This is a genomic window from Parazoarcus communis SWub3 = DSM 12120 (assembly GCF_003226565.1).
Lineage (GTDB): Bacteria > Pseudomonadota > Gammaproteobacteria > Burkholderiales > Rhodocyclaceae > Parazoarcus > Parazoarcus communis.
In genome coordinates, this window is sequence record NZ_QKOE01000004.1 from 1 (window position 1) to 57671 (window position 57671).

The 57671-nt window shown below is 65.9% G+C and carries 40 protein-coding genes and 1 pseudogene (1 of these 41 running past the window's edge); 10 read left to right on the forward strand and 31 right to left on the reverse strand.

Going from position 1 to position 57671, the window contains the following annotated elements; genetic code table 11:
* The coding region (locus DNK49_RS07110) for a transposase (protein ID WP_207806910.1) at positions 1-578 on the forward strand (578 nt) is incomplete at its 5' end.
* 128 nt (positions 579-706) lie between these two features.
* Here the strand turns inward: DNK49_RS07110 and DNK49_RS07115 are convergent.
* The 19 genes from DNK49_RS07115 to DNK49_RS07205 form a co-directional block, all read right to left on the reverse strand.
* A complete protein-coding gene (locus DNK49_RS07115) occupies positions 707-4273 on the reverse strand; it encodes an eCIS core domain-containing protein (protein WP_110523653.1) in 3567 nt (1188 codons plus the stop codon).
* A gap of 41 nt (positions 4274-4314) precedes the next feature.
* Positions 4315-7632 carry a hypothetical protein gene (locus DNK49_RS07120; protein WP_110523654.1) on the reverse strand — a complete coding sequence of 1106 codons (3318 nt, stop codon included), beginning with the start codon at positions 7630-7632 and terminating at the stop codon, positions 4315-4317.
* A gap of 4 nt (positions 7633-7636) precedes the next feature.
* Positions 7637-8923, reverse strand: a complete 1287-nt coding sequence (locus tag DNK49_RS07125) for a hypothetical protein (protein WP_110523655.1) — start codon at positions 8921-8923, stop codon at positions 7637-7639.
* Positions 8920-11082: an ATP-binding protein gene (locus DNK49_RS07130; protein WP_110523656.1), complete on the reverse strand. Its 2163-nt coding sequence runs from the start codon at positions 11080-11082 to the stop codon at positions 8920-8922. Before DNK49_RS07130 ends, DNK49_RS07125 begins: the two co-directional genes overlap by 4 nt.
* The gene (locus DNK49_RS07135) at positions 11072-12529 is read right to left on the reverse strand and encodes a hypothetical protein (RefSeq protein WP_110523657.1); all 1458 of its coding nucleotides are present in this window, start codon (positions 12527-12529) and stop codon (positions 11072-11074) included. The genes DNK49_RS07130 and DNK49_RS07135 overlap by 11 nt, the downstream gene beginning before the upstream one ends.
* Complete coding sequence (locus tag DNK49_RS07140; protein WP_165843284.1) at positions 12526-14667, reverse strand: phage tail protein; 2142 nt, start codon at positions 14665-14667, stop codon at positions 12526-12528. The genes DNK49_RS07135 and DNK49_RS07140 overlap by 4 nt, the downstream gene beginning before the upstream one ends.
* An 11-nt stretch (positions 14668-14678) precedes the next feature.
* Positions 14679-16952, reverse strand: a complete 2274-nt coding sequence (locus tag DNK49_RS07145; RefSeq protein WP_165843285.1) for a putative baseplate assembly protein — start codon at positions 16950-16952, stop codon at positions 14679-14681.
* A 46-nt stretch (positions 16953-16998) separates the two neighbouring features.
* Positions 16999-17415, reverse strand: coding sequence for a GPW/gp25 family protein (locus DNK49_RS07150; RefSeq protein WP_110523660.1), 417 nt, complete (start codon positions 17413-17415; stop codon positions 16999-17001).
* Complete coding sequence (locus tag DNK49_RS07155) at positions 17412-19253, reverse strand: hypothetical protein (protein ID WP_110523661.1); 1842 nt, start codon at positions 19251-19253, stop codon at positions 17412-17414. Before DNK49_RS07155 ends, DNK49_RS07150 begins: the two co-directional genes overlap by 4 nt.
* The gene (locus DNK49_RS07160) at positions 19247-19918 is read right to left on the reverse strand and encodes a phage baseplate assembly protein V (RefSeq protein WP_110523662.1); all 672 of its coding nucleotides are present in this window, start codon (positions 19916-19918) and stop codon (positions 19247-19249) included. Before DNK49_RS07160 ends, DNK49_RS07155 begins: the two co-directional genes overlap by 7 nt.
* Complete coding sequence (locus DNK49_RS07165; RefSeq protein ID WP_110523663.1) at positions 19915-21018, reverse strand: phage late control D family protein; 1104 nt, start codon at positions 21016-21018, stop codon at positions 19915-19917. The genes DNK49_RS07160 and DNK49_RS07165 overlap by 4 nt, the downstream gene beginning before the upstream one ends.
* Before the next feature lie 25 nt (positions 21019-21043).
* Complete coding sequence (locus tag DNK49_RS07170; protein WP_110523664.1) at positions 21044-21226, reverse strand: hypothetical protein; 183 nt, start codon at positions 21224-21226, stop codon at positions 21044-21046.
* 16 nt (positions 21227-21242) lie between these two features.
* A complete protein-coding gene (locus DNK49_RS07175; RefSeq protein WP_110523665.1) occupies positions 21243-22451 on the reverse strand; it encodes a CIS tube protein in 1209 nt (402 codons plus the stop codon).
* Entirely contained in the window at positions 22448-23023 is a 576-nt protein-coding gene (locus DNK49_RS07180; protein ID WP_110523666.1) for a phage tail protein, read from the reverse strand. The genes DNK49_RS07175 and DNK49_RS07180 overlap by 4 nt, the downstream gene beginning before the upstream one ends.
* Positions 23024-23027: 4 nt before the next feature.
* The gene (locus DNK49_RS07185; RefSeq protein ID WP_110523667.1) at positions 23028-25016 is read right to left on the reverse strand and encodes a phage tail sheath C-terminal domain-containing protein; all 1989 of its coding nucleotides are present in this window, start codon (positions 25014-25016) and stop codon (positions 23028-23030) included.
* Between the two features lie 131 nt (positions 25017-25147).
* Positions 25148-25597, reverse strand: coding sequence for a phage tail protein (locus tag DNK49_RS07190; RefSeq protein ID WP_110523668.1), 450 nt, complete (start codon positions 25595-25597; stop codon positions 25148-25150).
* A 16-nt stretch (positions 25598-25613) separates the two neighbouring features.
* Complete coding sequence (locus tag DNK49_RS24575; protein WP_110523669.1) at positions 25614-27485, reverse strand: phage tail sheath family protein; 1872 nt, start codon at positions 27483-27485, stop codon at positions 25614-25616.
* A gap of 92 nt (positions 27486-27577) precedes the next feature.
* On the reverse strand, positions 27578-28504 hold the full coding sequence (locus DNK49_RS07200) for a hypothetical protein (RefSeq protein ID WP_110523670.1): 927 nt from the start codon (positions 28502-28504) through the stop codon (positions 27578-27580).
* Complete coding sequence (locus DNK49_RS07205; RefSeq protein ID WP_110523671.1) at positions 28501-29124, reverse strand: Pvc16 family protein; 624 nt, start codon at positions 29122-29124, stop codon at positions 28501-28503. Before DNK49_RS07205 ends, DNK49_RS07200 begins: the two co-directional genes overlap by 4 nt.
* 445 nt (positions 29125-29569) lie before the next feature.
* Between DNK49_RS07205 and DNK49_RS07210 the strand changes: the two genes are divergently transcribed.
* From DNK49_RS07210 to DNK49_RS07225, 4 genes are all read left to right on the forward strand, one after another.
* Positions 29570-31189, forward strand: a complete 1620-nt coding sequence (locus tag DNK49_RS07210; RefSeq protein WP_165843286.1) for a serine/threonine protein kinase — start codon at positions 29570-29572, stop codon at positions 31187-31189.
* Positions 31179-32363: an OmpA family protein gene (locus DNK49_RS07215; protein ID WP_110523673.1), complete on the forward strand. Its 1185-nt coding sequence runs from the start codon at positions 31179-31181 to the stop codon at positions 32361-32363. The genes DNK49_RS07210 and DNK49_RS07215 overlap by 11 nt, the downstream gene beginning before the upstream one ends.
* Positions 32364-32512: 149 nt before the next feature.
* Positions 32513-34174, forward strand: a complete 1662-nt coding sequence (locus tag DNK49_RS07220; protein WP_110523674.1) for a serine/threonine protein kinase — start codon at positions 32513-32515, stop codon at positions 34172-34174.
* Between the two features lie 105 nt (positions 34175-34279).
* Positions 34280-36475 carry an OsmC domain/YcaO domain-containing protein gene (locus tag DNK49_RS07225; RefSeq protein ID WP_110523675.1) on the forward strand — a complete coding sequence of 732 codons (2196 nt, stop codon included), beginning with the start codon at positions 34280-34282 and terminating at the stop codon, positions 36473-36475.
* Between the two features lie 45 nt (positions 36476-36520).
* Here DNK49_RS07225 and DNK49_RS07230 read toward each other — a convergent pair whose 3' ends face one another.
* The 4 genes from DNK49_RS07230 to DNK49_RS07245 all read right to left on the reverse strand — a co-directional run bounded on the left by DNK49_RS07230 (position 36521) and on the right by DNK49_RS07245 (position 41919).
* On the reverse strand, positions 36521-38734 hold the full coding sequence (locus tag DNK49_RS07230) for a phospholipase D-like domain-containing protein (RefSeq protein ID WP_207806911.1): 2214 nt from the start codon (positions 38732-38734) through the stop codon (positions 36521-36523).
* Positions 38735-38860: 126 nt separating this feature from the next.
* Positions 38861-40333 carry an amidase gene (locus DNK49_RS07235; protein WP_110523677.1) on the reverse strand — a complete coding sequence of 491 codons (1473 nt, stop codon included), beginning with the start codon at positions 40331-40333 and terminating at the stop codon, positions 38861-38863.
* Positions 40334-40533: 200 nt separating this feature from the next.
* Positions 40534-41493 (reverse strand): dioxygenase family protein, encoded by a 960-nt coding sequence (locus tag DNK49_RS07240; RefSeq protein ID WP_207806912.1) that lies wholly within the window; start codon positions 41491-41493, stop codon positions 40534-40536.
* A 147-nt stretch (positions 41494-41640) separates the two neighbouring features.
* Positions 41641-41919, reverse strand: coding sequence for a DUF302 domain-containing protein (locus tag DNK49_RS07245; RefSeq protein WP_110523678.1), 279 nt, complete (start codon positions 41917-41919; stop codon positions 41641-41643).
* A 125-nt stretch (positions 41920-42044) separates the two neighbouring features.
* Between DNK49_RS07245 and DNK49_RS07250 the strand changes: the two genes are divergently transcribed.
* The 3 genes and pseudogenes from DNK49_RS07250 to rhuM (DNK49_RS24955) all read left to right on the forward strand — a co-directional run bounded on the left by DNK49_RS07250 (position 42045) and on the right by rhuM (DNK49_RS24955) (position 43413).
* The gene (locus DNK49_RS07250; RefSeq protein WP_110523679.1) at positions 42045-42254 is read left to right on the forward strand and encodes a helix-turn-helix domain-containing protein; all 210 of its coding nucleotides are present in this window, start codon (positions 42045-42047) and stop codon (positions 42252-42254) included.
* A gap of 246 nt (positions 42255-42500) precedes the next feature.
* Positions 42501-42839 (forward strand): annotated as a pseudogene (gene rhuM / locus DNK49_RS25100) (RhuM family protein); the annotation flags it as partial.
* A 67-nt stretch (positions 42840-42906) separates the two neighbouring features.
* Complete coding sequence (rhuM, locus tag DNK49_RS24955; RefSeq protein WP_207806913.1) at positions 42907-43413, forward strand: RhuM family protein; 507 nt, start codon at positions 42907-42909, stop codon at positions 43411-43413.
* A 289-nt stretch (positions 43414-43702) separates the two neighbouring features.
* Here rhuM (DNK49_RS24955) and DNK49_RS07260 read toward each other — a convergent pair whose 3' ends face one another.
* From DNK49_RS07260 to DNK49_RS07285, 6 genes are all read right to left on the reverse strand, one after another.
* Positions 43703-44161, reverse strand: a complete 459-nt coding sequence (locus DNK49_RS07260) for a DUF302 domain-containing protein (protein ID WP_133255096.1) — start codon at positions 44159-44161, stop codon at positions 43703-43705.
* Between the two features lie 49 nt (positions 44162-44210).
* Positions 44211-46337 (reverse strand): TonB-dependent receptor family protein, encoded by a 2127-nt coding sequence (locus tag DNK49_RS07265; protein ID WP_110523681.1) that lies wholly within the window; start codon positions 46335-46337, stop codon positions 44211-44213.
* 164 nt (positions 46338-46501) lie between these two features.
* Entirely contained in the window at positions 46502-48619 is a 2118-nt protein-coding gene (locus tag DNK49_RS07270) for a PQQ-dependent dehydrogenase, methanol/ethanol family (protein ID WP_110523682.1), read from the reverse strand.
* Positions 48620-48677: 58 nt separating this feature from the next.
* Positions 48678-50135: an aldehyde dehydrogenase family protein gene (locus DNK49_RS07275; RefSeq protein ID WP_110523683.1), complete on the reverse strand. Its 1458-nt coding sequence runs from the start codon at positions 50133-50135 to the stop codon at positions 48678-48680.
* A 57-nt stretch (positions 50136-50192) separates the two neighbouring features.
* Positions 50193-51209, reverse strand: a complete 1017-nt coding sequence (locus tag DNK49_RS07280) for a SphA family protein (protein ID WP_110523684.1) — start codon at positions 51207-51209, stop codon at positions 50193-50195.
* A gap of 145 nt (positions 51210-51354) precedes the next feature.
* Positions 51355-52308 carry a helix-turn-helix domain-containing protein gene (locus DNK49_RS07285; protein WP_110523685.1) on the reverse strand — a complete coding sequence of 318 codons (954 nt, stop codon included), beginning with the start codon at positions 52306-52308 and terminating at the stop codon, positions 51355-51357.
* 555 nt (positions 52309-52863) lie between these two features.
* Between DNK49_RS07285 and DNK49_RS07290 the strand changes: the two genes are divergently transcribed.
* Positions 52864-53982: a porin gene (locus DNK49_RS07290; protein WP_165843287.1), complete on the forward strand. Its 1119-nt coding sequence runs from the start codon at positions 52864-52866 to the stop codon at positions 53980-53982.
* A 44-nt stretch (positions 53983-54026) separates the two neighbouring features.
* On the opposite strand, the gene DNK49_RS07295 is transcribed toward DNK49_RS07290, so the two are convergent.
* On the reverse strand, positions 54027-55715 hold the full coding sequence (locus DNK49_RS07295; RefSeq protein WP_306441424.1) for a glycoside hydrolase family 13 protein: 1689 nt from the start codon (positions 55713-55715) through the stop codon (positions 54027-54029).
* A gap of 26 nt (positions 55716-55741) precedes the next feature.
* Positions 55742-56623 carry a ChbG/HpnK family deacetylase gene (locus DNK49_RS07300; protein ID WP_211170871.1) on the reverse strand — a complete coding sequence of 294 codons (882 nt, stop codon included), beginning with the start codon at positions 56621-56623 and terminating at the stop codon, positions 55742-55744.
* A gap of 141 nt (positions 56624-56764) precedes the next feature.
* On the opposite strand from DNK49_RS07300, the gene DNK49_RS07305 reads away from it, so the two are divergent.
* Positions 56765-57671, forward strand: the 5' portion of a protein-coding gene (locus DNK49_RS07305; protein WP_207806914.1) for a glycosyltransferase family 2 protein. The gene runs 164 nt beyond the window's last position; the window shows 907 of its 1071 coding nt (coding positions 1-907); it begins with the start codon at positions 56765-56767; the stop codon falls past the right edge of the window.

Below are 57671 nucleotides of genomic sequence, written 5' to 3' on the forward strand. Positions count from 1 at the left end.
GCGCACTGGTGTTGCGCCTGGACGCGCTGCAGAACATGCGTACCCAGGAGGCCAACCGTCTGGAAGTGGCGCGTGCTGCCGTCCAGGCGGGCATCAGCGCCCATCTCCAATGGCTCGACGATGAAATCGCGCGGCTGATCAAAGCCATCCGCCAGCACATCGACGACGATCCGTCCTTGCGCGACAAGCGCCGTTTGCTCGAATCCATTCCTGGCATCGGTGAGCGTACCATCGCGGTGATCCTGGCCTACGACATTGGCCCTGAGCACTTTGCCAATGCCCGCCAAGCCGCCGCTTTCGCCGGGCTCGATCCGCGCCAGCACGAATCGGGCAGCTCCGTTCGCGGGCGCACGCGCATGTCCAAGATCGGCCACAGCTTTTTGCGAAAGGCCCTCTATATGCCCGCCGTCGTCGCGTTGTACCGAACCCATTGGGGGCGGGCCATGAACCAGCGCCTAGCCGCAAACGGCAAGCCGCCCATGGTCATGATCGGCGCCATGATGCGAAAGCTCATCCATGTGGCCTTCGGGGTGCTCAAGTCCGGCAAACCATTCAATCCGCAGCTTCATAACGCTTGACCTGAATAACAGTATCTACGTTGGGGCTGGTGTCTTGCGGATGTTGGGAGGCGGTGGTGGTGGGTGCTGGGGTAGGGCGGGGTGATAACCCCGCCGGGGTGGGTGGGCACCTTGTTGCTGACAGGGGATCAGGCGCGTCGCTCGTCGCGCTCTACGCGTTCGCTGCCACCGGGTTCGTGATTCAGCAACTGGTCGAAGGTGTCGGCGTTCAGGCTGGGGACCCGGAAGCTGACCCGGTCGGGGTCGAAGACCACGCCGCGGCCGTCGCTGTAGTAATCCACCGGAACATGCATGCCCAGGGCGAGGTTGCTGCCGATTTCTCGCCGGGCCAGGTTCCAGTCCTTGCGCCACAGGCTGAAGGTGGTGACCAGCGCGTTGGCGGTGACTTCGGCGTAGCCGTTCAGGCTGAAGGCCAGTTTCGGTGTCAGTGATGTGTCCAGCGCAGCATGCAGGTGCAGGCCGGTGGCGGGGCGCCAGTCGAGGTCCACGCGCGGACTGACATCGGCACGCACCAGCGCCTCGGCGCTGGCGCTGAGTCCGGCGGTGGCGCTGACGATGGCGGCGCCCAGCGTCAGGCCGGCGTCCAGCTGGGCGCCCACCCCGGCTTCGGCAGGCAGGTTGAAGGCGGCGTTGCCGCTGATGTGCAGGCTGTCGGGCTCGGCGGGGTTGAAATCGTCGATGCGCAGCTCGGTCTCGGTCAGGCGGCCGGGGCCGACATGGGCACGGCCGGTGACGCTGCCATTGATGGTCAGGGCGAGGCCGACCACGGTGCTGCCCACCGCGATGCCGACCAGCGGTATCGACACCGTGGGCATCGAGAACAGAGTCCGGCGGGCACGTGCCGGTGGCGGGTACTGATCGAACACGGTGACCGGCGCGGGGATACCGATGCGCCCGCTGATCAGGATGTCACCGCCCGGCCGCAGGCGAATGCCGACGCCGCCCTGCAGCCAGTCGGTGATGCGTGCGGTGACCGTGCCCCCACCGTAGATCGACAGGGTACCGGCCCCTTCGGGGGGCTGATCGCCTGCGATCTCGCCGTCGGCGTTGACCGGGCGATTGGTCAGGCCGACGGTGACCTCGCCGGAGAAGATGCTGCGCCGGTAGTTGGCGGTGATGCGGCCGTCGAAGGCGCCATCGTCGTAGGTGATGCTGATCGCCGAATCGATCCCGGGCAGGGCGGGTAAGGCCTGACCTTCGGCCCGTACCCGCCAGCCGCTGCCGTCCTCGCCTTCGCGCTTGCGCAGTTCGGCCCGTACCGAACCCTGGCGGATGCCGGGGATCTCCGCGACCTGCAATGTGCCGCCCACCACCAGACCGTTGTCGACGGAATACTCGGCGCTGAGCCCGGCCTGCTGCACGCCGGGAATGGCCGGCTGGGCTTCGCCGCTGGCGCGGATGCGGCGGGCGTCGGCCTCGATTTCGACCCGCGCCGAGTTCAAGCCGCGAATCCGCCCTGCCTGGGTGATCGCGATGCGCCCACGACCCCCGAACGCACCCTCGCGGTACCACAGGTTCAGGTTGGCCTCGTCAAAGTGACGGCTGTCGATATCCAGGCTGCCCTCGGCGGAGAAGCGACGCCGCGCATCCACTCCAATGGTCAGCGCGCCGATGCCCAGATGGGCCAGGCTGAAGTCGATGCGGCCCTCGGCGCCAAAGCCGTTGCGGTCATGAAAGACGGTGATGCTGGCGCCGTCGATCGACAGCCCTGGCACCGTCAGGGTGAGCTGTTCGGCAGAAAACGTCTTGCCAAAGCGGATGTCCTCATGCACCCAGCTGACGTCCAGGCTCTGGTTTTCCAGCAGCGGCAGGCTGGGGCGCAGTGTGCCGATGGCGTTGACGCCGCCGGCATCGACGCCCAGCTCGCGGAACTCGATTTCCGACAGCGATTCGGCTTCGGCCGTCATGGTGCCCGGCATCTGCAGATAGCCGTTGAACTGGCCACCCGTCGCCTTCAGGATGGGCAGGCTGACCGTCTCGCTGGCTGGTGTGATGCCGGGCGGCAGTTGCCAGACGGCAGCGAGGGTGCCGATCGGTGTGCCGGGTGCGGCGTTACCGTAGTCAGGATCGCTCAGTTGCAGCGCGCTGATCCGCATGCTGGCCAGACGGCGGGAGGCAGGGCCGGACACATTGGCTGCCAGCCCGTCGCGGGTGGCGAATCGGCCGATCTCCAGCCCTTCGCCGGCAGACAGCAGCACGAAGCTGGCCGCGGTGCCCGATGGGCTTGCTGCTGCGGGCGCGGCCTGGATGGCCGCCAGGTGCTCGCCGGCCTGCAACTCGGCCAGCACCCAGTATTCGCTGTTGGCATCACTGCGGGCACCGCCTCCGCGACGATCGCCAACGCTGCCGCCCTCAACGCTGGTGAAGACCACGCCCCGTTGCTTCAACTCGGTTTCGGCGTCGTCTCCGCTGCTGCCGGGGCGGGGGCGTAGCGGAATCTGCTCGGGGCGCAGCCCCTGTTCGGCGGCCAGCAGTGCGCGCATCTTGCTGCGCAGCCCGGAGTAGATCGTACCGCCAGCGCTGGCATTGGTACTCTTGTCCAGCAATTCGTAGTTCTGTACGGTGTCACCGGCAGCGTTGCCGGGCCAGCCGGCGGCCTGCAGCTCCACGATATGGTCGACCTCCAGCCGGTGCCGGAGCCACTGGCCACCATGATTCCATTGCGGACGCTTGAAATAGCCGACCCAGTCGCTGAAGCTGCGCGGCTCCGACAGCGCGGTGCCAAAGCGGATGCGTTGCGGATTGCTGGTGTCCGGGCTCAGGTTGATGCGGGAGAAATGACGCGTCCAGGTGGGGTTGCTCTCGTAGCCGGCAAGCTGGGCTTCCCATTGACTGATCTGCGCGGGGGGATTGGCATCTCGGTCGTAGTCCGGGCCATGACGCAAGGCGTTGCTGCTCAGCCATTGCTGGTAGACCGCACCATGGCGGCGCTTGCTGACCGGCACCACGAAACGCTCCAGTTCCCGCCGGGCGGCAGCGACCCGTGCTGCAGCAGCCGGATCTGCCGGTTCGGCGCTTGCGGCCTCATCGTTGGGGGTGCGCATCAGGGCGACGGCACCCGCATCCTGCTGCAGCACATGGGCCAGTTCGTGCGCGAGCAGATGACGGCCCGCCGACGTGTCCGGCTGGTATTCGCCGCTGGCGAAGACGATGTCGCTGCCATGGGCAAATGCACGTGCCGATGCAGCCTGCGCGGCGCGGTCCGCAGCCGCATCGTCATGAATGCGCACATGGCCCAGATCGCGGCCGAAGCGGGGTTCGAACCAGGCGCGGGTCTCCGCGGCCAGTGGCTGGCCGGCACCGAGGCCGGACAGGGCCTCGGCCGGTACGGTGGGCGCGGCCATGGTCTCGTCGTCATCCATGCGGGCCTGACGGGCAAGGGTTTCCTGCATGTCCGCCGCAGGCGGTGTGATGCCGTCGCCAGCAGGCGTGCGCATGACCTGATCGGCAAGCGCATCGGCCTCGCGCTCGACCGCATCACCCGGCTGACTCATGGGCAGGCGTGCCCTTACGGCCAGCCGGTCGAGACGGGCCTCTGCCGCCTGCCGGGCCTCGGGCTGGGGCTCGGCTGCAGCGGGGCTGCGCTTTAGCGACGCATTGTCGGCATGCTGCTCATGCCACGCCGGCTGCGCCCCCTGCGGCGCGGGGGCGGCGGTATCGGGGCGTTTGTCGGCGACCGGTGGGGCGGTGCTCATGATGACATTGGCCCGGTTGCTGTAGGTTTGCCGATGCGGGCTCAGGCGCCAGCATTGAGCTCGAGGAACACGATGTCGTCGAAGTCGTTGGCATCGACCTGAAGCTTGTCGAGTTCCTTGCGGTCGTGGTCATTGAGCGCCTCGACCGTACGTCGGCTGGGCGCCGGAGCAGGACGACCGCTGGCGACCAAGGCATCGATGATGCGCTGCAGGCGAGCAGGGGCATCGGTATCGGGCGCCGCACGCGAGGTGGCCAGGGTCAGGCCGGCAACCGGCTGGTTGGGCGTCAGGCCGCCAATGAAGCGGCTGACGGTGTCACCTTGCAGCTGATTGACGACGAAGTCGAAGGCGGTGTTGGGGGAGCTGCGCTCCAGGTAGTGGTTGGGACGATCCCAGTTACCGTACACCAGCAGGGCGCGCCGGGTTGCAGGCGGAGCGCCGGCCAGTGTCACCACCAGCAATCCTCCGTCCAGCGCACCATCGGACAAGGGCGGCACCACCGTGCTCAGGGCGGTGATGGAGCCGTCGCCACGGGCGGGGGCCTGGGTCAGGGCGCTGATCTGGCTCAGCATGTGACGCAGGCGGAAGTGGTTCTGCCAGCCCTGTCCGGTCGCCGGTGCGGCTTCCCAGTGCCTGCCCAGCACCACCTGAGGGCCCGGGGCGGCCTGCTGCCACATGGCCAGTACGGTGGCGGCAGACTCCTCTGCCACCGTGTTTTCGTCGCGGTAGCGCAGGATGCCGACACGCTGGAACGGGAGGCGCGCCAGCGCGGTGGGGTCGGCGCGGTCGAGCGCGTCGCGCAAGGTGGCGACCAGATCGCGATTGTCCAGACGTAGATGCCAGACCTGGAAGGCCTCCACGCCGATACCGGTTGTTGGGGCAAGTTGCGGTGTGCAGCATAGCGGGCTGCGGGCGCGGCGGAACATGACCCAGTCGAGAACCGCGCGCACACCGGTGGCGGGCACGGTGTCCAGGGTGGGGAACAGGCGGCGGCGCGCACGGGCCAGGAAGGCGGCATCGTCGCCCTGGTCGGCCAGCGCGATCAGCGCATTCATGGCACTGGCGCCAATCGGGGTGCCCAGTCCGGGCATGCCGTCGAGCCCGCGCATGTCCATCAGTTGGCTGCGGGTGCTGGTGTTGTCCTTTTCGCTGTTGCGCTCCACGCTCATTGCGGCAGTGCGCGGTTGTTCGTGCCATTCGAAGTACACCGGGCTGGATGCCGGATTGGCGCGCTCGTCGTCGAGCACCAGGCGGCCGCTGCGTCCGCTGCTGTCACGACGCAGTGCAATGCGACCGCGCTGGCTGACCGGGGGGGTGTCCCCGCTCAGTGCGAGCAGTTCGAGTTGCATCACCCGCTCACTGCCGTTGCCGGCCGGGCGGTCGAACAGCGCGGTCAGGTTGCCCTCCAGCCGGACGACGGTAGTGGCCAGACGCAGTTCGGCGGCCACCGGGGTGCTGTCACCGTAGCCGAGTGCGAAGGGATCGGTGCCGATGTCGCCTGCCAGATACAGGGTGTAGGTGTTGGCCGCCGTGATGAAGCGCTGCAGGCTGTCGTTTGCCGCCAGGTCGGGGTTGGCGTGGCTCAACTGGGTCAGGCGTTGGCGCAGGTCGTCGAGGTCGAGCGCGCACACCAGGGTGAAGCCGTAGCCACTTCCGGTATCGGTGTGGGTGCGGATCAGGCCCTGCAACATGCGCTCGCGCAGTGTCTGCATGATCTCGAGCAAGGCGGCCTGACTGGTGTCCATGCGTTGATTCAGTGATCGGGCAGCGGCGCCGGTGTTGTCGGTCGTTGGTGCTGCCGCCGCATTGGCGCGTTGCAGTTCTGCCGACTTGCCGACCTCCAGTCCGAGGTCGAAGGCGCTCATCGCCTCCAGCGCCATCTCCAGCCGCCACCACTCGCCGACGGCGGCGGCTTGCCGACCATAGGGCTGGCCCTCTGGGACAAAGATCTCCACCTCCTCGATCTGGCGTGGGTCGTCCAGGCCACGGGTCAGCGAGATCCGGTGCATGTGTTGTGCTTCTTCGAGCAGATGCGCAATTTCGTCACTGCGCACGCCGTGATAGTGCAGGCGCACGCCCTCGCCGAACTGGCGTGACAGCTGCTCGTCCAGCGTATTGCTGCCGGCGACTACCGGCAGGTAGCCGGCCGGCGGTAGCTCGACGAAGCCCGCATTGAGCAGCATGCGCTGGCGCGGCAGCGCCGCCTTGCCCAGGCCGGCGCCGGCCAGCCGATCGGCAAGTTCGAACAGCTCGCCATGCGACAAACGCACCTGATCGGCGATCAGCTGCGCATCGCGCTTGGTCGGGCGCTCGGCCAGTTGTTGCAGGATGCCGCGGGCGCTGTCGCCGTAGCGCCGATGCAGGGCCTCAAGTTCCTGTCGCGTCTGGTCGAGTAGCTGGCGCAGCGACGCGCATTCGTCGGGTGGCGGCAGGACGCCTCCGGTGCCATCGAACAGACCGGACAACTGACACTGGAACTGCAGGATCTGCGCGAGGAAGACGTTCCACGGCCGCATCGCCATGCGCCCCTGCCAATAGCCGCGGGCCTGGGTATCCATGCGTTCGCGGCGTCCGGCCCAGGCGTCGATGACCCGATTGACGCCGCCTTCACGCACCAGCAGGCCAAGCACCAGCTCGTCGCGGCCGTACAGCCCGGCAGGCTGGCACCAGCTGTCGCCCGCCAGCCCGGCAGCACTCAGCAGGCTGTTGGCGAGCGCGGGTTCCGCCGCGAAGTAGGCCGAGGCCACCCGGTTGCGCAGATGGACGTCGGACAGGCTCACTGCGCTGCTGTCGGGCAGGGCAAGTGCGATCGGTCGCAAGCGCAGCACCACTCCCTCGCGCCAGTAGGGGTGTTGTGAGCTGCTGGCGCAGGCGCTCTCGCACAGCTTGCCGTACACCGCCTCATTGCCGCACAAGCCTTCGACCGGGCCGGCAGTGATCTCGTACAGATGTCGTCCGGTGGTCTCGGTGAAGCCGGGGGCCGGGTTGTTGCCGCAGGGGCCGAAGGCGGCGTTGCCGGTCAGCGGCGCCGGTGCGGCGACCGCGATCAACTCGGCCAGCGCAGCCTCGATCGCGCTGGTGGCGAGCACGAAGTTGCCGGCCGGGGTGATGCCCAGTCCGGCGCCGACCTGGAGCTGGTTGCCGGCAAGGCCGATGCCCAGTCCGTGGACAATGCCCCAGCCGCCTGCCAGATTGCCCAGGCGACTGCGTTGGCGGTGGTAGTCCTGCTCCAGCGCGAAGGCATCCGCGCGCAGGAACTTGCCATCGAAGTAATGCAGCCGGGTCAGCGGGCTGGCCGCTTCGATGAAGGCCAGCCCGTCGTTGGCGGCCGCCTGGCCGAGTTCGTTCTGCTTGCCCATGGCTCTACCCCTGGATCGAAACGGTGGTGGTGAGGTCGCGACCGTCGCTGTCTGCCGAGGCAGCGCCGGCCGGGATCAGATCGAGGCCCAGCAGCGGTGCGCTGCCGGTGCCAATGACGGTGATGCGCAGCAGTTGGCCGCTTGGTGCCTGGTCGAGCACGAGGCCAACCACCGGTGCCGCCGGATCGCTGTCGTCGATGCTGGTGGCAGTGACGGTGAGCAGCGTCCAGCCGGTGGTGGCATCAAAGGCGCTGAGCGCGAAGGCCGCCGGGGCGACGCTGGCTGCTGCCAGCGCGTGGTCGAAGACCAGCGCGACCCTGTCGTCCGCAAGACTGGCACTGCTGACCTGCGGCCCGGCTGCAATGTCGGCAGGCTCATGCAGCACAAGGGCCTGCAGCATCGCGCTGGGCAGCAGACTGTCGCGGACGCCCAGCCTCAGTTCGCCAAGCTCCACCCGCCAGCCCTCACCGTCGGCGAGTATCCGGACCTGGTCCAGGCGTGCCAGACGCAGGCAGTGCGGATGTTCGATTGCGGGGCTGGGCGGCGCAAAAGGTGAGGTGGCCGCGATGCTGCGGGCCAGGACTTCGGGCAGCAGTGCCTGTCGGGCGCTGGCCCGCTGGGGGGGCGACAGGCTGGAGAGTGCGGCCAGGGCTTCGCTCAGCCAGCGGTGATCGGGCAATAGCTCGCCCTCGACATCGCGTTCGGGCTCGGCCTGGCCCAGCCAGACCTGAACCAGATTGGCCGGCGTGGCGGGGGCGGCGGTGGGGCGGACCAGTTTCAGCACCACGGTTTCGCAAACGCGTGCATGGGCGATGTCGGCGCTGTCACCGGCGCAGGGTTCGGCAATGGCGGGCACCGGGCGGTCCAGGCAGGCGCTGTAGCAGGCAACGATATCGAGCGAGAACAGTGTGGTCCCCGGCTCGATGTCGTCGAAGCCCTCTTCGTCACGATGTTTCGCCCACCACAGGGGCAGGCTGACGCAGCGTGACTGCTCCAGCATCAGGTCGCGGCCGAGGGCGTCGAGCGCATGGCCGGGGCCGACGCGTAACTCGCCGCTGGCCGCATCGAATGTCACCGGAAAACCGGCGACCACTCCGCTGCCATGCAGCAGGCGCTGGTGACGGCGCAGGCGGCCGACATGAAAGCCCTGTTCGGCGCGGAAGTCCTCCACCCCGAGCAGCATGCCGAAATGGTAGTTGGGAGCGCACTGCGGGTTGTCGGGCAGCGCCGCGGTGCAGCGCGTGCCGGCAGCCGGGGCCGTGCAGCAGTCCGGGGTTGCGGCGGCATTCATCGGCATCTCCTGGTCGGGGTGGGCGGAAACCCGGGGTGGGCGCGTCCGGCCTTGTCGTACTCGCGCTCGATGGCCTGCAGCAGGTGGTCGCGCTGGATGGCGCTGCCCTGTGCTGCAGCAAGAAAGCCGGCCCCGAGTGCGGCGTTGCGGATCTGCGCACCGGTGATCGGGTACCATGCAGCGAGTTCGGTCAGATCGACATCGGGCGCTTGCGGTGCGCTGGCAGGGAGGTGCAGCCGCCACAGTTCGGCGCGGGTGTCGGCATCCGGCTCGGGAAACTCGACGATGAACTCGAAGCGGCGAGTGAAGGCCTTGTCGAGATTGCTGCGCAGATTGGTGGTCAGTACCGCGACCCCTTCGAAACGCTCCAGCCGCTGCAGCAGATAGGCGGTTTCGAGGTTGGCGTAGCGGTCGTGCGCATCCTGGGTTTCGGTGCGGCGCGCAAACAGTGCGTCGGCCTCGTCGAACAGCAGCAGGGTGCGAGCGCGTTCAGCCAGGTCGAACACCGCGGCAAGCTGCTTTTCGGTTTCGCCTATCCATTTCGATACCAGACCCGCCAGATCCACCACCATCAGGTCGACGCCAAGCGCATGCGCCATGACCTCGGCGGCCAGGGTCTTGCCGGTGCCGGGTGGGCCGTAGAACAGCATGCGCACCCCGCGTCGGCCGGCGCCCGCAGAGGCAAAGCCCCAGTCGTCGAGCACGGTGATCTGCTGGCGGACGCGGTCGATTGCGGCGTCGAGCGCGGCCTGGCCGGCAGCGGGCAGCAACAGCGCGTCACCCTGGGCTTGCGGCTGTTGCAGACGGATGCCGGGATGGGCCTGCCAGGGGCTGCGTGCCCGCAGGCTGGTACCGATGGCGGCCAGTGTGTCGGCTGGCGTGGGGGACGGATTGCGGGTGAGGTCGAGTCCGAGGTCGCGCACCACTGCGCTTGCCTCGACCGGGTCTACCGGATAACGCGCGGCCAGTTCGCTGGCATGGTCGCCCAGTTGTGGCAGCAGGGCCAGCCACAGGCGGCGCCGCGCGCTGGCTGGCAGGGCGTGTACCGGAAGGTGGATGAAGGGCACCCCGGCGGCCGGCTCGGCCGGCGGGCGTGGGGTGCTATGGATCAGCGGCAGACCATGAGCGTGTATCGTCTCGCCAGCGTCTCCGGTGCTTGGGTTGGAAGGCAGATAGGGGGCGTCGTCGCGCACCTCCAGCCACACCGGGCTGACATGCAGAAAAGCCAGCGCTTGCGCCGTGGCGAGCGATGCGCCATCGATACACCCGGCGACCGGGTAATGGAGGGCGGCCATGCCCGCCCGTCCCAGCAATGCCCGTACCCGGGTGGCGCGTATTGCGGCATTCCCACCGCTGAGCACGACATGGCAGGGGCGAGCCTGGCGTAGCGCTGCGACCGCATGGCTGACCGACGGACTTTCCAGCCAGTCTTCCAGCCCCGGCACCTGTTCGAGCCCACCTGTCAGATGAAGGGGTGAGGTCTGTGGCGGGCGCCCATTCAGTGCGGCCCAGACGCCATCGGCGGCACGGAGCTCGCGGCTGTGCCAGGGGCCGTCGCCATTGAGCTGCAGCAGGGCGGCAAAAGGTGGGGGGGCGTGGCACAGCAGATCCTCGATGGTGTCGCGCAACCCAAAGTCGGGCAGGCCGTCGCCATCCGCAGCCGCTTCGTCCTCCAGCCAGCTCAAGGCCAGGGCGACGGTGGCCCATGGCCTGCCGGCCGGGTTCAGCAAACGGCACAGGGTGGCATGGCCTTCGTGCGCTTCGGGCAGGCAGGCCAGCAGCAACAGATCACGGTGGCCGCGCGCCACGCGTTCGTCCGGCGCGGCAGCAGCCAGCCGCAGCAGGGGGTGGTGCGTGGGCGGCACCACGTCCGGGGGCAGCGCGCGCGCGTACGCATCGGCAAAGGCGAGGGCGGTGGACAGGGCTTCATCGACGCTGCTGCGGATGTCCGCGGAGGAGGGTGCGGCCGTGCGCGGGGTCGTGTTCGGGGCCGGGTTGGGGCCCGGGGTGGGCGTGGCCGAGGGGGTGTCGGGGCCGGACAGGCGCCGACGCAGGCTGCGGGCCAGCCGCTGGCCGACCTCGGCGACACAGCGGCGGCTGTAGTGCCGGGTGGCGGCGATCAGGCTGGCGGCGGCGCCGGGCAGGGTTTCAGCCTTCATAGCGCACCTTCACGACGCAGCCCAGCCAGGGCAGCCAGCCCGGATCGAGGTCGAGACCCAGCCGGCGGATCGGCGTTTCGACCTGGTCGAGCGACAGCCGCAGCTCGATCCAGCCCGGCTCGATGTGGAGCGTGCCGGGGCGCCGGCAGATGTGTTGCAGCCGGGGGGCGGGCAGGTCGGGGGCGAGCGCATCCACCCACGCGGCCCAGCGGCTTGCGGTGGCCTGGGCAAGGGCATCGATGTCTGGCGGTGTATCGGCGCCGTGCGGCAGCTCGCCGCCGCAGAAGGCGCGCAGCGCGACATCACCGTCATCGCATCCAAGTGCGCGTCCCAGCGCACGCAGCCATAGTGGTAGCGCGTCGTCGAGCGGCGGCAAGTCCTCGAGCGCCGGCTGCCCGGTGCTGATCTGGCCCAGCCAGAACAGCAGGCCGGCCTGCGCCGTCGGCAGATCGCATCCGGTGTCCGGCAACTCGGGCGGCGGTGGGATCAGGTCGTCAACCAGCGGCGGCTGCGTGGGCAGCGGTTCGTGAGCCTGCTCCGGCAGCGGCGGCGGGGTGCTGGTCGGGCCGGTTGCGGTCGGGGCTCGCGGTGCTGGGGTGGCCTGCGGCGCCTGCAGGGCCCGTCGGGCGGCGTTGATGAAGCAGATGGCGGTCCGTGTGCTGTGCTGTGCTGCGGAGCTGGAAAGGGTGGCAAGCAGCACGGCGAGGGTGTCGCGATGGACGAGCACCAGGTCCGGGCGTCGCTGTGCCCAGTCGAGTAGCGAGAGGGCGGCGGGCGATGCCGGACTGGGCGCGCTTGTCGGGTCGGCAGGGGGGGCGGCCATGCCGGGCGTGACGGCGTCAGCTGGGTCGGCCATCGCCGCACGGGCAAAGTCCGCGGTCTGCGGGCAGCTCAGCAACAGGGTGGTCCATTGTGCCTGCGGCAGTGCGCGCAACACCGCGCTCAGCGCTGCACTTCGGGTTTCTGCTGCAATCAGGCGATGCAGCACTGGCCAGATCAGCACGGGCTCGCTCAGCAGGCTGCGTGCGCCCTGCAGCAGCGCATCGCCCGATGCGAGGGGCGCACGCGGCACCAGCCCCATCTGCTGCCAGGCCCATTGCCGGCTGTCGTCACCGAGTGCGCTGCGGTACAGCAGGTCGGCCAGCGCCGCCTGCCTGCTGCGGTAGCGCACCACGGTGTCGTCGTCACGGGATAGCGCATGATTGATGGCTGCATGCAGTGCGGACTGCCAGCGTGCGCCGATCTCTGCTTCACTGGCATCCAGCTGCCAGTCCAGTGCCAGCGGCAGGTGGCGGATCAGCACCCATTCATCAGCAGCGAGTGTGGCGCTGGCGGGTGCGATGTCGTCAAGCCCGGCCAGCTGGCCGAGCCAGTCGGCGTAGCGGGCTCGTTCGACGGGTTGCGGACTGCGAAGGTGGGCGTGCAAGCGGCCGATACTGGAGATCATGGTGTTTCGTCCCCCAGCGCCGGACGGCCCAGCAGAAAACCGGTGCCCAGCGCGGCCTCGCCAAGAATGGCTGGATCGAAGCCGGCCGACCTACCAAGCACCGAAGAAATGCCGACATGGGTGCCGACTCCGGCGCGGATGCCGCTGTCGGCGGTGCACAGGGCAAAGTCGGTGTGGGCGGGCTTGTGATGCTCGATCAGGCGCCTGACGCAGGCCAGTTGGGCGTCGTTGAGGGCTGCAACCACGGTGACGGTGAAGCGATGGGCAAAATTGTCATCGCTGTCCGGTGGCGTTCCGGTGGGCATGGTGGTGGGCAGCGGGCTGTCGCCAGTGACGCCAATCTGGCCACCCACCCGGTAGCCGCCGCCGAGCACAGCCTGAGAACGATTGACCGTGTCGTTGCCGACCACGCCGCCGCCACGCAGGCGGAAGTGCTCGATGATGACGATCTCGGCATCGGTCAGCAGTTCGAGCATGCGTTGCAGGCTGGCGAGGGTGCCACGGGTACGGAACAGGCGGGCCGCCTCCAGAATCATCCGGCGCTGTACGGTTGTGGACCAGCAGGGGTCCAGGACCAGACCGACGAAGCCTGCCAGCCACGACAGTGCCGGCTCGGGTGCGATGCGGGCGTCGAGCAGCAGGTGGCGGCGTTCGGCTGCCCGTGTCCATTGTTCGACCTGTGTCGCGGCCGGCATCAGGTAGCGGAACAGGAAGTCGCGGGCGGCGGGCTCGCGCCACAGTGTGCGTGGCAGCCGCGACAACAGGTCGTGGCCAGGGAAGGCGACGCGGGCGCTGTGCAGGCGCGGGCTCTTGCCGCGCGAACCGTTCAGCTCGAACACCAGCCACAGGTAGCGTCCAGGCGGCACGATGACCGGGGCGTCGTAGTGTGCACGGCCATCGGTCGGTGGCCGGTCGAGCGAGGGGAGGGTGCTGCGGCGATACAGCGACTGTGGTGGCGCGTCATGTCCGAGCCAGCGATGTGTCGACAGCACGGGGGCGTCGCCGCCAAGCCCGACGTCGTCGATCGGATCATCGACATCAAGCGTGTCGCTGCTGAAGGCATGGACCCGGATCGAAGTGCCGGTCGGGATGCAGGCCTCGACCTGCAACTGCCCCCAGCTGCATTGGTCCACCCCGCTGTCCAGCGCAAAACTGAAGACCCTGCCGCTTTCCAGGTAGCGTGTCGCAGCCGGGGCAGCATGACGCAGGCCCTGTGCAGTCCAGTAGGCGACGCGGCCGTCCGGTGCCCGGGCAATGCCGTGACCGTCGTAGTGGGGTGCGATCAGCTCGGCCAGCGGGGTGACGGCGCCGTGCCGGATGCGCCAGCGCAGCAGCGTGTCACCCGGCCGGCGTGCGAGGGTGAGCAGGCTGCCGAATTCGGCGTGTTCAGTGTCGGCAATCAGGTCGGTGGCATAGGGGACGGCGATCTCGGTTCCGTCCGCCAACTCGCGCAGTTGTGCGCTGGCATGACCGGGGGCCGCGAGTGTCCACGCACGCCAGCCACCCTGCGCCGAGGGGGCGACCGCAAGGCGTTCGGCGTCGGCGTGGGCGGGCCAGGGCATGCGCTCGGGGGCGGCACAGTGATCCAGTCGCCAGATGCTGCCATCGGCCAGCAGCACGAAGACCTGGTCCGCCCATGCGGACAGGTCACGGGGGGGCGGGTCGAAGGCGATGTGGCGGGCGACCTCCTGCTGCCAGCTGTCGACCAGCCACACTGCGCCATTTGCCGGTCCGCTGCCCGGGTCGGCAATATGGATGTAGCCGGCCTCGTCGCAGGCGAGCGCGAGCGGACGGTGTGGCAGGATGCCGGTAGGCGCGCCTTCCACTTCGGTACCGGCAGCGGTGATGTCGAAGGGGAAGGCGCGATGGGGGTGGACACCCAGCGTCGAGGTCTCGCCCCAGGGCAGGAGTTCGATGCGGCCCGCTTCTGGAAGCGGGTGGAACAGCCTGCAGTGGCGGTCGAAGGCGAGGCCGGCAAAGCCACCGTCGAAATCTGCACCGGCGGTGTCGGCCACTACCGATGGCAGGGCTTGCAGCATGACCTCGCCGTCGACCAGCACTGTGCCCTGGTGTGCGCAGGCCCGCCAGTGCGGGCTGCCGCGCAGTTCGCGTTCGCCATGGTCGGATAGGTTCAGCATGGCGGTGCTCCTCAGCATTCCTCGCGCAGCACCGGCACCGGTACGGCGGGGTGGCTGGGGGGGGGCGCCAGGCCGCTGCCAGGCGGTGGCAAGGGCGTGTCGGCGCTGCCGACGGTGACGGCGGCAACCGTCGGCAGTTGCCAGCCCTCAAATTCGATGACGGATGCCGCTGTCCATTGTTCGCTGCCGTCGGCCAGCGTGTGGGCAACGTCGACCCGCAAGGCCTCGATGTACTCAAGCCCCTCCACCTGCATCGTCACGCCCTCGAGTTCGCGGCCCAGCAGCCGCCGCCCAAGCGGCCAGCCCCGGCCGTCAGGTCCGTACGGCGGCAACGGGGCGAGGTACTGGCGCAGCAGGGTTTCGACCCAGTCGCGTACCGCATCCAGACCATAGCCGGGCGCGACCTTCACCGCGACCGCGATGGCGATGCGGCGATAGGTGGGCGGGATGACGTACAGCTCGGTGGTGACCAGCCGCCAGCGGTCCAGCCAGGCACAGACCTCGGTCAGTTCGCGCGCGTCCGGCAGGGGGGCGTCCGGATGCTGGACGTCGCGTGCCGGCCACACCACCACGCTGACCGCACCCGGCCGGGGTGACTTGCTGGGGGCGTGGAACAGGGGCAGGCATTCGGCGCGCCCCAACTCGACGGTAGGGGTCTGCAGCGCCAGCTCGGCGAAGTCGTCGCGCGCCACGGCGCGGTGGTTGCGGCGCAGCGTGGCCGGGATGCGGGCGAGCGCGGATTCCAGACTTTCGGCGTCGACCCCACCACCGGCCGGAAGCGGGTTGGAGAGCTTGAGCTCGGTCTGGTGGGGGCGCAGCATGGGCAGCGCTGGCGTGGGGCCGGCCAGGGTGTCGCCCAGTCGGTCGATGGCGGCGGCCGGCACATTGCCTGCCGACCCGCCACCCCAGTGATAGGCGAGCACGCGTATGCGCTCACCTGTCTGCGGATAGCGCGTGCCGAAGCTGGCGGTGCCTGCCTCGGCGTCGATACGGAAATGACGGTCGTCCGCCGTCGACGCGTCGAAATCGTCTACCCGTTGCCATTCGGTCCACACCCCGGACTCCTCCACCTGCAGCCGGACCGGGCGGGTGCTGTCGATCAGCACGGGGGCATTGGCCAGGCGGTAAATCTGGCCGGGCTGACCGCTGCCGCTGCCAAGCAGCTCGGGCGAGGCGCGTACGGCCTGCTCGCAAGCCAGGGTGTTGAGCGCGAGCAAACGCACCGTACCGATACGGCTGCCGTCGCTGCGCCACACCCGCAGCCAGCACCACAAGCGCTCGGCGCGGGCGTCGTCGAGTTCGGGTGGAAAATCGCCGGTACCGGCCAGCCCCGGCGCTGCAGGTGGGTTACCCAAGGTGTTGAGCGCGGCGGGCAGCTCGATGCGCACGACGCCGTCCCGGGTAAAGCCGGCGGTGCTGTCGCCGCCGATACGCAGCGTGGTGTAGTCGGCGCTGCCGTCCTTGCGGGGCTGGGCGAGCGAGACCTGCCAGATCAGGCCGGGGCCGTCGCCACTGCCGCAAGGGGTCTCGATGTCGTCGAGCGTCGGGTGGTGCGTCGCGGGACTGAAACCCAGCGAGAGCGTGACCGGCCGCCCTGGCGGGGGTTGCAGGCCGGTGGCCGGATCGGCCAGAGCGGCCGGGTCCAGGCCGCTGTCGGCCTGGGTGAGCAGGCCGATCCATACGCAACCGTCGACGGTGTCGGCGAAGTCCAGTGCGGCGTCCTGTCCGTCGCTGCCGAGGGTGAGCACTTCATACGGGGCGACACGACCGTCATCGGCCAGCGCGAGCGCATCGATGCTGGCCTGCACGGCAACGGCCTGCTCCGGATCCAGCCCGGCAACAAAGGCACGCAGGCGGGCCGGGTCGGCGAGGTCCTGTTCCGGCAGCAGGCTGCGGCGGGCGACCGCGACACAATCCAGCGGCCACAGACTGGCGTCGTGGGTGAGGGTATAGCGCAGCTTGCCGGCCTTGACCTGATCGCCGGCATACAGTGCGACGCCCTGGCGGGCCTTGCTGTCGAAGCGCACCAGGGCGCGGGCGGCGCGTGCCGGTTGCAGCGGGATGTCGAGTAGCCGCAGGAAGGCAAGCTGGGTGGCTTCGGGAATCTGGTTGAAGCGGAACTGCAAGCCCTCGCCCAGCCAGGCGAACAGCTGCAGCAGGGTGATGGCGGGGTCGCTGTCGAGGTGGTCGGTCCATTCCGGGTTATATACCGGGATGCGATTGCGCAGTTCATTGTAAAGCGCTTCGAAGCTGCGGTCGTCGAGGATGGGGGCGATCAGCGGCATGGCGCGTCTCCCGCGGGGGGGGTGGTCGGCAGGCGTGGGGTGGACATCAGGCCTGCTCCAGATAGAAGGGGTACACCAGGATGTCGCGGCGACCGTCAAGCACATGGGCATAGGCGATCTCGATGATCAACACGCCACGCGGGTCCGCGGATTGCACGAGCACTTCGATGACCTTGATGCGCGGCTCCCAGCGGCCGAGTGCGGATTCCACCGCCTGGCGGATGCCGGCGCGGGTGGCCGGGTTGTCCGGGGCCATCAGGTAGCGGCGCAGGCCACAACCGAAATCCGGCCGCATCAGGCGTTCACCGGGTTCGGTGTCGATGATGGTGTAAATCGCCTGACGGACTTTTTCGGGGCCGGCGACGGTGCTCAGCCGGCCGCGGGCGTCCGGCAGCAGGGGCTGGCCCCAGCCCTGGCCCAGGCGGTCATGCCGGGTGCCGAGCGGGTTGCGCGGGGGATTCATGTTCGTGCTCCCGGCCCGGGCCACACCGGGCTTACCGGGTCTTCGTAGATCAGCGTCCGGCGACTGGCCGGCAGGGTGCTGGCCAGCGCATCGCTTGTCGTGTCCGGGTCGGTGGTGGGGGGCGGTGGCACACGTTCGGCCGCATCCTGCAGCGACTGGTCCAGTGGGCCGAGGGCGTTGTTGCTGAAGCCGGACAGGTCGGGGTCTTCCTCGGCACCGGTGTCCTGGCGGATGCGGGTTTTCATGCTGCCGTTCAGGGCCGCGTTGAGCGCGGCCGCGGTCTGAGGGATGCCCGACACCGCGACTGCGAAATCGGCATCCAGATCGACGCCGGGCGGGGTGGCGGCCAGTGCGGCATCGACATCGGCCGAGAACTTGATCTGCGGCGGAATGCAGAAGCGGAACACGAGCAGGAACCAGAGCTGGAAGATGAACACGACAATGGGCAGGAAAAGGTTGAGCACGAACAGCGCAATGATCGTGATCAGCGGAATCGAGAAGCTGCAGATCGCTTCGCCGCCCATGTTGCCGCCGCTGGCGCCCTTGTCCTTGACCGACGGCGACAGGTGCTGGGGCTGCACGAAGCGTACCGGCGACAAGCTGCCGCGGGGGCGGGCGGCGGCCTGGGCGGCGAGCTCGCGCAGATCGGGCATCTTGATCGTCACCGGGCGGTTGGCGCTGCCCAGCACATCGAAGGGGGCCGCCAGGCGGAAGGCTTCGGTCGGGGCGCTCCATACCACCGGGCCGCAGCAGTCCGGCTGCTTGCCGGCGCGGGCAGGTGCGGCGTGATGGTCGCGCACGAAGCAGCGGATCTCGTAGGTGTTGCGATCGTCCAGGCGGGGTGCGCCGCGGGCGTCGTGGGCCAGCGAGGTGGTGGGGATGGTGCCGTAGTACAGCGTGCGTCCGGCGGCATCGTGATCCGGCTCACGTGGGTCGGGGACGAGTGCGAACAGGGGCTGCACCGCCTCGCCGCTGATGGCAGGGTCGGCCGCACAGGCGGGTTCGTCGAGCAGGCGCCACTCGCCCGGGCCGTTGCGTCCATTGCGGTCGGACGGGAACCAGCCTTCGATATCCACCCGGACGCCTTGTTCGCGGTACCACGCGTCCAGTGCGCTGCGCAGCCGGTCGGCCTCGGCGCGGCGCAGGGCGAGCAGGGCGGACCAGTCGGCAAGGCCTGCCTCGGTCACCAGCTTTTGCTGACGAGCCCGCGCGTTGCCGGCGAGAGCCGGGCTGGAGGCGGGGTCTTCTGCCGTGGCTGCAAGCTGGACAAGGTCCAGCAGGTCGGCCTCGGCAGCACGCACCGGATCTGTCTGCGCCTTGATCGTGGCTGCGGCGAGCTGAGGTGGCAGCACGCTGCGCCGGCGGCGGATGACAAAGCCGGCCTGACAGACCTGGCGCCGATCCACCCGCGGGAAACCGGGCTGCTCGCAGTGCAGCTCGCAGCACACCAGGTAATGGCGGTTGTGCGTGGGCTGGTAGAGCTTGCGCAGGCTGCCGGGTGCCAGCCGCGCGCGGAAACGGGGTTCGCCAGCGGCGGCCGGCCGGCCCTGGGCATTGACTGCGAACAGGCTGGCAAACTTGCCAGCCAGCGTACCGCCGGGGGCGGCGCTGGCCAGATGATAGCCGTTGACCACGTCGATCAGTGGATCGAACTTCAGCGAGCGCTGTGGCTGCGCGAGAAAGTCGCTGATGAAGTCGTCGCCGGCAAACATCTGGATGGCCGGCCGGCTGACGCGACCATCCTCTGGCAGGCCGGGGCGCGCCCAGCGATACCAGGGGCCGACCAGGCGCCAGTCCGGTGCCGGGAGGGTGGGGCGGGTGCGGACGCTGGCTACCATATGTTGCCCGCTCCGGGTGTGTAGCTGGGCGACACCACGCCGGTATTGGCGATGAGGGTGTCGCACTTGAGGATGCCGTCGCAGATCGTCATCGGCGCACGGATATTGACGATGGAAGCGTTGACCTCGAGCCTGACGTTGGCGGTGACGGTGACCGTACCGCCGATATCGATCCGGATCACGCAGCCATTGGCATGCTCCAGCACCACTTCGTTGCTCACATCGTCCAGCACCAGCTTGTGTCCGCTCTGCATCGACAAGGTGACCTTGGCCGCGCCGGCACTGTCGTCGAATTGCAGCTGGCTGCCGGCACGGGTGCGCAGGGTGCGCAGGTTGTTGGCTGCAGCGGCAGCCTCGGGCAGCGTGCGCCGACCATTCCAGCATGCACCGACGATATAAGGGCGCGCCGGGTCGCCGGCTTCGAAGGCCACCACCACCTGCGAGCCCGGTTCGGGCAGGATCTCCAGCCCCTGGTTCTGATCGGCGTAGGGCGTGAGCAATGTGGCCCAGGCGCTGACCCCTTCGCCAGCTGTGCCGAAGCTGGGCAGGCGGACCTTGATCCGGCCCTTGCTATCGGGGTCGACCAGGTCGATCACCTCGGCGGGATAGAGGCCGAACCAGCGTGGCCCGTCGCCATCGCCCGGAAAACGCGGGTCGCCGTTCATCGGCTGTCTCCTATCCAGGCGCGTTCGGCATCGAAATGGGTGCGATAGCCGTCGGTGAGGTCAAACTGATGGCGCACCCGGGTCACGTAGTAGCCATCGCCTTCGAACAGGGGCCCCACCCGCTCCAGGCGCAGCCGCGCACCGACGCGGATGCGGGTGTCGCCACTGGCCACGCCGCTGGCGAGCACGAAGCGTCGCGCGCGGCCAAGCAGGGCGGCGCGTGCCAGGGCACTGGCTTCGTTACCGCGCAGCGGCACGTCGCGTACGCGGTAGCTGGCGAGTCCGGCCGGGCTGGTGAAGGCGCGCTCGAGCACGTTCAGTCCGTGCGTCTGCCCGTGGGCTTCGGCAGCCACGGTGGCCGCATCGGCTTCTTCGTCGATGACCGCCTGCTGGCCGTCGTCAAAACCGCTCACCACAACCTTGCCGCGCTGGTGGGCGAGGTCGGCACGCAGCCGGCATTGCAACAGCTCGCTACCCTGTATCAGTGTCACGGTGGGGCCGTCGCGCTGGTCGCGCGTGGCCATGTGCAGGGTGCCGTCCTCGACCCAGACCTCGGCGCCCAGGCGGCGGGCGCGTTCGCGCAGGAAGGCAAGATCGCTCTGGTTCCACTGCTGCACGGTCTGCCAGACCGGGCCTTCCACGGCAACATCGGCTGCCAGGCCGTGGCGGGCGGCGATGTCCTGTACCAGGCTGGTTTCGTCCACGTTTTCCCAGGTGCGGAACTGGCGGGCGAGGCGCAGCGCCATCAGCCGGTCTTCCGCCAGGCAATGCAGCTCCGGGGCGCGGCCCTGGTCGAAGTCGAGCTCGAGCGCGCTGATCGCACCGCTGAACATCGCCGTCCGGGCTTCACTCTGGCCCAGGTTTACGTCGATTTCACTGCCGAAATCGAGCACCGTCCCATCCATCCAGTTCAGTCCCTGGTGGCGCTCGCCGGCACTCGGGCCCAAGGCGATGAAGCGCACCGCAAGCCGCTTCATGCCGAACAGGTCTTCGTCGAGCTGCAGCAGGTCGAGGTCTCGCATCAGCGCGTCCTGCACCCGACCGCCGACCCGGATCTGAGGGCGGGTGGCCGATTGCAGGGAGGGGGCGATGCGCGACATCTGGCTCGGGCCTCTGACGCGGTGCTCAGTCGTCGAACTGCCAGGCCGCGGTGCGGGCCTGACGCTCGGCTTCGCGCTGCAGTTCGGCTGCGAGCCTGGCAAGCAGCGCGGCGGGCGGCGCCGCGCTGGCCGTGTTGTCGTCGCCGGTTGCGGTGGCGGGCGGGGTGACGGTGATGTCGGCTTCGATTTCGTGGATGGCGATTGGCATGGTCGGGCTCCGGCTATCAGTGTCCCTGGCGGCAGCGCCGGCAGCCGCAGCCGGTCTTGCGCGTGGCGGGACGCAAGGGGGCGGCGGGCCCCTTGCCAGCACCCGCTGGGGGCGTGAGGTAGCGGGTGGCAGTAGGGCGCTCGCCGATCGTCAACGCGGCCTGGCCCAGACGCGGGCGCAGGGGGACGCCCGCGCCCCAGGGGCGGCCGTCTGCGGCGGCGGTGGCGCCACCGCCCAGGCCGAAGGCGTGCAGGCTGGCTTGAGCCGTACGTTGATGCGTCAGGTCATGGCGCTGACCAATGGCGGCCTGTACCCCGCCTTGTGCGGCGATCGCCTGACCGCGGGGCACTGCGTCACCCATGCCGCCGCGGGTGGGCGCACCAGTGCCCGCGGTTTGCGTGCTGGTGAGTGCCAGTGTGGCGGTACTGGCTGCCGGGTCGCGTCCCTGACTGCGTTGCCCCTCGGCCAGGGCACGCGGCCGGCTGGCAGGCAGGGCGATCTCCTCGCCGAGTTGCAGTGCCAGCGGGTTGCCGACCCCGGCGGCAAGCGCACGCCAGGCCGCGGGGTCGAACCCGGCACGCGCTGCGAGCTGGGTGAGGCTTTCGCCGGGCATGGCCGAGACCACGCGGCTGATGGCGGCGCCCATGCCAACGGTACCGGGCAGCCCGGCGGCACTTGCGCCCGGCATGCCGCCAGCACCCCGGGCCCCGGCCGTGCTGCCTGCCGGGGCGCTCTTCTGTCCGGCAGCCGGTGTGTAGGTCCAGCGTGGGTCCTGGCCTTTGATGGTGACGGCGACCCGGGCGCGCAGCGGGGTACCGCGGGCGTCGAACAGGTCGAGATCGAGGTTGGCGCTTTCCATCGTGCCCTGCACGACGAAGCTGCCCCACTTGAAGATCACCCGCGGTGGTGCTTCCTCGCCCTCGCGTGGGCCGCGCGGACGCACGAAGCGCTCGACCATGCGGATGCGTTCGAGCACGTCTACCGCCTCTTCGGTGCTGCCCTCGTCGGCGGTGTCGAATACCAGCTCGAAGCTCACCGTCATCTCGCCGGTGCCGGGACGCTGGCGGGCCTGCGCACCGGCCTGCTGTCCTCCCGCCGTGCGGTTGGACAGTTGTACCCGTAGCGAGGTGGGGTTGAACTGCACATCCACCAGCGTGCCTGGCACCTCGGTGGGGGCGTCGTCGGCGGTAATCTCGCCCAGCTGAGCCTTGGTCAGTGCGCTCATGTCATCGGCTCCTCGGCGGGTAGCAGGCGCAGGCCCTCGTGGGCGATGCTGAGTTCTTCGATGGCGACCTCGCCGGTGCGGGCATTGAGCTCCGGACCGCGTATCTTTGCCGGCAGGCCGCGGTCGAACATCCAGCTTGCACGCAGTTCGCCGTCTGCACTCATGACCTGGATCAGGCCGTCGTGGCGTGGTACCGGACGTTCGCCGTTGATGATGCGCTGCATCCAGTGCCATAGCTCGGTGTTGACCCGGCCGTCGCCGTCGGTGCTGTAGAACATGCCCCGGCGCAGCACCACCGGGGGAAACTTGGCCCGGCCGACGCGGCGCACCGTGCCGTTGTTGCGGCCACCCTCGGCGTAGTCCTGGATGTCCATCTCGATCTCCAGCCCGGCGCACTCCTGAAAGGCGCCGCGCCACTCGCTGGCGCCACGACCGCCCAGCACCGTGTCGCCACTGGGTGGGGTGTAGCCGCGACGGGCTCCGGGCAGTACCTGAGAGCCGGCGACGATGTCCGGCGAGCGGATCAGCTTGATCTCGAAGCGGAAGGCGGGCAGCAGCAAGGTGGTGGCCATTGGCTCAGTCCTCCAGGCTCAGCGTACCGTCGCCATCGCGGCGCAGGCGGACGAGGATGAACTCCAGCGGCTCGGCCGGGGCCACGCCGATATCCACCTGCAACTGACCGGCTGCCTGCAGGCGTGCATCGCTGTGGATGCGCACGAAGAAGGACTCTGCTTCGCTGGCGCCGGCAAACGCGCCGGCACGGAACAAGCCGCGCAGCAGACTCTCGATCGAGCGTTGCAGTTCGCGCCACAGTGGTGGCCCATTGGGCTCGAAGACCGCCCACTGGGTATGCACGAGCAGTGCGCGCCGTAGCATCAGCATCAGCCGGCGCACCGACAGCTGACGCCAGTCGGGGTCGTGCGACAGCGTGCGGGCAGCCGTCAGCACGATGCCTTCGGGTTGGCGTGCGTAGCAGTTGATGCCAAGCGGGTGCAGTGCGTCGGCACGGCCCTCCGGCTGGGTTTCGGCGAGGTGGATGACTTCACGCGCGAGCGCATTGGCCGGGCCGTACTGTATGCCGCGCTCGAACTCGCGACGCGCAATGATGCCCGCTGCCACCACGCAGGGTGGCAGCGGGCGCAGCGCTTGCCCGGACTGGCCGTCGTGACGGCGGGCGGGGACCAGCCAGGGATGGTAGGCCGCCGCCCAGGGGCTGTCGAAACGCGCCCGCCACTGCTCGATACGCCCCTGGGACAGTCCGGGGGGCACGTCGAGCAGGGCGATGTGGTCGCGGGTCTGTTCGCAGAATTCGACGACCCGCAGCTGCAGCGCGGTGATGGACTCCAGCCCGGCACTGGTACGGGGGTCGAGCATCAGGCCGGTGAGCGCCAGCGGCGGGGTGGTGGTCGCCGCCTGCACCTGCAGGGTGTCGGCGCATTCGCCGAATTCCGCCCCCGCACTGCGACCGCTGACAATGTCCATCGTCTCCCCGCCTGCCCATTGCGCCGGCAGGTAGAGGTCGGGCACCACCAGCTGGGTGACCTGGCCGTTGTGAGCAAAGGCGGCAATGCCGTCACCCGGGCCTTCGTCCGCGGGCGTCCAGTGTGGATCGAAGAAGTCGTCGGCCTGCAGCCCACTCCAGTCGTCCAGCCCACCGCCCAGGCGTGCACTGGCATGCAGGGACTCGATGCGGGTGGCGGCCGGCTGCAGCCGGGTGCCCACCCAGCCTGGGTCCGGCCACAGCAGTTGCGAGCGGTCGCACAGGACGCTGGCAAGGTAATCGGCATGTTCCGGGGCGAGCGCGAGGTGGTCGAAGCGTTCCACCCACCCGGCACCGTCGTCGATCTCGATGCTGGCCCGGATCAGTTCGAGCCGGAGCGGGGCGACAGCGGGTGCAACATCCAGCGTCAGCCGCCAGTGGTGCCGCGCGGCCAGCGGGTCGCGGATACGGCGCAAGTCGGTGACGAGGGCAAGACGCTGGCTGCCATCGTTCTCCGTGAGACGCAGTGTGCTGCCGGCTGGCAGCGGCGCATTGGCCGGGGTGTCGAGATGGCCGGTTGTCCACTGAAAGGCTTGCGGTGTGCTGTGGAGGGCGAGGCGGACGCGGATGCGGCTGCCCCAGCTGCCTTCGTTGCGAGCGATGAAGCCGACCGGCACGCTGAAGACTCCGGCAACTTCAGTACGCGCGCAGCCGTCGTCGAAGCGTGCAGCGCGGTCATGGACAATGCGCACGATCCAGGCAAGCTGGCCGCCCTGCTCGAACCAGGCAGAGACGGCATGGGGTAGCAGACCGGGGCCGTCGAAGCCGCCGAAGTGACGCTGGTATTCGTCAAAGCTGCGTACCGCAAGGGCGACACTGCGCCGACACGGGCGGCCATCATCGAGCACACGGCGATAGCCACCCGGCCATTCGGCGTCGGTCACTGGCTCACGGGCGGGGCCACGTGGCGCAACGCCAGCGAAGCCGCATACATCCATGCGCTGCGGATGCAGTGCGGGTGGTGTGCGCGCCGGCAGCGCGAAGACACCGGGCAGGCCAAGCGGCGAGCGGACCTGGGGCAGCATCAGCGTGACCTCATTCCTCTGCACTCCGTGACGGGGTGGTGGCGATCGATCCGGCGCTCAGGCAGACGGTTCCGGGCCGGGTCCTGGGTGTTCATCTCCTCCCGCTGGGGAGGGGTTCGGGTTGCCGGGACTCATTCGTAGGTGATGCCCTCATGAGTCAGGTGCAACTCCTCCATGGCCACTTCGCCGCCACCTTTGGCAGCCAGGGTCGGGCCGACCCACTTCTTGGGCTGGGCATTGGCCAGGCGGAATGCGCCCACCGGGTTGCGGGCTTCGTCAAGCACGGTGATGGTGACCGAGCGCCGGCCGTCGCCGCCCTCCTGTACGTCCTTGACCCACTGGTACAGATCCAGCGAACCGATCAGCCCGCGCTTGAGCGTGACGTCCTCGAGCTTGAAGGTGTTGGGTACCTTGCGTACGGTATTGATCTTGTCGTTGCCGTTGCGGTACTCGGAGTAGTTGATCTCGGTGCCCAGCCCGGACACGTCGGAGAAGCCGGCGATCACGTCGGTTTCGCTGCCGTTGCCCAGCGAGACCAGAAAGTTGAAGGCGCCGTAGGGGTTGTTGCGCAGGGTGGCCATGGCGATGTCTCCTCAATCAGGCGCGGGCGTCGGCGGTCCATTGGCCGACGCGGAAGATCACGTATTCGGCTGGGCGGCTGGGGGCGATGCCGACCAGGCAGATCATGCGGCCGTTGTCGAGATCGTTCTGGGTCATCGTGGTGCGGTCGCAGCGTACGAAGTAAGCTTCTTCGGGCTTCGCGCCGATCAGCGCGCCGTCACGCCACAGCACGTACAGGAAGTCCTCGACCATGGTGCGGATGTTGGTCCACAGGCGGTCGTTATTGGGTTCGAACACCGCCCACTGGGTGGCCTTGTCGATCGAGTGTTCGACGTAGATGAACAGCCGGCGCACGTTCACGTATTTCCATTCCGGGTCCGAACTCATCGTGCGTGCCCCCCACACCCGGTTGCCGCGCCCTTCGAAGAAGCGCAGGCAGTTCACCCCTTCCGGATTGAGCACGTCCTGACGCGCCTTGTTGATGTTGATCTCGAACTTGGTCAGGCCGCGCACGACCTCGTTGGCAGGGGCCTTGTGCACCCCGCGCTCGATGTCGCTGCGCGCGTAGATGCCGGTGACAAAGCCGGAGGGGGGGAGCACCAGCTTGCGCGGCGGCACCCCGGGCGCGGCGGGAAACAGCGGGTCGAGGATCTCGATCCAGGGGTGGTAGAGCGCGGCATACTTGCTGTCGAAGCGACCGCGGAAGTCGCGGATTTCCGACAGCGAGCTGTTTTCCGGGCCATCGACCACCGCAATACGGTAGCGCCACTTCTCGGCATGGGCGATCAGGTGATCGGCGACCGCCTGGATCGAATCGATGTCGTCCATCGCACCACCGTCGGGAACGGCGACGATTGCGATGTCGGTGAGTTCGCCAAGTGCTTCCAGCCCGGTGGCGCGTACATCGACATCGTCGGGATCCGCCTCGGCGCCGCGGATGGCATCGGGGCCGGGCAGCGCGCCGTCCATGGCCACTCCGGCCACACCGGTCAGGCGTTTGCCGGCGTTCTGCAGCCCGACCATCAGCGCGGCGGGTGAGAAGGCATTGACGGCCGGGGTCCAGTCCAGCCAGACCATGGCGTTTTCGTCCTCGGGGTCGTCGAGTTCGAGCACCTTGCCAATGTAGCGGCGCTGGTCGGGATGGGCAGCCAGCTGATCGTAGACGTCGGTACGCCCTTCGGCGCCGAACACCGTGACGCGCAATTCCACCAGCAGGATCTGGCTGCCCGCAGTGACCGCGACCCGGTCGCCGCTGCTGTCGATGAAGTGCTGGCGCCCATCACGATCGACATCGATCACCCTCAGGTTGGCGGGGTTGAGTGGCGCATTGCCGACCGGCAAGGGGTCACCTGCGGCGACAATCTCGACCACCGCGCCATGGCGCACGCTCTTGACCTGCGGCCCCCAGCTGTCGCGACCAAGCAGATCTTCGGGATCGGCGGCATGCTGGAACGCCAGATTCTTGCCACGTACCGCGCGGGTGTCGACCAGCACGGCGCCATCCTCGCCTGGCCAGCGCGCGCGCCAGGTGGCGCTACCCAGGCTGACGGTGACGGCCAGCCGGGCGATGCAGTCGGCAACGGTCTGTCCGCCAGGTGGGGCGAACACCCGTGATACGTAGAGCCGGCGCCCGCCATTGTTGAAGAATGCGCGTGCTGCATGGGCCAGGTAGGCGGTGCGTTCGCCGTCTGCCAGCTGCAGCGGGGCCAGGCTGCCGTAGACGCGTTCGAATTCGGTGTAGGAGGTGATCAGCCGTGGCCGGGTGGTGGAGGGGCCGCCGGGGTACTGCACCGGGCCGTAGCGGGTGACCCCGGCATAGCCGGTGGTGCTGGTCGGCACGCCCTCGATCGACTTGGAGCGGAAGCTGACTTCTTCGACATATACGCCGGGGGCAAGGTACTCGGGCATGGTGTTCCCCTTTTAGTCCATCACTGCGGTTGCTCTGTCGCGTCGCGTCTGCCGGGCGGCGCACCTGCGGGTGGGGGTGGGTGTCATGGTTGTCAGGCCGGGATGTAGTCCAGCGCGTCGTCGTGGATCGTGCTGACCTCGCCCGGGCTCAGGACCCGTGTTACCGCGGCCTGGCGGACATAGCCCGGTGGTGCAGCGGTGCCAGCCAGAACGGCGTTGTGCAGGTCGCTGCCGGCGATCTCGATGGGCAGCTGGTCGAAGGCGTTGTCGCTGCCGCCCGCTGGCGGCAGGAAGACCCATAGGCGCACCGTGACACTGGCCGGCAGCGCTGCTCCACCGGGCAGCAGCTTGCTGCCCAGGACCGCAAGGAATTCGCCGCGGTCGTCACCGTGTGCCCAGCCGACCACGGTTTCATTGTCGAAGTCGGCTGCTGCCAGCGGATCGGAGGGGCGGGTGAGTGTGACCCTTGCCCAGGCGACCGGGGTGAGGGAATCTGCGTCCGGTCCTCTGCGGATACGGCCGCGCACCGCGGTGGCATTGGCTGACAGCGGCCAGCGAGCGCCGGGCCATAGACCGACCTCGCGAATATTGAACCATCCGCCAGCCGGCTGCAGTCCGTCCAGTTGCGGGATCAGTGCGAGGCGGCGCGGTACGTAGCGACGCGGGTCGTCCTGCGCATGCCAGATGCCGCTGGCGCCGTGGCCAGCTGCGATCGAGATCAGCAGACGGGTGGGATCATCGGCTGCAAGCGGGGGCGGCATGGAGGCCTTGTCGCTTGCCGCTCGGGTCATCACACGGGCGGCGTGGTCGCGCAATAGCAGCGCATGACGGCCGTGGCCGTGCGGTGCCAGGGCTTGACCGAGCGGGCGGTTGCCAATCGCTTCCAGCCGGCAGCTCATCCCGCCGGCTGGCTGGCCCGCCTGTGCGTCCAGCAAGGTCAGGCCCAGCGCCAGCCGGTGGCGTACGTGCGCAACTTCGCGGGTCAACGCCGGGTGCAGGGGCAGGGTGACCGTGCTCATGTCGGTATCTGCAGGCGAATGTCGGCATCGACCACTGGCGGTGCTACCGCGCGGCGGGCGGTGTCGATGCGGACGATGCGGGCGACGTAGGGCACTGACAGCCGGTAGTCGCTTGGCAGGGAGTCGAAGGTGCGCATCAGCGCCTCAGTAGAGATCTCCTCCAGCAGCAGTTGTACAGCGTCGGTGACGGCGGTTTCCGGTTCGCCGGCATAGTCGGGCATTGGCAGGGGTGGGCTGTGCAGCAGTGGCCCCGAGAGTACGGGCGTATGTTCGAGGGCCTGCATCGAACGCCCCACGATCATGTGCTGGTGTTCGGCGTTGTCTGCCCAGGGGGTCAGCAGGTAGTGCAGGTCGAGCGCGAGATGACCACGCCCGTCTGTGGTACCGGCGCCGGACCACGCGGCACGTACCGATTTATTGAAATCGACGCGGTAGAGCAACAGGGTGACGCCCTGGTTGCCGATCAGCTCGCGGATGGCATTGTCGTCGGCGAGATCTTCGGTGCGGATCAGCGCTGCGCGGGAGAGCCGGCCGGGGATGGGCTGGCGCTCGACGAAGGCCCGCGACAGCAGGCGCTCGATGCTGGTGCCAACGGCTGCAATGCCTGCGAACCCCGCCATGTCGTGTCCCCTCCGTTGAGCGACGGTATGCGGCCAGCAAGTTCCAGAGGGCTGTCGGATGTCGTACTGATTGGATTCACGACGTATGAATCCGCACTCTGTGTCGTTGCACAGTGATCCTTGCATACCCCATGTTCATTGGGTTTAGCAGAAAAAAAACAGAACGCAAGTTGCCGCTTGCGGCAGTTCGGGCATGTGGGCTTGCAGGGACGGTGCGTCGCTCCGGGGTCGGTCGTGCGGGCGGAAAAGCGTGCTTCATCGCCATCTGCGCGATGGAGGGGCTTTGTTGCTTCAACCCATCGTGCATGGCTTTACGCTATCATTTGGACCGTTTTTCATGCAGTCCACCTCGCGGTGTGCTGACCATTTTCTTCTTGCTTCACGCTCTTGCTTCACCCACCTCATCGCCCCTGAATACGCAGGGCCAGGCAGATACGCGACAGACATGAAAGAGGTCATCGGGAACTTCCGGATTCTCGGAAAGATTGGCGAGGGCGGCATGGGCACCGTGTTCCATGGTCGCGACCTCATGCTCGAGCGCGATGTGGCGATCAAGTCCTTGCGCCCGGAACTGGCCAGCAACGACGAGATCGTCGAGCGTTTCCGCATCGAGGCGATTGCGCTTGCCCGTCTCCAGCATCACAACATTGCCAATGTTTTCAGCTTTTTCGCTGAAGATGGGCAGTACTACATGGTGATGGAGTATGTGGATGGCGAGTCACTCGGCCAGCTGACTGCGCGCCGGGGGGCCCTGCCCTGGCGCGAGGCGGCTGGCTTGATCGTACAGGCCTTGCGGGGGCTGGAGCACGCGCACAGGGCGGGCGTGATTCACCGCGACATCAAGCCAGCCAACATGATGGTGAGTCGTGATGGCACGCTCAAACTGATGGATTTCGGCATTGCCCGGATCATCGAGAAGGCTGGCCTGACCCGTACCGGCTATGTGGTGGGTACCTTGCAGTACGTATCGCCCGAGCAGGTGCGTTGTCATGACCTGGACGAGCGATCCGACCTGTATTCGATGGCAATTGTGCTGTACCAGCTGCTGACCGGCCGGGTGCCGTTTGACCACGGTAGTGAGTTCGAGCTGATGCGCGCCCATCTGGAGCAACTGCCAGAGCCCCCTTCGCAGTTCATCGACGGCTTGCCACCCGAGCTCGAGGCCATTGTGCTGCGTGCCATGCACAAGGACCCGGCACAGCGTACGCCCAATGCACTCACCTTCCGCCGCGAGCTGGAGCAGCTGCTCGATGTTGAAGCCGGCTTTGCATCGGATCGTGAGGAGGCGACCGTCATCCGTCCGCGGCCCGACATCATGCCGGCGACTGTCGGTGCGAGTGCGATGCCGTCATCCACCGTCGCGCCGTCACCTGCGTCGGTGACTGTTGCGCCAGCCTTTGGCCCCTCCGTCGCAGCGGACACTACAGCCTCTGTCCAGCACACGCCATCCACCACGACCGGGGTCGTGCCCGGCATCGTCGAGGGGGTGGGCATGCGGCCGCGCTGGACCCTGATTGCCGCAGCACTGCTGGTGCTGGCCATTGGTGCAGCCTATCTGGGTGGGCGGACTGTGGGGGCCTTGAAGTCATCTGCCGTGCCGGAAGCGCAGGTACCGGTGTCCGCGCCGCCCGCTGCTGCCGCGCCCGGGATCGCTTCCCCGCAGACGGAAGACCACGCCGCGAGCCAGCCCACCCCCGATCTTGCCATTGCCCCGTCAGTTGTGCCGTCAGCAGGCGGCAGTGACCCCCGATCTGGTGCACTGCCGGCATCCGATGTGGCGTTGCCGGTTGTGGTCGCGCCCGCCGCGCCGGACACGGCCGAGCCTGCACCGCCACCGCTCCAGCGTGCACCGGCTGCACGCCAGACGGCTCAAGCCACGCCGACGACGGCGGACAAGGCACCGTTGCGCAGATCGCCCCCGCCCGAGCCGAGCGCCACCGCCGAAGCGCGAGCTGCGGCACCTGCCCGCAGCTCAAACTGCGCCCGTATCATTCAACAACTCAGCCTGGGTGAGGATTTGAGTGAGGCTGACCGAAGCTATCTGAGGAGCCATTGTGGCAACTGAATCGCGGACAAGATGGGGGGCGCTGCTCATTGCGGCGGCGCTGGTGCTGGGTTTGAGCGCCTGCAAGACTGCGCCTCGACAGCCAAATACCGACACGCTCGACCTGCAGGCGGCGACCCGGGTGATCGTCGATGACCTGCTCGCACAGGCCGGGCCGACGATTCTCGATCGCATGGTGTCGCGGCGGGTGGCCATCGACCCCTTTCTGGACGGCGATACAGGGCAACAGACGGTGGCAGCAAAACAGGCTGAAACCCTGCTGGTCGAGCAACTGAGCGCGCGCCGCAGCCACCTGCAGGTCCTGCCCTTCAGCGGCAGTGACATCGAGCGGACCGAATACCTGATCACCGGCTCCTTGAAGCGGGCCGGGCGCGACAGTGATGCCTATGTGCTGGCCGCATCGCTGACCGATCGCCGCATTGGCCTGGTGGTGGCGCAGTCTGCGGTACCGGTATTGCGTGCCGGCGTGGATGCAACGCCGACGCCCTTCTTTGCCGAGAGCCCCTCGCTGGTCAAGGACCGCGTGACTGAAGGCTACCTGGCTACGTCGCAAACCCCCGCGGGTGGGGCTGCGGATCCGGTCTACCTCAATGCCGTGCCCACGGCGGCCTTGCTGTCGGAAGCCCTCGAGGCTTACAACACGCAGCAATGGGAAAAGGCCCTGGAGTACTACACCGCAGCCGCAGCGCGGCCAGACGGTGCGCAGTTGCGGGTATTCAACGGCATCTACTTGTCCAATGTGCAGCTTGGCCGCAAGGAGGCTGCGCAGGAAGCGTTTGGCCGCATCGTGGCACTGGGTCTGGCGACCAACAACCTGGCGGTGCGCATCCTGTTCAATCCGGGCAGTACCGAGTTCTGGCGCGATCCGAGCGTGACCGGCGTGTACCCGATGTGGATACGCCAGATCGCGCGCGAGACCAAAGAGGGCGATTATTGCCTCACGGTGATCGGCCACACCAGTGCCACCGGCACCGAGGCGATCAACTCGCGCCTTTCGCTCGCGCGTGCGCGGACCATTCGCGACGCCATGCTGCGCGAAGTACCGGCTCTGGCCAACGCCCTGCGCATCGATGGCAAGGGGTCGAGCGAGAACATCGTCGGCAGCGCGACCGATAATGCGGTGGATTCGCTGGATCGCAGGGTGGAGTTCCGCACCACCGCATGTGGTGGCTGAGGCTTGGCGACCGCTGGGTTCGGGCGCACGGTCGGCCGGTGACTGCAACGGCGTTGTCGTGACTTTGCGCTATATTCATTCAATGCGCATCCGGGAACGCTACCCGGATTCAGCGCCTTCTTTTTCACGCAGTTGAACGGGTAGCCGCCATGAATGAGGTCATCGGCAGTTTTCGGGTGCTGGCCAGGATCGGCGAGGGAGATCTGGGACCGGTGTTCCAGGGGCGCGATCTTGACGACACGCGCGATGTCGTCCTGCTGTCACTGCGTTCCGAGCTTGCACTGAGGCCCGATGTCGTCGATGCCGCCCGTGCCGAAGCGGGGATGCTGGCAACATTGCGGCATCGCAATATTGCCGGCCTGATTGGCCTGGTGGAGGATGGCGGACAGTGCTGTCTGGTGCGCGAATTCGTTGCTGGCGAGTCCTTGGCGGAGCGGCTGCGTCGGTGCGGAGCACTCCCCTGGCGCGAGGCCAGTGGATTGGTGGTACAGGCGCTGCGGGGACTGGGCGAAGCACACAAGGCGCATGTCATCCACCGTGACATCACACCTGCAAACCTGCTGATTGCTGCTGATGGCACGTTGAAACTGGCCGGTTTCGGCATTGCTGGCATCCTGGACAAGGCAGGGCTGACCCGTACCGGCAGCGGCGTTGACGCGCTGCACTATGTTTCGCCGGAGCAGGTTCGCGGCGCACTGGTGGATGAACGCTCCGATCTTTATCTGATGGCCGTGGTGCTGTACCAGGCGCTGACCGGGCGGGTGCCATTCGAGCATGCCGACGAGGTTCAGTTGATCCGTGCCCATCTCGAGCAGATGCCGGTGCCACCGTCGCAGCATGTCCGGGGGCTGCCGATTGCGCTCGAGTCCATCCTGATGCGGGCCCTGGTCAAGGATCCGCGTATGCGTACCCCCAACGCACTGGCGTTCCGTCGCGAACTGGAGCAGCTGCTGGAGTCGGAGCCGGCTGCCGACCCTCGTCATGATGGCGTCACGCTCGTGGTGCCGTCGCACCAGGCGGCTTCTCGTCAGGCGGACGCTGCGGTACAGACTGCCCGTTCATCGGACGAGGCACGTGCTGCGGCCATTGCGCCCACCATGATTGTGAACCGGCCTTCCGGACTTGCAGCAGGTGATGCGCGACCGTCCGACGCGACTTACGCCGCCGCCATTGCAAATACCGTGGTGGTCCGCAGTCCGGTGGCCAGCCCTGCTCCAAAAGACTCCACTGCGGAAAAGGCTGCGGGCGCTGCAGCGCCGTCCGATGAGGCGTATGCAGCGGCAATTGCGCAGACCATTGTCGTTCGGCGACCGGTCATGGAGGGGGCGGCAGGCGAGTCATCGGCACCGCGCACAACACCGGTGGCGCGCACCGCGGCCGACACCACCGCCGAGGCGTCCAGCATTGCACCGACACTGGTCATTCGCCGTGGCGAGATGGTGCGTTCGTTCGACGACGCCCCTGCGGCCGGGGTCAGTACAGGCGATGAAGGCTACTCGGCAGACTATCCGCCGACCATCGTGATCCGTCGTCCGGTGGGTGCGAGCGCTCCCGCGCCGGGCGCGCCCCCGGCCGATGATCCGATGCCCAGTGAGATTCCTCCGACCATTGCCATACGCCGGAACGACGCAACCCCTGTAAACGCCGCGGCCGCAACCCGCACAGGCAGCGACCAGACCGGCCGCGCTACCCGGGAACCGCCTCCCGGACATGTGCAGCCCCCCGCGCCATCACGCTGGCCCTTGATTGCGGCCATTGCCATTGCAGTCGTGGTGGGCGCGGGTTACCTGGGATGGCTTTCGGCCGCTTGAGCGGCTGCACGCAACCGAGCTGCGCACGATCCAGCCCGGCTTCCGCTGGGGAAAACAGTGATAATGGCCGCCTATATGTTTTGAGCGCCATTTCAGGATTCCCCTATGGAAATCAAGGTCAATTTTCTTGACAAGCTTCGTCTGGAAGCCAAGTTCGACGACTTCACCGTGATCGCCGATCAGCCCATCCGCTACAAGGGCGACGGCTCGGCGCCGGGGCCGTTCGACTACTTCCTGGCGTCGTCGGCGTTATGTGCGGCCTATTTCGTGAAGCTGTACTGCGAGACCCGCAATATCCCGACCGATAACATCCGCCTGTCGCAGAACAATATCGTGGATCCTGAGAACCGCTACAAGCAGGTGTTCAAGATTCAGGTCGAGTTGCCGGAAGACATTTCCGCCGCGGACCGTCAGGGCATCCTGCGTTCGATCGAGCGGTGCACGGTGAAGAAAGTGGTTCAGACCGGGCCCGAGTTCGTGATCGAGGAAGTGGAGAATCTGGATGCCGATGCGCAGGCCCTGCTGACGCTGAAGCCGGAGGCTGCAGCATGCACCTATATCGTGGGCAAGGACCTGCCGCTCGAGCAGACCATCGCCAACATGTCGGAAGTCCTTGCGGGGCTGGGCATCAAGATCGAGATCGCCTCATGGCGCAATCTGGTGCCCAATGTGTGGTCGCTGCATATCCGCGATGCACATTCGCCAATGTGCTTTACCAATGGCAAGGGGGCAACCAAGGAAAGCGCCCTGGCGTCCGCACTGGGTGAGTATATCGAGCGACTGAGCTGCAATCATTTCTACAATGACCAGTACTGGGGGGAGGACATCGCCAATGCGGCGTTTGTGCATTACCCGGAGGAGCGCTGGTTCAAGCCGGGCCGCAAGGATGCTCTGCCGGCGGAAATCCTTGATGAGTACTGTCTGGCCATCTACAACCCCGATGGCGAGTTGCGCGCCTCGCATCTGTATGACACCAATTCCGGCAATGTGCAGCGCGGCATCTGTTCGCTGCCTTATGTGCGTCAATCGGATGGTGAGGTGGTGTATTTCCCGACCAACCTGATCGACAACCTCTACCTCAGCAATGGCATGAGCGCCGGCAACACGCTGGCCGAGGCGCAGGTGCAATGCCTGTCGGAGATTTTCGAGCGTGCGGTGAAGCGCGAAATCCTGGAAGGTGAGCTTGCACTGCCCGATGTGCCGCCCGAGGTGCTGGCAAAGTATCCCGGCATCGTGGCCGGCATCGACGCGCTGGAAAAGCAGGGTTTCCCGGTGCTGGTGAAGGATGCGTCGCTGGGCGGGGCGTTTCCGGTGATGTGTGTGACCCTGATGAACCCGCGCACGGGTGGGGTGTTTGCTTCGTTTGGCGCGCATCCAAGCCTTGAAGTGGCGCTTGAGCGTAGCCTGACCGAATTGTTGCAGGGGCGCAGTCTTGAGGGCCTCAACGATCTGCCACAACCGACCTTCGAGAGCGGTGCCGTTACCGAGCCGAACAACTTCGTCGAGCACTTCATTGATTCCAGCGGCGTCGTGTCATGGCGCTTCTTCAGTGCCAAGGCGGATTTCGAGTTTGTCGAGTGGGATTTTTCCTGTCAGGGCGCCGAATCCAATGCCGAGGAGGCTGCAGCCCTGCTGGCCATCCTCGAGGGCATGGGCAAGGAAGTGTACATGGCGGTGTATGACCAGCTGGGTGCAATCGCCTGCCGCATTCTGGTGCCAGGGTATTCGGAAGTCTATCCGGTGGAAGATCTGGTCTGGGACAACACCAACAAGGCCTTGCAGTTCCGTGCCGATATCCTGAACCTGCACCGTCTGGATGATGACGCGCTGGCGACGCTGCTTGCGCGCCTGGAGGAGAGCGAGCTCGATGATTACACCGATATCATCACTTTGATCGGCATCGAGTTTGACGAGAATACGGTCTGGGGGCAGCTGACGATACTGGAGCTGAAGCTGCTGATTCATCTTGCCTTGCGGCAGTTCGAGGAGGCAAAGGAACGGGTGGAGGCCTTCCTGCAGTACAACGAGAACACCGTGGAGCGTGTGCTGTTCTATCAGGCCTTGAATGTGGTGCTCGAGGTCCTGCTGGACGACGAGCTGGCGCTGGAAGATTACGAGGCCAATTTCCGTCGCATGTTCGGCAACACGCGCATGGACGCGGCGATCGGGTCGGTGGATGGCAGCGTGCGCTTCCATGGCCTGACGCCAACGAGCATGAAGCTGGAAGGGCTCGACCGACATCAGCGCTTGATTGACAGCTACCGCAAACTGCATGTCGCGCGGGCCCGCGTGGCGGCTTGATCCAGGTGGGCTGACTCGGCAGGCCTGGATCAAGCGAAGCGCGAATCAAATTGCCTTGAACAGGGCGTTGAACTCGTCAGCCGCCTTGCGACTGCCGCGCAGGATCTCGCGCGACAGCGTGTAGACGCGCTGCGTGGTGGTCGCGACATCCTGCTTCAGTTCGCGTCTCTGGACATCGCTCAGGCGGTCGTCGCCGGCATAGCGTGCGAGCAGCAGTTCGACCATCTGGTTGGTCTGCATCTGCAGTTCGGCGCTGTCGCGGCCAAGGGTCGCGGTGTGGTCGGCGATACGGCCAGGGGTGGCGATAAGGGTGTTCAGGGTGTCGCGGTACTCACGCACGAAGGCAGGGGCGTTGCGGATGAAGACGCCGTTGTTGCTGTCCATCATCAGGCTGCGCACGTCGGCATTGGCCGAGCCGATGAAGATGTCGTCACCAAACAGCATCACCTTGCTGTGCAGGGACAGCCGGCTGTCGTTGCCCGGTTGGTACTCCAGATAGCGCAAGGTGGCCGCATCGGCACCGGGCTTGCGCTCGCGCAGGTGGTCGGCCAGCGCCTTCAGCTGCCATACCGCGAGCAGGTTGACGACGTTGAGGTCGGTGGTCTCCAGCGAATTGGTCAGCAAGGTCAGGGTCAGGCCGCCGCAGTTGCGACTGCCGTCGAGCATGGCGCCGATGTCCTGCAGCAGGTTGGCAGGCAGGAATAAATATGCGTTGTGAAACACCACCTCGCGTGAGCTGCTGGCGTCGGCCAGGCAGATGTCGTGCAGGGCAGCGCGCCACAGCGCGTGGATGTGCTTGTTGGCAGCCTCTCCACCGTGATCGACGCCGTAGCCGCGTTGGCCGTTGCGGGTGGGCAGGTTCTCGAAATAGTGGATGCGGGCTTCGGCATCGATGCGCAGGGGCGCGGGCGTGCGCGCGGCGCGGTACGCCTGCTGGTAGCGGGTCAGGTGAGCGCGGTGGCGTTCCCCTTCGGCCTGCATGCGTTGCGCCAGCGTGCGCGCGCGACGGTCGAACTCGCGATCGAAGCAGCGGGCGTCGGTCGATGTCTGGCAGGTGCTCTGCGCCGCTTGCACGGCATCGAAATTGACCAGCAGGTCGTTGGGGGCATGCTGGCGGACGTCGTCCAGGGTGGCGACCATGCTGCGTAACTGCCACAGCCGGTCGAAGCTGGTGGCAAGTGCAGGGTCGGTACGGGCGAGCTGCAGGCCGACGTCGGTATCCATGAAGATGTACTTGCTGGAGAGGGGGTTGGGTTGCATGTGGTAAGCGTCTTCCACATTGCGTCCGCCAAGGATCAGCGCACCCTCGTCGGCCAGCAAGAACTTGTGGTGCAGGAACTCGGTGAGATAGTCCCAATCCTGTCGCGCCTGTGTGCTGTCGCGGCGGTTCAGTGGCAGCAGCGCGTTGACGGTATCGAACACTGGATTGACCTGCTCGCCGTAGGCGAAGCGGACGTAGCCCAGCTTCAGGCGCGCGCTCAGCCCTTCGACGCCCCCGCGGTAGCGGGCCTGAAAGTAGAGCTTGCCCAGACGCTTGAGCTGATCCGCCTGGGTGGACGTTGCGTCCTGCGCGCTGCTGCCCAGTGCGTCGGCGTCGATGGCCTGGCCTCGGGTGATGGCATAGGCGAGAAAGGACGTGTTCTTGCCATACAGCCCGGACAGGAACAGGCTGGAGCCGGCATAGCTGCGGTTGGTGACGGTCTGTCCGCTGATCGCCTCGGTGGCGAAGTGGCGTTCGACAGCAGCGAACTTGGCATCGTCGCAAGCACTGCCGGAGGCGCCGACGTCGGCGCAGCTCAGTGTCAGGTAAGCGGCATCCTTGATGATGTCCAGCGTCGGCCGATTGTAGAAACGGACCTCGATGCGGCCGGCACCCTGCTGTTCAAGCCAGGTGTAGCGGTCCAGGTCCTTGTAGGCGCTGAAGTAATCCACCAGCAGGCGTACGCGCACGCCACGCTGGGCGGCGTCGATCAGCGCCTGGGTCAGTATCGATGAGGAGTAGTCGTCGGCAAAGATGTAATAGGCCAGGTCCAGGCTTTCGCGCGCACTCTCGATGAGGCGCAGCTTGGCGGCAAAGGCGGCATCGTTGTCGAGGAAGGCGCGGCCTTCGCTCAGCTCCAGCGGCCCGGCGCTGGCCTGCGCGGCAACAACGTTGTCGAGTTGCGGCTTGGCCTTGAGGGGGTTCAGGCTACCGACCGTCGAGCAGGCGCCAAGCATGATGGTCGCGCCAAGGGTAAGAATGAAGAGATTGCGTTTCATGGGGGTTTTCATCATCCGGAATATGACGGCAGCGCTTGAATGCCTGTGTTCGATAGGCTGTTGTAGCACTTGAATCGCATGACTATGCATGGACCGTCTGCTCGCTGCAACGCCTGGGCTTGATTCTCAGCTGCCGCGGTCTGGTGTCTCGTCGGCCAGGGGCGGGAGGGTGTAACCGTCGAAGCAGGATTCGATCTGTGCGCAAGTGGCAAGCAGTTCTTCATCGTGCCAGCGGCGACCCACGAGTTGCAGCCCAACCGGCAATCCGTCTTCGATGCCTGCAGGCAGCACGGTCACCGGACTGCCGGTCAGCGAGAAGGGTACGACCATGCTGACAGTGGCTTCGATATAGGGCAGGGCATGGTCGTCGACCTGGATGCGTGGCGGTGGCTTCAGGCCGCCGAGCTTGCAGTGTGGGTAGGCCACGGTGGGGGCAACCGGGCACAGCCAAGCATCCCATTCGTCGAGAAAGGCCTCGAGTGTCACGATCAACTGCTCACGCAGGTTCAGCGCCTGATTGTAGCTACCGGGGCTGGCGCTCATGCCACGCAGGAAGGCACGGCCGACCGGCTGGCTGGCCGGGATGAGGTGGCCCGCGAGCGTCAGTCCGGTGCGTTCCGGCCAGGACATGCCCAGGCCGATCTCGCTGCCGGCGATGGTGCCATAGGCATGCCAGGCTTGGCCGAAGTCGAATCCGTCGGGACGACAGCGTGCCACGATGTGCCCTGCGGCGTGCAGCGCATCAACGGTGCGCGCGAGGGCGCGGCGGGTGCGCGAGCAGAGCGGCACGCCGTCGAAGTCATCCCACCAGGCGATGCGGCGGGGACGCTGCTGCGCCGATAGTGTGCGGGTGGGAATGGCGGGGACTTCGAGATCCTGCCCGTCTGGACCTGCCATGATCTCGAAGCCCAGCTGAAGGTCGGCGACGGACCGGGCCAGCAGCCCGAATGACAGCAGGTGGCGGACGCTGCGGGGTCTGCCCGGCAGATGGGGGATGTGACCGGTGCGAGGCAGCCGGTTTTCCGTTGCTTTCAGGCCTGCGACGCCGCAGAAGGCGGCGGGAATCCGGATCGAGCCGCCGATGTCGCTGCCCGGATCGAGCATGGCAAAGCCCATTGCAACAGCCGCCGCGCTGCCGCCTGAGCTGCCACCCGAGGTACGGCTCAGATCCCAAGGGTTGTTGGTCCGTCCAAACAAAGGGCTGTCGCATTGCGGGTTGCCTGCCAGTTCGGGCAGGTTGGTCTTGCCCAGCAGGATGCCACCCGCAGCCTTCAGCCGTGACACCAGGGTGGCATCCCGGGCGGGGATGTGGCTGGCAAGCGGCTTGTGGCTGCTGGTGGTGCGTATGCCGGCCGTTTCGAAAGCATCCTTGACGGTAAAGGGAATGCCATGAAGCGGCCCGAGTGGCCCCCGGGTGGCGACCCGCTGATCTGCATGGAGTGCGGCCCTCATTGCGCCGGCTTCGTCGAGCGTGACGACGGCGTTGACGTTGCGGTTGTGCCGCTTGATGCGTTCCAGGTGTTCGGTAGCGACGTCAGCGGCGGAGACCTCGCCCTGGATCATGCGGGCAAGCAGCTTGCTGGCAGATGAAATTTTCATGGACGGGTCGGAGGGCAAGCGCACATCCCGAATGAAGGGAGGTGTGATTCTATGCCATATGAGATGACTTGGGCCGGGATCATTCGTCGTCTGTCATGATCCGGCGGACGTCTGTCGAGCCGTCGTGAGGCTGGCCGTGGTATCGAAGGCCACCCGGTTGCGGGGTGGCGCTCTTCCAGAACGATGTTCGTCTAGCGGTTTCAACCTCGGTAGTTTGACAAGGGCGTACGCGGAGACCCATCAGGTGGGGGGCGGTTGCCGGGGCCTGGGCGCATGCCGCGAAGCCCCTGCACCGAGCACGCTGTCGCCTGGCCAGAGCCCTGGATCACCAGGGTCTTGTGCGCGAACATCACGCCGTCGTCCATGCGTTGCACATCCAGGATATAGGGGGTCTTGTCCGGTTCGCCGCCGACGACGTTGTCGTTGTCCAGGCGGGTGTCGGGCTGACCGTAGCCTTGGTAGAGCGGGTGTTCGGTGAAGATGGCGGTGTTGAGTTCGTCGGCAAACAGCAGTTGGGTGGTGACGCTGCTGGGCGCGCGGTCGGCGGCCACGTAATCACCAAGCTGGACACGCAGGTGGATGTGCACCGCGCGGCCACGGTACCAACCCGGATAGCAACTGTTGAAGTGTGCGATGCCCTGTGCGTCGGTGCACTGATAGCCGCGGAAGAACTGCTTTTCCACATCGGCTGGGTCGTTGTTGCACATGCGCGCGATACGGCCGGAATAGCCACCGGTGAGGTTGGTATGCCAGATTTCGACCACAGCGTTGGGCATGGGCCTGCACTGTTCATCGACGATGCGCAGCGCCAGACGCAGCGGGATGCCGTCCCACCCGTCGCTGATGTCGACCCGCTCGGGCGACGCGGTGTGGCAGGGGCCAATGGTGGTTTCGCATGCCAGCCGGCATGCACCCTCCAGTGAGGCGATGAAGGGGTTGGGGAAGCGGCTGGCGGCGCCGATTCGGGCCGTGCCGCCGCCGGCCCAAGGGCCTGTGGGGAGTAGGCTGGACGTCTGAGGGGTGGATGAAGAGACCAGGCTGCGTGTGCCGTAACCGAGCACGGGCGTCAGCAACAGGCCACCGATTGCCATGCGCAGCAAGGCGCGGCGATTCGTTTGTGGTGCGGGTGCAGCATGTTCCCGGCTATCAAGCTTTCGCATGGTCTTGTCCCCTGGCGGGTGGCAATCTGATGCGTGGGATTGTAAGGCGTGGTGGCTCGGGAGATTCTGGGTGAGGGGATAAAACAATGTAAATGCGATGCCGGCCACTGGCTTGAAGTCTGCCTCGCGTGGCGTTCTTGCTGAGGACTAACGTAGGGTATCAACCGTGCGCTGCACGATGCGTTCGAGCAGCGCATCGACTTCGGCACCGCCTGAAGTGGCGGCGCTGTGGCGATAACCCAGGTGAATGATCTTCGAGTCGGCCTGGATTCGATAGACCGCGATCGAGAGCGGGCACAAGGCGATATGGTGTGGCGACTCGATGCTCAGGCGTGCGGCGGCGCGGGCGCTGCAGAAGGTGTAGATGCGCGCATCGGCGAACAACTCCGGCGGGTGGCCCAGATCCGGTGCGGTGCGCTTGAGCATGTCGCTGAAATGGCTGGTGGCACGGCATTGAACCCTCGTCTGCTGCCCTTCAACCTGATAAATTGCAATCTTTACGATTTAAACCGACTCTATGCCATCCGAACCTCTGTTGACGGAGCGCTGCGATGACTGCTGAACCTTGGGTGTCCGTGGACCAGATTGCCGAGCATCTGGGTGTCACGCGCGACTCGATCTACCGCTGGATTGACCGCAAGGGGCTGCCAGCGCACCGCGTGGGTCGATTGTGGAAGTTCCAGGTTTCCGAGGTGGATGACTGGGTGCGGGTAGGTGGCGCTGAAGAAGATTCGAGCAGCTCTGTTCGGGACGGTAAATAAGTGTCAATTTTTGAAAACCTGGAACTAGTCCAACTCCGCGACTGGCTCCTGCCCCTGCTGATGAACAGCCTGGTGACGGTGGCCTAGACCATGGCCTCACGCAAATCACCGCAGCCGCCCAAGAAACCCGAGGTTTCCCTCGTCCGCTCGTCGGCGGCCGAGTACCTGACCTTCGTCGCCGCCAGCGGCCAGGGGGGCGTCGAGGCGGTCTATGCAGACGAGAGCATCTGGGTCACGCAGAAGATGATGGGCACCCTCTACGACGTAGAAACCCAGACCATCAACTACCACCTGAAAAAGGTGTTTAGTGACAGTGAGCTGGAGGAAGCTTCAGTTATTCGAAAATTTCGAATAACTGCCGCCGACGGCAAGACCTACGACACCCAGCACTACAGCCTGCCCGCCATCATCGCGGTGGGGTACAAGGTGAATTCCGAGCGCGCGGTCCAGTTCCGCAAATGGGCCACGCGCATCATCGAGCAGTTCACCATCAAGGCCTACGTGATGGACGATGAGCGCATCAAGGCCGGTGGTTCGGTCCTCACCGATCAGTATTTCGAAGAGCAACTGCAGCGTGTCCGCGAGATCCGCCTCTCCGAGCGCAAGTTTTACCAGAAGATCACCGACATCTACGCCACGGCCATTCTACGACGTGACGGCGAAGGCCACCAAGCGCTTCTTCGCCACCGTGCAGAACAAGCTGCACTGGGCCATCCACGGGCAGACGGCAGCCGAGGTGGTCTACCACCGTGCCGATGCCGATCAGCCCAATATGGGACTGACCACCTGGAAAGACGCGCCGCTGGGCAAGATTCAGAAATTCGATGTCGTGGTCGCCAAGAATTACCTGACCGAACCCGAAATGGCGCAACTCTCCCGCCTGGTCAACGCCTATCTGGATGTGGCCGAGGACATGGCGCAGCGCAAGATCCCGATGACGATGCAGGATTGGGAGACCCGCCTGAACCGGTTCATCGAGGCCACCGATCGCGAGGTTTTGCAGGACGCAGGCAAAGTTACGGCAGAAATCGCCAAGGCCCATGCCGAAAGCGAGTTTGAAAAGTACCGCATCGTGCAGGACCGACTGTTTGAAAGCGACTTCGACCGGCTGTTGAAACAGATTGAGGCGGGCAACGCGTCTGACTCTGGCAAGGAGTAAATCGGTGGGTATCGCGAGTTCGACTCTGTTCGCGTGACATCGCCATAAAACGGCGTCAAGTGCTTACAGAACCATCGTTTAGCGTTTTGCTGGCAGTCTTCCGCGACGAGGCTGGCTCCAAGGAGCAACGCGGCCTCTTCGACGCCATCGACCTTCCCGAACCCGCCGTCAAAACGCTGTAGTGCCAATCTTGAAAGCGTGATTTACGCATAATCAGTCACTTACACAAAAAAGTGTCGAACTCGGGGTTCCTTGACGAGTGCTGAGGTTAAAGTCATAAGACATTCGCTTAGCGCAGGGTGTCAACCGTCCTCCGAACGATGCGTTCGAGCAGCGCGTCGACTTCGGCACCGCCTGAGGTGGCGGCGCTGTGGCGATAGCCCAGGTGAATGATTTTCGAGTCGGCCTGGATTCGATAGACCGCGATCGAGAGCGGGCACAAGGCGATATGGTGTGGCGACTCGATGCTCAGGCGTGCGGCGGCGCGGGCGCTGCAGAAGGTGTAGATGCGCGCATCGGCGAACAGCTCGGGCGGGTGGCCCAGATCCGGTGCGGTGCGCTTGAGCATGTCGCTGAAATGGCTGGTGGAGATGTTGCCGATGCCTTCGGCAGCGATGGCGTCGGACAGGGCGAAGGCGACGTCCTCGAAGGCCGCGCCGGCAATTTCGCGGGTGACGATGCCCGGGTCGGCGGCTGCCGGCTGGAACAGGGTCAGCACTGCTGACAGCAAGCCGACGCCGAGGCGCAAGCATGCGCCACGGCGTCGCGAGGGTGAAGGCGTGATGGCAGGCAAGTGTTCAGAAGCGGTAGCTGGCACGAACGCCACCATACACGCTTCTGCCCGGACCGGGTTCGTAGTAGCGGTCGAAGCCGGCGCCGACGATGACGGACGAGATGTGCTTGCGGTCGAACAGGTTGTCCACCCGCAGCAGCTGGTTGAAGGTCCAGGGGCCGGACTGCTGCTCGGCACCGATGCGCCAGTTGGCCAGGGTGTAGGCGGGTGCGGCCTCGGCGTTGTTGAGGTCGTTGACCTCGACCCGGCTGCGATGAACGACCTCGAGTGCGGTGCTGAGTCCGGTCATCGGCTTCCACATCACTTCGCCCCAGGCCGAGACTCGCGGCACGCCGGGGATGCGGTTGCCCTCCGGTACGCTGCCAAAAGCCTCGTCGTAGACTGCGCGCATCACGGTCAGCGCGCCGCGGGCACTGACGTTGCGGGTGAGTTCGGTCTCGGCGGCCAGTTCGATGCCCTGGCGCAGGGTCTTGCCCGCATTCTTGTAATAGGTGCGCCCGCCGCTGGAGCCGTCCACAACGATCTCGTCCTTCGAGTTGATCTGGAAAACGGCCAGGTTCACCCGGGTGCTTTCGCCCACATAGGCCTTCATGCCCAACTCGAACTGCCGGCTGGTCGAAGGCTTGAGGCCAAAATTGAAACCTTGGTCATTGGCCGAGTATGCCAGCTCACCCAGGGTCGGGGTTTCGAAACCGGTGCCGGCACTGGCGTACAGGTTGAGCACTGGCGTGACCCGCCACAGCACGCCGAGTGCGGGTGTGGTCTTGCGGTAGCGCACCGAGCCGCTGTCGTCGCCGTTGACGCCGACGATGTAGCGGTCATCGACGTCGAAGTTCACATTGCTGTGGCGCACCCCCAGCGACCAGTCCCAGTCGCCCTGTTGCCAGGTGGCTTGCACATAGGGATCCGTGCTGGTGATGGTGTTGGTTTCGTCGCGGCGCAGGGCGCCTTTGACACCCAGCGTGGTACCGATGAAGTTCTCATAACCCTGACGGTCGTCTTCGGCACGGTCGTAATCCAGGCCGGCAGTGACGGTGAGTTTGCCACTGCCGATCTCGCGCTGCGCGATCCAGCGTGCCCCAAGACCGTGAAAATCGCGGTCGAAGCTGATCACCCCTCCGGCGTGGCGCGGATTGGAGATTTGTGTGTTGCGCGCGATCGACTGGTACTGGGTGACGCTGCGCTGACCGGCGTAGGCCTGGACCTGCAGGCGATCGCTGCCAAAGCGGCGTTCATACACGGCGCCACCCTGAATGTGGTCGATGGACTTGCGGGTCTGGTACTGCAAGGGTGCGGCGGCAACATCGTTTTCGTCGCGCTGATACATTGCCCAGTCGATGCCTTGCGGGTCGTCGGTATAGGGTTGACGCAGGCCGCTGGCGAGCAGGGTGAGCTTGCTGTCTTCGTCGGGCGCCAGGGTGATCTTGGCGAAGGCCTGATCGCGTTTGGCCGAACTGTAGCGGCGTTCGCCATCGGTTTCGAAGTGCGAGGCATCGAGTACGAAGCCGACGCCATTCGATTCGCCCTCGGCACCGATCCCGATCTTCAGTGTGCCATTTTCGCCGGCGTACACGCCGCCGCGAATGCGCGGTGCGCCCTTGCCGTCACGTGAGAACAGCTGGATGACGCCGCCGGCGTGGTTGCCATAAATGGTGGCGAAGGGGCCGCGCAGCACTTCGATGCGCTCTGCGGTATCGAGGTTGAAGGTGGCAGCCTGGCCCTGGCCATCCGGATTGGTGGCCGGAATGCCGTCGGCGATCAGCTTGACGCCGCGTACGCCGAAGGCCGCACGGGCGCCAAAGCCGCGTACCGAGATCTGCAGATCCTGCGCATAGTTCTGGCGGTTCTGCACCACGACACCCGGAACGCTGTTGAGCACTTCTGAGACATTGACCCGCAGGCCTTCGCTGCCGTTCTCCTGCAGTTGCACGCCTTCGATGGAGTAGGGCACATCGAAAGGCGAAACCTCCACCCGGCTGCCGGTGATCACCATGGTCTCGAGTGTTCTTTCGGGATCGGCGGCCAGGGTATTGCCTGTGGCCAGGGCGCACAGCAAGGCGATGCACAGGCGGGACGGCTGCAGGTGGGGCACCGCTTGCGGGATGGGATGCAGGTGGGGCTGGCGAAACATGATTGCTGGGGTCTCCTCGGGCTGCGTCTGCGGCAGCGATGGCGCAAGTCTATTGTGCAGGTCGCCGCATAGTCTCCATGGAAAACGCCGGGCCGGCCTCATGAAAATCATGAGATCGGCCCGGCGTCGGCGGTCAGCGGGGGCTGAACGATGCGGGCTCCCCTTTATTTACCGGCAGCCTGCATCGTCTCCAGTTCGCCCTTGAGGTCATTGGCGCGCTTGATGATGTACTGATGGATCATCTCCATGTGTTCGGGCAGCAGCGCACTGGCGAATGACGGCATGCCCTTGCTGGCGCGTGCACCGGCGACGATGGCGTTGAATTCGGCATGCGTCTCCGGTTTCATGTAGCGCAGGTCGGGTACCACGCCACCGCTGACGGCATTCAGGCCGTGACAGTTGGCGCAGAAGCCATTGAACATCATGCGAGCCACTGGCATCTTGTCGGCCTCGAGTGTGACCTGTGGAGGCGGCGGTAGCGCCACGGTGTCGAATCGTGCAGGCGGCAGCGTGGCGCGGCCTCCCAGCTTGTAGGTGAGGATGCGTGACTCCGGCTTGACCTTGGCCGCCAGCGACAGCGGGCCCAGGATGCGGGGGAAGGTGCCACCCCAGCCCGCCATGAAGGTCACGTACTGTTCGCCGCCCACTTCGAAGGTGATCGGGCCGGCCATGACCCCGGTGTTGGCGGGCGACGCCCACAGCAGTTTGCCGCTGTCGGCCGCATAGGCCACCACACGGCCATCCGCGGTGCCCTGGAAAACCAGGTTGCCGGCGGTGGCAAGGGTGCCGCCGTTGTAGATGGTGCGGTACTCCTGGCTCCAGCGTGCTTCCTGCTTGACCGGGTCCCAGGCCAGCAGGCGGCCACGCCAGGACTGGCTGATCTTGTCCACGATGGCTGGGTCTTCCGGTAGATCGGGTACGTTCAGGCCGATGTTCACCACCGATTTGCTGGGGATGAACATGGGCTCCTTCTGCGCTTCAAGAGCCGCGGCGGTTTCCTGCGCAGGGATGTAGACCAGGCCCGTGTCGGGGCTGAACGACATTGGATGCCAGTTGTGTGCGCCGATGATGGCTGGTGAGATCAGCTTGGCCTCGGTGGAGTACTCGGCGTCGGGCAGGGTGACCGGGCGGCCAGTGGCGAGGTCGATATGGCTGGCCCAGTTCACCGGCACGATGTTCTTCGCCGAGATCAGCTTGCCATTGGTCCGGTCGAGTACGTAGAAGAAGCCGTTCTTGGGCGCCTGCATCAGCACCTTACGGACTTGACCGTCGATTGCGATGTCGGCCAGCGTCATCTGTTGCGCCGCAGTGAAGTCCCAGCGGTCGGCAGGGGTCGTCTGGTAGTGCCAGATGTACTTGCCGGTGTCGGGGTTGAGCGCGACGACCGACGACAGGAAGAGATTGTCGCCCTTGCCCTCGCTGCGGAACTGGTAGTTGAAGGGTGAGCCGTTGCCGACACCGATGTACAGTTGGTCCAGTTCCGGGTCGTAAGACATCGAGTCCCACACCGTGCCGCCGCCGCCCCACTTCACCCAGCCGTCGCCGTACCAGGTCTTGAGCGCCATTGCCATGGCGTCGTCTTCGGGCGGCAGCTTGGGGTCGCCCGGTACGGTGAAGAAGCGCCAGACCTGCTTGCCGGTCTGGGCGTCGTAGGCGGTGACGTAGCCGCGCACACCAAATTCGGCACCGCCGTTGCCGATCAGCACCTTGCCTTTGACGATGCGCGGGGCGCCGGTGATGGTATAGCTTTTGGCATGATCCAGCACCGTGTCGACCGACCACGCCTGCTTGCCGGTGGCGGCATCAAGCGCGACCAGCCGACCGTCGAAGGTGCCGACATACACCTTGCCCTTCCACACCGCGACACCGCGGTTGACCGGTCCGCAGCAGCCTTCGCCCGCCATGGCTTTGGGCACCTTGGGATCGTGTTTCCACAGTAGCTTGCCAGTGACGGCGTCGAGCGCGTAGACGATGCTGTAGGGGCCGGTGGTGTACATCACCCCGTCCACGACGATGGGCGTCGCCTCCACGCCCATGTCGATGTCGAGCTTGTGCGTCCAGGCGAGGCCCAGTTCGGCGACGTTGCCGTCGTTGATTCTTTTCAGGGGCGAATAGCGTTTCTCGTCGTAGCCGCGGCCATGCGATAGCCAGTTGGCGGCTTCGCCGCCGCTTGCAACCTGGGCGATACGTTTGCCGTCGACGTCGGCGGGGCCGGCTGCGAGTGCGGTGCTGCTGGCGAGCAGCAGGGCGCCGATGAGGGAGGTGAGGGGGGTGCGATTCATGATCTCTGTTCCGTGTTGAGGCTGGACGATGGGGCGGCGCAGGCGGGCAGACGCAGCCTTACATCACCAGCGAAACCACTTTTTCTTCGGTGTAGGCCTCGAGCGCCGTGCGTGACAGGTCGCGGCCGATACCGGAATCCTTGTAGCCGCCCCAGGGCAGGCGTGCGTCCAGCGGGCTCCAGCCGTTGATGGCCACCGCGCCTACTCGCAGCTTGGGCGCAAGGCTGTGGGCGCGGGCGACATCCTGGGTCCAGAGCGATGCGGACAGACCGTATGGCGTGTCGTTGGCGATACGGATGGCTTCGTCATCGTCATCGAATGGGGCGATGACGCCGACGGGGCCGAAGATTTCCTCGCGCATGATGCGCATGTCCGGGGTGCCATTGGCGAACACCGTGGGGCGGACAAAGAAGCCTTCGTCCGGCAAGGCTTCGCCGCCGGCGACCCGCGTGGCACCTTCGGCAATGCCGCTTTGGATCAGGCTGGCAACGCGGTCGCGGTGGCGGGCGTTGATCAGCGCACCCATGCGGGTCGAGGCATCGAGCGGGTCACCCAGGGTGACCGATCGGGCAGCACCGGCCAGTGCGTCCACCACATCGTTGTAACGGCTGCGATGCACCAGGATACGGCTGCCGGCGGCGCAGGTCTGACCCTGGTTGACGAACAGACCCATGGCCACGCCCATGATGGCCGCTTCCAGGTTGGCGTCGGAGCAGATGATCTGAGGGGCCTTGCCGCCCAGCTCCAGCGTCAGGCGCTTGAACAGCGGTGCAGCGTCACGGGCGATGATGCGGCCAACCGCAGTGCTACCGGTAAAGCTGATCTTGTCCACGCCAGGGTGGCTCACCAGGGTGGCGCCGGCTGCCGCGCCCATGCCATTGACCAGGTTGAACACACCGGCAGGGAAACCGGCTTCGGCGGCCAGTCCGGCGAGCGCGGTCAGCGCCAGCGGCGCATCCTCGGATGGCTTGAGCACCACGGTGCAGCCAGCGGCGAGCGCGGGCGCCAGCTTCCAGATGCCGATCATCAAGGGGGCATTCCACGGTACGATCAGCGCGGCTACGCCGATGGCTTCGCGGAGGGTGTAGTTGAGCGTGGGGCGCCCCATGAAGCCCGCCGTCGGAATCTGTCGGCCTTCGAGCTTGTCTGCCCAGCCGGCAAAGTAGCGCAGGGTGTCGATTGACATCGGCACATCGAGCATGCGCATCTCCATCAGCGGGCGGCCTTGCTCGACGGCCAGGAGGTGGGCGAACTGTTCGGCATCGCGCGCAAGCAGGTCGGCAAGCCGGTTAAGCAAGCGGCCCCGTTCGGCGCCGGGCAGGCGCGACCACTCGCCTCCATCGAACTGCGCGCGTGCGGCGGCGACGGCGGCATCGACATCTGCGGAACTGGAATTGGCAACCTGGGCAAGCAACTGACCCGAGGCGGGCGCCAGTTTGTCGAAGGTGGCGCCAGCGTGGGCACTACGCCATTCGCCAGCGATGAGGTTGAGGCTGGGGGTGTTGGGCAAGGACATTTGCACTTCCTCCTGATCAGGCGTGGGGCGGCACCTGAAGGCGATGCCGCCGGTGGCTCATTCGAAGTGGTGGACGTAGCGGATCACGTAGCGCTCGCCTTCCGGCCGGTTGCGCACGTGGCTTTCCTTGTAGGCATTGAAGAACAGGTGGTCGCGTTGCGAGAAGCTGTAGAGCAGGCCGGGGCCGATGCCCAGCACCTGTTCCTTGCTGCCGGAAAGCTTGCTGCCATTCACTTCGCTTTCGGTGGTCTGCTTGAGCCAGTAGCCGTTCAGGCCGATGCGCAACTGCGGGGTGACGGCGTATTCGGTGGCGAAGTTCATGTGGAAGGCCTGGCCCGGGCGGACGTTGCGCGCGTGGGCAATGCCCTGGGCTGCGAATCCGGTGGGGTTGGGGTCGGTGTTCTTGCCGCTCCACAGGTACCAGAGGCGGGATGAAACCGTCCACTTCGGTGTCAGCCAGTAGGTACCGGACCAGTAAGGGTTGATCGTCCAGTGGTTGGCGCCGGGGTTCACGCTGCGCCGATTGTCGTACTCGCCAGTGGGCAGCGAGATGTCAAGCTCGACGCGGTGGGCGAAGACCGGGCCGTTGGCGCCCATGACCGGCATCCACTGCAGGAAGGGGCCGATGATGAGGTCGCCGACGCCGGTGTTGCCCTTGCCCAGCGCAAGGTTGCCCAGCCCGTCGTCGGCACGGGCGTCGAGCACTGCAGGCAACAGCAGGGTGACGCCATAGTGGGCGCCCCACAGCGTGTTGGCCGACATCCAGATAGCCTGCGAGACGAGCGAGGTGACCTCGATCTCCTGCTTCGGTAGTGGCAGGGACTTCCCGTTCTTGTCCCGTAGCGTGTCGGCGCTGTAGTACTGCAGGTATTCGGAAACATACCAGCCGGGCCCGGCTGGCGGTGCTCCGTCAATGAAGGTGGTCAGGCCAAGATTGACTGCAGGCAATTCATAGGCTGCTGCGGATGCGGACAGGACACAGCCGCAGAGCAGTCCGGCCAGCTTGCCCAATAGTGGGCCTGAGGCGTCAGGACGATGTCTGGTAAGGGTTTCGGGGGCAGACGCGGGGGGCATGATCGGTTTCTCCGGTGCTTGGGGCGGGGTCGCAGGATGTGGGGCCCACGGGTGGACACCATACGAAGGCCGGAGAGGGGAGGCATGGCTGGGCGTGCAGCGTGCATGTCTGCGCGTGCACGCCGCGCGGATGGGCTGCGGAACCTCAGCGCGGCGTGCTGGCCGCAGTTTGATACGCGCTGGGGCTGACGCCAAAGCGCTCGCGGAAACTGCGGCTGAAGTGGGAGACATCGGCGAAGCCGTGTTCCAGTGCGATGCGGGTGATGTTGCCGCTGCTGGTGCCGGCTGCACTCAAGGTTTCGCAGGCGCGTTCGAGCCTGAGCTGCTGGATGAAGGCGCGGGGGCGCATGCCTGCGGCAGCGAACAGGTTGTACAGGCTGCGGCGTGACATGTGCAGTGCAAGGGCGATGTCCTCGGGCCCGAGGGTGGGATCTCCGAGATGCTGCAGCACGAAGCGACGGGCTTCGGCCAGGCGCAGTCCGTCGCGACGATCAGCATCGCGACGACTGGCCTGCTCCTGGCGCAGCGCGCTTTCGGTCAGGTTCAGCACCGAGTCCAGCAAGGCGGCCTGTGTCAGTGCGTCCAGCCCCCCTTTCTCACGCATGGCGCTGCGCAGCGTCAGTTGGGCGATGCGGGTGGGACCTTCAACGGGGCGCGGTGCACTGCCGAGGTCGCGCGCCTGTCGCATCCAGCGTTCGGCATCCTCTCCGGTGTAAAGCAAGGACAGAAAACGCGCGTCCTCAGACAGGCGAAGCGTGTAGGGGCGCACGGCGTCGTAGAAGGTCCATTGGTCGGCACGCAGGCTGTGTTCGACGCTACCTTGCTGGAACAGGCCGTCACCGTTGATCAGCCACAGCAGTTTGACGGCCGGTCCGTCCGTGGTCGCGGCGTGGTGACGGTTGCGCCGCACGCGGTGCTCGCACATCCGTACCTCGGCAACCCGGGCTTGCTGCAGGCGTACGCATAACCCTCGTCCGTGAAAGGGTGTCGACCGCGCGACTTCGAAATCGAGCGGGATGAACTGCGAGGCCACCGCATCCTGCCAGTGGTCGTGGCGGGTTTCCTGCATGCGGAAGATGGGGCTGAGACCTGCATTCATGGGCGGCCTATCGAGGGGTTAGGGTTTGCGTGTGGCTCGGTGGTTTCCCGAACCCGGACTCTCCCGGTGCCGGCTGGCACCTCCCCTCCAATGGACTGCGTGACAGCTGCTGGCCAGAGTCGCAAGACAAGGATGCAGCTTGTTGATAAAAAAAGTTTAGTTACATGTTTTTTACAAGTCAATTATTTGATTGGCAGATGTCTGGGTGCGCGGCAAGGAGGTGCCTCTTGACTGTTTGGGTTGGGGTGTCTGAACCGACGAATCCCGTTCGCTCACTTGTGTGCAGCGTTTCGTCCCATCCTGGGGCAGTTGTGTAAAAACGGTACGGTGTCATCTGCGCAGATCATGACCAGCGTGTTACACCATCAAGCAGGTTGGTTGATAATAAGTATTTGTATTTATTGAATTTACTTGTTGATTGCGTCGTTTCTAGATACAGGCACGGTAGTTGCCATGCACTGCCCACCACGCCATTCCTACGATGGCATAGGGGAGCGCTGCCCGGGTGGACAGGCCTGGCAGCACACATCAAGTAGAAACACCTGGAGACGATCCATGACGAAAAAAATCATCGCGATGGCGATTGCTGCCATTGCTTCCAGCGCTGCTTTTGCCCAGAGCAATGTCACCATCTACGGCAACATCGACATGGGCTACATGCATCGCAGCGGCAGTAGCGGCGCGGTGGTGAGCCAGAAGCAGAATGCGCTGGAGAGTGCCGCCTCCGAGAGTTATCTGGGCTTCAAGGGCGCCGAGGATCTGGGCAACGGCATGAAGGCCGTGTTCGACCTGCAACTTCTGCTCAACCCCGACGTGGGCGGCGGGACGACGACCGGGCGCTCGTACGTCGGTCTGGCGGGTGGTTTCGGTACGGTGGTCGCGGGTTATCTGGATGGTCTGCGCTATGGGATCTACGGCAAGTACAACCCCTTTGGTAACTATTCCGTCGGCAATTTTGCGTCCATGACCACGCAGTACGACCGTGCGGCGAACGCGGTAGCCTACATCTCGCCGAATTTCAGCGGCTTCACCCTGATCCTGGCGACCTCGACCAATACGCAGACCGCAGAAGGCGGACTCAATGGCGTTCACGTCCCGGCGAAGACGCCGGGTGGCAACAAGGGTGACGACCGTCTGTTCTCTGCAAACCTGATCTATGCCAATGGCCCGTTGAGCATCGATCTTGACTATGAGACCACCAAGGCCGTCGGCTACTCGAGCAGCCGTCTGTTCGTGCTGACCACCGGCGCATCCTATGACTTCGGTCCGGTGAAGGTGTCGGGTGTGTACGACGTGATCAAGGGTGATCGTAACTCGCTGATCGGCGGCAACATCGATCTGGGCGGCGGTGCCAACCTAGGTGGTCTGGCTGCCGACGAAAAGTATGACCGTCGCAACTGGTTCGTGGGTGTTCAGGTGCCGCTCAACGATCGCGCACGTTTGCTGGCCAGCTATGGTCAGATCAAGGACAAGACCCTGTCGGATGCCGATGCCAGCAAGTGGGCAATCGGTGCGCGCTACGCCCTGTCCAAGCGGACCGAACTGTATGCGGACTACGCTCAGATCCGGAACGACTCCAGCGCAGCCTTCACCATCAATCCGAAGGGCAATTCGCAGGGCTTGAGTGGTTTGGGCACCAAGGGTATTGCAGTGGGCATGAAGCACAGCTTCTAAGCTCGCAGGCTTACGCCTGATCAGGGCAGTTCCGGTGCAGGCGGTCAGTCAGATGCCGTCCTGCGCCGGACACGGTACACACGTGCCTCGAAGGGGCGCAGACGCAGGCTGTGGGTATCGTCGTGAGGTGCCACGGATAGGTTGGAGAGCAGCAGATCCGGGTGACATAAGATCCATTCCCGGTGGCGGTAGCTTGCTGGGTGTGGGGACAGATTGCAAATGACGGCAATGGCGCTGCCATCTGCCGCTTCGCGCACGTAGGCGTAGATCCGCCGGTTCCGTTTGCAGATCTCGACGTATCGACCGTCAATCAGCGGTGCCTCCTGGCGCCGCAACCGGATCAGCTTCCGGTAGTAGGCGAGGACAGAGCCGGGGTCCTGCTGCTGGCTGGCGACATTGACCGCCGGATACTCCGGGTTGAGCGGCAGCCATGGCTCTCCCGTGGTGAAACCGCCCTGTGGGGCGTCGCTCCAGGGCATGGGCGTACGGGCGTTGTCGCGCGAGGTCAAGGCGAGTTCGGCCAGAATTTCATCATCCATTTGCCCTGCCGCCCGCATCTGCTCGATACGATTGCGGGAGAAAACGTCGTTGAAGACGCTCAGGTCGTGGAAGGTCGTGTTTGCCATGCCGAGTTCCTGGCCTTGATAGATCAGCGGGGTTCCCTGCATCAGGAAATACATCGTGGCGAGCGCCGTTGCGCTTTGATTTCTCGGCGTGCCGACATCGCCCCAGCGCGAGATCACGCGCGGCAGTTCCGTATTTTCAATGTACAGGGCATTCCAGCCCTTGCCCTGCAGGGCCTGTTGCCACTTGCCCAGAATGCGCCGCAATGTTGGAACGTGGAGCGGATCGTGAGGATGTGACGACCACATGGTCCAGTGCTCGAACTGCAGGATCATGTCCAGCGGACCGCGTCCCGTACCGACCCATTCCAGGGCTTGCGCTGACGAGACGCCATTGGCCTCGCCAAGTGCGATGGCGTCATGACGGCGAAAGCTTTCGCGTGCGAACTCGTGAACGAAGTCGAGTACGCCGGGGATGTTCATGTGTGCCTCGTAGGATGGCACACACCCGGTCCCGTCCGGATCGGGCAGGTCCGGTAGCCCGGGCTGCTTCTTCAGATGGGTGATGGCGTCCAGGCGGAATCCGTCGACGCCGCGCGCCAGCCACCAGCATGCGACCGAGCACAACGCGGCCCGTACCTCGGGATTATCCCAGTTGAGGTCTGGCTGATGTGCGCTGAACAAATGCAGGTAATACTGGCCAGTCGCGTCGTCTCGAGTCCAGGCCGGGCCGAGAAAGATGCTTTCCCAGTTGTTCGGGGGGGCGCCGTCGCGACCGTCCCGCCAGATGTACCAGTTCCGACGCGGACTTGAGCGAGTGCTGCGGGACTCGATGAACCAGGGATGCCGATCGCTGGTGTGGTTGATGACGAGGTCGATCATCAGGCGCATGCCACGACGATGAAGTTCGGCCAGCAGCAGGTCGAAATCAGCAAGCGTGCCGAATTCCGGGCCAATGTCGCAGTAATTGCTGACATCATAGCCGTTATCCACGTTGGGTGAAGGAAACACCGGGCAGAGCCACAGGAGATCCACACCCAGCCATTCCAGGTAATCCAGTTTCGACAGGATGCCGCGCAGGTCGCCGATGCCGTCACCGTTGCTGTCCATGAAGCTACGGGGGTAGATGTGGTAGATCACCGCCTGTTGCCACCAGGGTCTCGACATCATGGTGCTCCGTTTCTGGAGAATCTGCGTCAATGCAAGATGGGCTCGTTCATCAGGTCGGCCATCCGTGCAGGTTTCAGGCCGGCTGTGGTGAGGTCGTGCAAGTAGGTGTCCGAAATGAGGTAGGCCAGTTCGGCCTCGCGTGGCGTCGTCAGGGTGTCACAGGCCCGAAGCTCGGCGTCTACTCGTCCTGGATGCACATGAACCAGCGGACGCGGACCAAGATTGCCAATGAAAGACCGCATCTTGGTGGAGAAGGGCTTGCCACTGTCGAAGTCGTGCAGTCCGCTGAACCCGTCATTGGCGCGAATGCCGGCCCGTCTGAGGTCATGACGCAAACCGAGCCCGAGCAGGTTGATGAGCATCGACTTTGGCACGGACTCGCCCCGGCGCAGCGAGCGGACAGGCGCTTCCACGCAATCCCTCACCCAGACCCGGCCGAGCGGGTAGCGCCGGATCAGTTCCGCAAGCAGGGCATCCCGTATTCCAGGCAGCAGATGGACATGCTGATGGCCGTCGATATGGTCGGGCGGCGCGCCCCATGCGTCTTCGAAGGCGTCGAGTTGGGCACGTACCTCATCTATCACGTGACCGGGTTTCAGACGACGGCTCAACGCACGTGCGAGCAGGCCGTGCAGCGAAGGGAGACGACCGTCGCGCGCGAGTACGCAGGAGCGGTGAAGTGGCGCATGGTCAGTCAGTGTAAGGTGCAGGCCGATATCGGCCGGCGTCATGCTGACCTGCCTGCTCAGGGCGGCTGCATCCCTTGCCCAGCCGGGCAGGCTTGTCATGCAACTGGTGGCACTGATACGGCCGGCCGAGATCAGCTCGAGGATCGCCTGGCTGACACCGGCAGACAGTCCGTAGTCATCTGCACAGACAATGATTGGGCGGAGCGGGCGCGGATGCAAGATGTTTGGTCCAAAAGTAGTAGTCCAGTCGCAGTGGGAACGCCCCCCGGGGGGGCGCAAAGCCCTTGCCAATAGGCGGAGTCAAGGCGCGCACGACGTGAAAGATGTTGTAACGGTACTGAACCATCGTCAACGTCCTGAATGGTTTATCGTGCACCCCCTCACCCTCCACCCTCGAGGGTTCTTTCGCGAGCTCGCGCCGTGTCCATCCCAGATTCTCTCGACGTTCATTCACATGTTGCCGCAACATCTGCGCGGCGCCCGCGACTCTCGGTCGTGATCCCGCTGTTCAACGAGAGTGGCAATCTTGGGCGCCTTCACCAGCGTCTGACCGCGGTTCTGCGAACGTTGGCGCTATCGGCGCATGAGGTCGTGTTCATTGACGATGGCAGCAGGGATCAGACTTTCGATGAGGTCGTTGCATTATGCGCGATCGACCCACACCTGAAGGCTATCCGTTTTGCACGTAATTTTGGCAAGGAGGCGGCAATGGCGGCGGGGCTGCGCGCGGCCTCAGGTGATGTGGTGGTGCTGATGGATGGTGATCTGCAGCATCCGCCGGAGTTGATTCCCGAGATGCTTGAACGTTGGCGTCAGGGGGCAATGATGGTGACGGCCGTGCGTCGTTCGCGCGACACCGATCCATTGCTGAGGAGGTTGCTGTCACAAGCGTTCTACCGCCTGTTCCGCAAGGTGTCCGAGGTGGCGCTGGCCGAGGGTGGCGGTGATTTCCGCGTGTTCGACAGGGCGGTCGTCGATGCAATCAACAGCCTGCCGGAACGCACCCGGTTCATGAAGGGCATTACCAGTTGGGTGGGATTCCGGCAGGCAGAGGTCGAGTTTGAGCCGGATGAACGTCTTGCCGGTGCGTCCGCCTGGTCGATGTTGCGACTGCTGCGTTATGCGATGGACGGGCTGTCTGCCTTCAGCACCTTGCCCTTGCGTGTCTGGTCGCTGATCGGGTTGGTGATGGCTGGCCTTGCCGGTGTTTATGGCGCGGTGCTGGTCGTTCGGGCAATGTTGTTTGGCATCGATCTTCCAGGCTATG

Coding starts and splice junctions, on each gene's coding strand:
- DNK49_RS24575 (WP_110523669.1), bottom strand. CDS start 27,485: ATGCCCGAGTACCTTGCCCCCGGCGTATATGTCGAAGAAGTCAGCTTC.
- DNK49_RS07115 (WP_110523653.1), bottom strand. CDS start 4,273: ATGAGCACCGCCCCACCGGTCGCCGACAAACGCCCCGATACCGCCGCC.
- DNK49_RS07295 (WP_306441424.1), bottom strand. CDS start 55,715: ATGATGTCGAGACCCTGGTGGCAACAGGCGGTGATCTACCACATCTAC.
- DNK49_RS07180 (WP_110523666.1), bottom strand. CDS start 23,023: ATGGCCACCACCTTGCTGCTGCCCGCCTTCCGCTTCGAGATCAAGCTG.
- DNK49_RS07265 (WP_110523681.1), bottom strand. CDS start 46,337: ATGTTTCGCCAGCCCCACCTGCATCCCATCCCGCAAGCGGTGCCCCAC.
- DNK49_RS07210 (WP_165843286.1), top strand. CDS start 29,570: ATGAAAGAGGTCATCGGGAACTTCCGGATTCTCGGAAAGATTGGCGAG.
- DNK49_RS07170 (WP_110523664.1), bottom strand. CDS start 21,226: ATGCCAATCGCCATCCACGAAATCGAAGCCGACATCACCGTCACCCCG.
- DNK49_RS07145 (WP_165843285.1), bottom strand. CDS start 16,952: ATGCCGCTGATCGCCCCCATCCTCGACGACCGCAGCTTCGAAGCGCTT.
- DNK49_RS07125 (WP_110523655.1), bottom strand. CDS start 8,923: ATGAATGCCGCCGCAACCCCGGACTGCTGCACGGCCCCGGCTGCCGGC.
- DNK49_RS07245 (WP_110523678.1), bottom strand. CDS start 41,919: ATGCTCAAGCGCACCGCACCGGATCTGGGCCACCCGCCGGAGTTGTTC.
- DNK49_RS07280 (WP_110523684.1), bottom strand. CDS start 51,209: ATGCCCCCCGCGTCTGCCCCCGAAACCCTTACCAGACATCGTCCTGAC.
- DNK49_RS07200 (WP_110523670.1), bottom strand. CDS start 28,504: ATGAGCACGGTCACCCTGCCCCTGCACCCGGCGTTGACCCGCGAAGTT.
- DNK49_RS07275 (WP_110523683.1), bottom strand. CDS start 50,135: ATGTCCTTGCCCAACACCCCCAGCCTCAACCTCATCGCTGGCGAATGG.
- DNK49_RS07285 (WP_110523685.1), bottom strand. CDS start 52,308: ATGAATGCAGGTCTCAGCCCCATCTTCCGCATGCAGGAAACCCGCCAC.
- DNK49_RS07135 (WP_110523657.1), bottom strand. CDS start 12,529: ATGATCTCCAGTATCGGCCGCTTGCACGCCCACCTTCGCAGTCCGCAA.
- DNK49_RS07155 (WP_110523661.1), bottom strand. CDS start 19,253: ATGGTAGCCAGCGTCCGCACCCGCCCCACCCTCCCGGCACCGGACTGG.
- DNK49_RS07185 (WP_110523667.1), bottom strand. CDS start 25,016: ATGCTGCCCCAGGTCCGCTCGCCGCTTGGCCTGCCCGGTGTCTTCGCG.
- DNK49_RS07250 (WP_110523679.1), top strand. CDS start 42,045: ATGACTGCTGAACCTTGGGTGTCCGTGGACCAGATTGCCGAGCATCTG.
- DNK49_RS07225 (WP_110523675.1), top strand. CDS start 34,280: ATGGAAATCAAGGTCAATTTTCTTGACAAGCTTCGTCTGGAAGCCAAG.
- DNK49_RS07190 (WP_110523668.1), bottom strand. CDS start 25,597: ATGGCCACCCTGCGCAACAACCCCTACGGCGCCTTCAACTTTCTGGTC.
- DNK49_RS07140 (WP_165843284.1), bottom strand. CDS start 14,667: ATGCTGAACCTATCCGACCATGGCGAACGCGAACTGCGCGGCAGCCCG.
- DNK49_RS07120 (WP_110523654.1), bottom strand. CDS start 7,632: ATGGGCAAGCAGAACGAACTCGGCCAGGCGGCCGCCAACGACGGGCTG.
- DNK49_RS07150 (WP_110523660.1), bottom strand. CDS start 17,415: ATGAATCCCCCGCGCAACCCGCTCGGCACCCGGCATGACCGCCTGGGC.
- DNK49_RS07290 (WP_165843287.1), top strand. CDS start 52,864: ATGACGAAAAAAATCATCGCGATGGCGATTGCTGCCATTGCTTCCAGC.
- DNK49_RS07205 (WP_110523671.1), bottom strand. CDS start 29,124: ATGGCGGGGTTCGCAGGCATTGCAGCCGTTGGCACCAGCATCGAGCGC.
- DNK49_RS07220 (WP_110523674.1), top strand. CDS start 32,513: ATGAATGAGGTCATCGGCAGTTTTCGGGTGCTGGCCAGGATCGGCGAG.
- DNK49_RS07270 (WP_110523682.1), bottom strand. CDS start 48,619: ATGAATCGCACCCCCCTCACCTCCCTCATCGGCGCCCTGCTGCTCGCC.
- DNK49_RS07175 (WP_110523665.1), bottom strand. CDS start 22,451: ATGAGCGCACTGACCAAGGCTCAGCTGGGCGAGATTACCGCCGACGAC.
- DNK49_RS07230 (WP_207806911.1), bottom strand. CDS start 38,734: ATGAAACGCAATCTCTTCATTCTTACCCTTGGCGCGACCATCATGCTT.
- DNK49_RS07240 (WP_207806912.1), bottom strand. CDS start 41,493: ATGCGAAAGCTTGATAGCCGGGAACATGCTGCACCCGCACCACAAACG.
- DNK49_RS07160 (WP_110523662.1), bottom strand. CDS start 19,918: ATGAACGGCGACCCGCGTTTTCCGGGCGATGGCGACGGGCCACGCTGG.
- DNK49_RS07235 (WP_110523677.1), bottom strand. CDS start 40,333: ATGAAAATTTCATCTGCCAGCAAGCTGCTTGCCCGCATGATCCAGGGC.
- DNK49_RS07165 (WP_110523663.1), bottom strand. CDS start 21,018: ATGTCGCGCATCGCCCCCTCCCTGCAATCGGCCACCCGCCCTCAGATC.
- DNK49_RS07130 (WP_110523656.1), bottom strand. CDS start 11,082: ATGAAGGCTGAAACCCTGCCCGGCGCCGCCGCCAGCCTGATCGCCGCC.